The organism is Janthinobacterium sp. SUN118, assembly GCF_030397695.1.
Classification (GTDB): domain Bacteria; phylum Pseudomonadota; class Gammaproteobacteria; order Burkholderiales; family Burkholderiaceae_D; genus Janthinobacterium.
On sequence record NZ_JAPUBV010000004.1, the window covers coordinates 1 to 57,385 of the forward strand.

Sequence of the window (57,385 nt, forward strand, 5' to 3'; positions counted from 1 at the left end):
CGCACTCATTGCCCAGACGATATTTCATGGTATTGCCGCCCAGACCGAAGCAACCTTGCGAACCGCCGTCGCCGGAGGTATTGCTGCCGGCGCCGGCGCGCAGGTAGCCGTGGAAGCCTTCGGAATCGGATGGATACATGGGGTCGGCAGCAGCGGAACCGCTGGCGATGGCTAAGACGATGGCAGCTGGCAGCGTTTTCAACACGGCCTTCAACATGGTGCGATGCAGCATGGTAAGTCTCCTCAGTAATTTGTTTTTATCTAGTCATTCGTGGCCGAATGTACTGGCCAGAATTCTTTCCAGCAGGGACATAGTAACTATACTACGAACAAATATCAACATATTATGTTGTAATCCTACGACTACTCTGCGACACTTTATTTGCGTCCTGATTTGCCGTTTTATCGGCCTGCTTTTTTCTCCTGCGCTGCCGATTCCTGGCGCCGCAGACCACAATTGCGCGGGCATCCCGCATTTTTCGGCACGCGGGACGTATACGAATTAAAATCCTTGGTTTTTGCCCATAACGACAGTGCGCCGCCATGACAGCGCACGCATACGAGATAAAGCACCGCCATGAAAATTGATGAAAAAATGGAAGTAGCAGGCAGCGATCCGGCGGAGCGCTTCACTGACGGGCCGCGCCTGCTGGCCGACATCGGCGGCACCAATGCCCGCTTCGTGCTCGAAACGCGCCAGGGCCACCTGGAAGCCGTGGCCGTGCTGCCCTGCGACGACTACGCCTCGCTGCTCGACGCCATCACCGCCTACATGGACAGTGCCGACGCGCGCGCCGCCGGTTCGGCGCGCGTGCGCCATGCAGCCATCGCCATCGCCAATCCCATCGACGACGACAATATCCGCATGATGAACCACCACTGGTTCTTCTCGATCGAGGCGATGCGCGAAGCGCTGGGCCTCGACACGCTGCTGGTGGTGAACGATTTCACGGCGCTGGCCATGGCCCTGCCCTATCTGCGCCCCGACCAGCGCCTGCAGATCGGCGGCGGCATGGCGCGCGCCGACAGCGTCATCGGCCTGCTTGGCTCGGGCACGGGCCTGGGCGTGTCGGGCATGATCCCCGCCGAAGACCGCTGGATCGCGCTGGGCAGCGAAGGGGGCCACGTCAGCTTCGCGCCGTGCGACCAGCGCGAGATGGATGTGCTGTCCTATGCCTGGCGCGAACTGTCGCACGTCTCGGCCGAGCGCCTCGCCTCCGGGCGCGGGCTGGAACTGATCTACCGCGCCCTGTCCGACCGCGCCGGCCACCCCGATGCGGCACCGCTGCTGGCGGCCGAAATCACCAGCCGCGCCCTGAACAATGAATGCGAAGTGTGCCTGGAAGCGGTGGACTGCTTCTGCGCCATCCTCGGCTCCATCGCCGGCAACGTGGCCATGACCCTGGGCGCGCTGGGCGGCATCTATATAGGCGGGGGCATCGTGCCGCGCCTGGGCCCCCTGTTCGAGCAGTCGCAGTTCCGCGCCCGCTTCGAGCAGAAGGGCCGCCTGAACGAATACCTGGCGCAGATCCCCACCTTCCTGATCACGGCCGAACTGCCGACCTTCCTCGGCATCGCCGCCATCCTCGCGCAAAAGCTCAAGCGCGCCCATTCCGGCGCGCCCGTGCTGGAATCCGTGCGCCAGGCGCGCGGTCGCATGAGCCCATCGGAATGCAAGGTGGCCGACTGGGTCTTGAAAGAGCCGAATGCCATGCTGACCCTGCCGATTGCCGAAATCGCCCAGCGCGTCGGCGTGAGCCAGCCCACGGTGATGCGCTTCTGCCGCTCGATCGGCGTGCAGGGCCTGGCCGATTTCAAATTGAAGCTGGCGTCCGGCCTGACGGGCGGCGCCATCACGGTAGCGCACTGCCACGTGGAGATATCGGACTCCGACGCCGAACTGGCGCGCAAGGTGCTGGGCAACAACGCCTCGGCAGCCCTCGCCATGCGCGACATGCTCGACGTGAAGGCGCTGACGGCCGCCATCGAACTGCTGCGCGGCGCGCAGCGCGTGGAATTGCTGGCCGTGGGCAGCGCCCGCGTGGTGGCCGACGACATGCAGCAGAAATTGCTCAACCTGGGCATCGTCAGCAGCTTCTTTGCCGACCCGCAGGCACAGGAAATGAGCGCCGCCATGCTGAAGCCGGGCGACGTGGCGCTGGTCATTTCGCGTTCGGGCGCCCTGCCCGAGCTGTTGCGCACCGTCAAGGTGGCGCAAGGCTGCGGCGCGCGGGTGCTGGCGATTACGGCCAGCGGTTCGCCGCTGGCCAAGCTGGCCGACGTGCTGCTGACCCTGAACCACCCGGAAGGCAACCTCAATTTCGTGCCCATGATCGTGCGCCTGCTGCAGCTGATGATGCTCGATATCCTGTCGGTGGGACTGGCGCGGCGCGACACGGCGCAGCGCACCAGCGCCGCCGAGCTGGAAGAAGGCCAGTTGCACGGCATGCGCATCAGCGGCAAGCTGAAATTCGGTGGCCACCTCGAATAAGGCGGCACAAGCCGCCCTCGACACCGCCAGCGGCGCTACCGTGCACGACGTGGCGCGCCTGGCCGGCGTGTCCGCCATGACGGTGTCGCGCGTGATCAACGGGCGCGCCAGCGTCAGTACGGCCACGCGCGACAAGGTCGAGGCGGCGATAGCCGCCCTGCGCTACCAGCCCAACCTGGCGGCGCGGGCGGCGCGCACGGGCACCCTGCGCATCGGCCTGCTATACAGCAACCCCAGCGCGGCCTTCCTCAGCGAATTCCTCGTCGGCGCCATGGACCAGTGCCGCCAGGGCGGCGGCCAGCTGCTGCTCGAACGCTGCGGCGACCTGGCCAGCCAGCGCGCCGCCATCGACTGCCTGGTGGCGGCCGGCGTGGACGGCATCCTCGTGCCGCCGCCCCTGTGCGATTCGCCGCAAGTGCTGGCGCAGCTGAACAGGATGGGCATCCCCGCCATCGCCGTGGCCACGGCGCGGCCCTCGCCCGATGTATCGGCCGTGCGCATCGACGACTACGAGGGCGCGCTGGCCATGACGCGCCATTTGATCGGGCTCGGCCACCGCGACATCGGCTTCATCGAGGGCGACCCGGAACACACGCCCGCCCTGCTGCGCCGCCAGGCCTTCGAAGACGCCATGCGCGCGGCGGGCCTGGGCGTGCCGCCGCAGCGCGTGGCGCAAGGCTATTTCACGTATCGTTCGGGACTCGACGCGGCGCGCCAGCTGCTGGCCGCCAGCCCGCGTCCGAGCGCCATCTTCGCCAGCAACGACGACATGGCCGCCGCCACCCTGGCCGTGGCGCACGGCATGGGCTTGCAGGTGCCGCTGGAATTGAGCGTATGCGGCTTCGACGACACGCCCGTGGCCACCACCGTCTGGCCCGAGCTGACCACCATCCACCAGCCCATCGCCGACATGGCGCGCGCCGCCGTCAATCTCGTCATCGACGAGATACGCCAGCGCCGCGCGGGCGAAGCGGCGCCCGCCACGCACCACCTGATGGCGTTCACACTGATGGAACGGGCGTCGTCGGGACAATGTGCTCCGGGGGCGCACATGCCGGCCGCGAAACGACTCCCCCGCTAGCCTGCTGAGCGTGCCTTAGCGCACCACGGTGCGCTGCGCCAGCGACTCCACCAGCGCCACGGACGGCGGCGATCCGCCCGCCGCCAGGCAGGCGCCCGCGCCCGCCGCGACGGCAAAGCGCAAGTGCTGGCCGCCGTCCGCATCGGGCCGGTACATCAGGCTGTACAGCAAGCCGCCGATGCTGGCGTCGCCCGCGCCCACGGAATCGACCACCTCGATCTGCGGCGGCGCCGCCTGCCAGACCTGCTCGCCCCGGTACAGGGCCGCGCCCTGCGCGCCGCAGGTGTACAGATACGTGGCCTGCGGATTCCAGCTGCGCAAGGCGGCAAACGCGCCATTGACGTCGTCGTGGCGGAACAGGCCCGCCAAATCCTCGTCGGACACCTTCACCACGTCGGCCAGCTCCGTCATGCGGCGCAGGGTGGCGTCGTAGCGCTCATCCATCATGACGCGGAAATTCGGGTCGTAGCTGATCTTCACGCCGGCCGCCTTCAGTTCCTGCGCCAGCGCCACCAGCTTGCCCGCCAGCGGTTCGCGGGCCAGGCTGATGCCGCCGAAATGCACCCACTGCGCCGCCTGCATCCAGCCGGCCGGCAGCAGGGCCGCGTCGAAATGCAGGTCGGCGCTGTCGTCGCCGATGAAATAATAGGTGGGCGGATGCAGTTCATGCACAATGGCCAGCAGCGGCGACTTCGCATAGCGCTGCAGGAAGCGCATGTCCAGGCCCGCCACGTCGGTCGCTTGCGCCAGCGCGTCGCCGAACACGTCGCGGCTGACGCCACCGGCAAAGGCGCTGGGCACGCCCAGGCGCGCCATCACGCGCGCCACGTTCCAGGTCGAACCGCCCACCTGGCTGCTCCACTGGTCGGCGCCGGTGCGCAGCATGTCCGTCAGCGCCTCGCCGGCCGAGACGAAAGCAGGGAAATTGGGAAAAGCGGCGGCGCTCATGCGGCACCGCCAATCACGTTCAGCACTTCATAGCAGGCGCCCATGGTGTGGTAGTCGACCTTGCCGGCCGGGCTTTTCTCGTTGCTGATTTTCTGGTTTTCCGGCGTGAGGATGCGGTACCAGGCGCCGTGCTCGTGGTCGACGAAGTGGCTCCAGCTGTAGTCCCAGATCCTGTCATAGCTGTGCCAGTATGCTGCGTCGCCCGTGCGCGCGGCCAGCACGGCGGCGGCGGCGAAGCTTTCGGCCTGCACCCAGAAGTATTTGTCGCCATCGCAGATCTCGTCCTGCGGGCCGAAACCATAGAAAATGCCGCCATGCGCCTCATCCCAGGCCTTGGCCAGCGCCGTGTCGTACAGTTCGCGCGCGCGCGGCAGCAGCCAGCTTGAGGAGCCGGCCATGAATCTGGCGTGGCGCTCCATGATCAGCAGCAGCTTGGCCCACTCCGTGAAATGGCCGGGCTGGTAGCCCCAGGGGCGGAAGATATTGCTCTTGTCGTGCAGGTTGTATTCCCAGTCGATCGACCAGTCGGGCTTGTAGTGTTCCCAGATCATGCCGCCGGCCAGTGCCGCCTGGCGCACGGTGATGTTGTGCGCCAGGGTCTCCGCGCGGTGCAGGTAGCGCGCCTCGCCCGTCGCCTCAAACGCGGCCAGCATGGCTTCGCAGGCGTGCATATTGGCGTTCTGGCCCCGGTAGCCGTCCAGCGTGGACCAGTCGGCGCTGGCCACGTCCGCATACAGGCCGTGCTCGGGCAGCCAGAAGCGCTGCTCCATCAATTCGAAGGTTTCGTCCAGGTAGGCGCGTGCTTCCGCCATGCCCGCCTGCAGGGCGTGCGCATATGCGAGCAGCACGAAGGCCAGGCCGTAGCAGTGATTGGCGCCGTCTTCGACCGTTTTGACGCCGTCTTGCCACCGCAGTTGCCAGGCATAGCCGCCCGTGACGGGGTCGCGGTGCACGTCGCGCAAAAAGGCCACGCCGTGGCGCAACGCCGCCTGGTAATCGTCGTCGCCAAAATGGCGGTAAGCCATGGCGTAATTGAAGATGAAGCGCGTGCTGCTGACCAGGTGGCGCGTGCCGGCGTCGTAGACGGTGCCGTCGTCGAGGAAGAAGTGATAGAAGCCGCCACTGGAATCGATGGCGCGCGGGTGGTAGAAGCGCATGGTGTGCAAAATATGCGCTTCGAGCATGTCCTTGGAGCGAAAATCGGGATTCATGAATGTCTCATCGTCATTGTTATCGATAACAACGATGATAGCATGCCGTGTTTGCGCCGTCTCGGTCTATCAGGGAGCGGGCGCCACGCGCAGCTTTTCGCGCCACAGCGCCGCCCGCATGGGACTGGCCGGCTGCCCCAGTTCGCCGTTCTCGAACACTTGCACCAGCCTTTGCATCGCCTCTTCGTCGCCCTGCTTGGCTGCCAGCAGATACAGTTCGAACGGCTGCGGCGCCGGGCCTTGCCGCGTGGGGCCGCCCCGGCCCTGCTCCAGCAGGCGCGCAAAACCCGTCTGGCCGGGCGGGCTTTTCGCGATGGCCGCCAGCTCATACCAGCCCAGGGCCGCCTCGTCGCTCTGCTGCACGCCCTGCCCCACTTCATACGAATAGGCGACATTGTTCAAGCCGGGCGGATCGAGCGCCTTGGCCGCCAACATGTACCAGCTGAACGCCTCCTGGCGCTGCGCCTCGTCCTTCGCCGTCATCATCAGGCGGTAGCCGATTTCATTGTAGGCGGGGATAAAGCCGTTCTCGGCGTAGAACTTCAGCCAGTGCAGCGCGTGCGCCTGTTCCTCGGGGCTGCTGTGGATATTTTCAAAGTGCATGGCCACCGTGAAGTTGGCCAGTTCCACGCCTTGCGCGGCGCCCTTGCGCGACCAGTACTCGCCCAGCCTGCGGTCCACCGCCATGCCCTGGCCCAGCGTCAAGGCCACGCCGAGGAAGGCTTGCGCCGGACCATGGCCGCCTTCGGCCGATTTCTTCATCCACGCCAGGCCGGCGTCGTAGTCGCGCGGCGTGCCTTCGCCTTCGTGCAGCATCTGCGCCAGCTCCAGCTGGGCGGCGCTGTCGCCCCCTTCCGCGGCCAGCCGCGCCTTGCCGAAGGCGGCGACTTTTTCCGGCGACAGGTCGGCCGGGCGGCTGACCACGGCCTGCACGCGCGCGCGCATCTCATCGAGTCCCCGGGTATCGAATTCGGCCAGCGCCGGATGCTGGCGCGGCGCTTGAGCGGACGCCGGCTGCGCCAGCGCCAGGCTCAATACAAACAGGATCATCTTCATTTCTTTTCCGCCTCTGCCAGCCTGTCACGCCATTCGGCGGCGTCCTCGGCACTCGCCTGTTGCCCCAGTTCGCCTTTGACATACACCTCGATCATGCGCCGCATGGCGGGCTTGTCTCCGCTCCATCCCGCCCGCTCGTACCAGACCAGGGCCCACTTGTCCGACTGCGCCACGCCCAGGCCCAGCTCATGTGCGCGGGCCAGGTTGCGCATGCCGGCCGGCTCCTTTTCGCGCGCCGACCTGTAATACCAGTGGAAAGCCTCGCCGCGATCCTGTTCATCGACGGCGGCGCGCATCAGGTGCTCGCCCAGCGCATTGTAGGCGGGCACAAAGTGCTGCTCGTTCGCCGCCGCCTTCAGCCAGGTGATGGCCAGCGCCTGTTCTTCGGCAGGGCTGGCGCCGTCGATGAATTCCAGCGCCAGGATGGTTTGCGCCTCTGCATCGCCCTGCGCCACGCCCTTGCGCAGCCAGTATTCGCCCTGCACGCGGTCGATGGGCACCTTGCCACCCACCGTGTAGGCCACCCCCATGGCCGCTTGCGCCGGCGCATAGCCGCCTTCGGCCGACTTGCGTATCCAGGCCATCGACTGCGCCGTGTCTTGCGGCGTGCCGACGCCCAGCTGCAGCATGCGCGCCAGTTCCAGCTGCGCCTCGACGTCGCCCGCTTCGGCCGCGCGCCGGGCCTGCTCAAACTCGGCGATGCTTTCCGGGCTGCTGGCCCGCGCCTCGGCCCTCGCCTCGGCCCTCGCTTCGATGGCGATCAGCTGCAGGTCGAGCAAGGTGGGCGAGGTTTGCGCCAAGGCGGGCAAGGGCAGTAGAAAAGGGATTAGCAACAGTAATTTCTTGGACATGCGGCGGAATCGGGAAGCAGAAACACGCATGGTAGCCGATGCCACGCTGGGGAGGCGCGCACTGCACGGGAAGTTTGACAGGGCACGCTGGCAGGCTTACATTGCACGAGCCCACCACTTACACAGGAATGCCATGAACCGTCTATCGAAAACCGCCCTGACCTTGCTCGTCGCCCTCGCCGCCAGCGGTGCCGCCAGCGCCGCCGACACCCAGTTGACGGGCTGCGCCGCCAAGCGCGAAAGCATCCGCAGCGAATTGCGCCAGGCGCAGGAACAGGGCTTGTCCGACAAGGTCGCCGGCCTGACGCGCGCTCTCGACGAAGTCAACGCCCACTGCCGCGACAGTACCCTGGTCGAGCGCCACAACAAGAAAATCGTCAAGGCACAGGCCAAGGTAAACCAGACGGAGCGCTCGCTGCGCCTGGCCCAGGAAGCGAACAAGGAGCCGAAGAAAATCGCCAAGCTGGAAGGCAAGCTGGAAAAAGCCAGGGCCGAGCTGGCGGCGTTACAGGCCCAGCAGCCTTAAGCCTTACGCCTTTTCGCCCAGCATCTGGTAGATGCTGGAAAAATCCAGCGCGCCCGACCCCGCCTTGCTGTGCATGCTGTACAGATTGCGCGACAAGGCGCCCAGCGGCACCGCGGCGCCGCTGGCCAGCGCGCTTTCCACGGCCAGGCCCAGGTCTTTCAGCATCAGATCCACGCCAAAGCCGCCCGTGTAGCCGCGCGACGCGGGCACGTTCTCGGCCACGCCCGGACACGGGTTGTACACCTCCAGGGTCCAGTTGCGGCCCGAGCTTTTCGCCATCACGTCCGACACCACCTTCGGATCCAGCCCATTGGCCACGCCCAGGCGTATGGCTTCGCTGGTGCCGATCATGAGTATGCCCAGCAACATGTTGTTGCAGATCTTGACCGTCTGGCCGCTGCCCGATGCGCCCGCGTGGAAGATGGCCTTGCCCATGGTTTCCAGGTAAGGGCGCGCCACCGCCAGCGCGGACTCCTCGCCGCCCACCATGAAGGTCAGCGTGCCGTTGGCGGCGCCCGCCGTGCCGCCCGAGACGGGGGCGTCCAGCATCGGCAAGCCCTTCTCCTGCGCCGCGCGGCCCACCTGGCGCGCCGCCTCGGTGGAAATCGTCGAGCAGTCGATCAGCAGGGTGCCGGGCCGCGCCTGCGCCAGGATGCCCGCCTCGCCAAGGTAGGCGCCCAGCACGTGGCGGCTGGCCGGCAGCATGGTGATGACGATGTCGGCGGCCTGGATCGCGGCCCCCTGGTCATCGGAGACGAGGCCGCCGCCGTCGGCAAACTGCTTCACGCTGGCCGGCAGCAAGTCAAAGCCCGTGACGGCATGGCCGGCCCGCACGAGGTTTTGCGCCATGGGCAAGCCCATGTTGCCCAGGCCGATAAAAACGATGTTGCTGCCCATGGCCGCCCCCCTTATTTCATCGCAATGGTGGTGTTGACGCCGCTGCCGCCATCGTCCGGGGCAAACCAGCGCGCCGTGACGGTCTTGGTCTGCGTCCAGAAATACAGCGCCTGCTTGCCGTTCGGGCCCAGGTCGCCCAGTTTCGACGCGCGCGAGCCCGTGAAGCTGAAATAGGCGACGGGCACGGGAATGGCCACGTTGATGCCCACCTGGCCGACGTCGATCTCGTTCTGGAACTTGCGCCCCGCCCAGCCGGACGAAGTGAAGATCGAGGTGCCGTTGCCGTTCGGGTTGGCGTTGATGAAGGCGATGGCCTGGTCCAGCGTATCGGTCTCGACGACGCACATGGCGGGACCGAAAATCTCCTGCGTGTAGACGGAATTGGACGCTGCCACCTTCGAGAAAATCGTCGGCCCCATGAAATTGCCGCCCTCGTAGCCCGCCACCTTGTGGCCGCGGCCATCGAGCAGCAGCTGCGCGCCTTCGTCCACGCCGGCCTGGATCAGCTTTTCCGCGCGCTGCATGGCGGCCTTCGACACCATCGGGCCCAGGTCGGCATCGCGGTCGCTGCCCGGCCCCACTTTCAGGGCCTTCGAGCGGGCGACGATTTCCGGCAGCCAGGAACGCGCCTCGCCCACCAGCACGACGACGGAATTGGCCATGCAGCGCTGGCCGGCCGCGCCGAAGGCGGCGCCGATCAGGTTATTGATGGCCTGTTCCTTGTTGGCGTCAGCCAGCACCACGCAATGGTTTTTCGCGCCCATCATCGACTGCGCGCGCTTGCCCGATTCGCTGGCGCGGCGGTACACATGCGTGCCCACGTGGGTGGAGCCGATGAAGGAGACGGCCTTGATGTCGGGATGGTCGCACAGCATGTTGACGACGTCGGCGCCGCCGTGCACGACGTTCAGGACGCCGGCCGGCAAGCCCGCCTGGTACATCAGCTCGACCAGGTACATCGACGAGGACGGGTCCTGCTCCGACGGTTTCAGCACGAAGGTATTGCCGCAGGCGATGGCAATCGGGAACATGAAGCACGGCAGCATGACGGGGAAGTTGAACGCCGTGATGCCGGCGCCCACGCCCAGCGGCTGGTAGATATTGTAGACATCGACGCCGGTGGCCGCGTTTTCCGCGATCTCGCCCAGCTGCAGGGTGGCGATCGAGCACGCGTGCTCCACCACTTCCAGGCCGCGCATGACCTCCCCTTCCGCGTCGGGCAGGGTCTTGCCGTGTTCGCGCGTGATCAGCTCGGCCAAGGTAGCGATATTTTCGCGGATCAGGTGCTGGTACTTGAGCATGATGCGCATGCGCGCGGCCAGCGGCGTGTTGCGCCAGGTCTTGAACGCTTCCTTGGCCGTGGCGACGGCCAGGTTGACTTCGTCCGGCGTGGAAAACGGCACGCGGGCGACGATTTCCTGCGTGGCTGGGTTGACGACATCGCGCCATTCGGTGCTGTTCGATGCGTGATGCTTGCCGCCGATATGCAGGGGGACGGCGGGGACTTGGGTCAGGGCTTGGTTCATGTGAGGCTCCGTAAGGTGTTCGGTGATTATTTCTTGACCAGGTTGCATGCGGCCGCATCCATCGGCTTGAAGGCCTGGTCGGCGGGAATGGTGGACAGCACTTTCAGGTAATCCCACGCGCCCTTCGATTCGGCCGGGGTTTTCACCTGCACCAGGTACATATCGTGGATGACGCGGCCGTCGGGGCGGATCGATGCATTGTTCATGACGGCGTCCTTGATCGGCAGCTGGCGCATCTTGTCGGCGACGATCTTCGAATCGTCGCTCTTCGCCGCCGCCACCGATTTCAGGTAGTGGTAGACGCTCGAATACACGCCGGCCTGCACCATGGTCGGCTTGGCGCCCTTGTTGAGCGCCTCGAAGCGCTTGGCGAACGCGCGGCTGCGGTCATCGTAGTCCCAGTAAAAACCGTCCGCGTAGACCAGGCCCTGGGCCGTGTCCAGGCCCAGCGCATGCACGTCGGACAGGAACACGAGCAAGGCGGCCAGGCGCTGGTCCTTGCCGCTGCCGATGCGGAATTCGCGCGCCTGCTTGATGGCCGACACCGTGTCGGCGCCGCCGTTGGCCAGGCCGATCACCTGCGCCTTCGAGCCTTGCGCCTGCACCAGGAAGGACGAGAAATCGGACGCGTTCAGCGGATGGCGCACGGCGCCCAGCACCGTGCCGCTATTGCGCTTGACGACATCGCTGGCGTCCTTTTCCAGCGAGTGGCCGAACGCGTAATCGACGGTGACGAAGTACCACGACTTCTGGCCCAGCTTCGTCAGCGCCGCCGCCGTGCCGGCCGCCTGCGAATACGTGTCGAACATCCAGTGGAAGCCGTTCGGCGAGCAGTCTTCATTGGTCAGGCGCCCCGTGGCGGGGCCGCTGAACATGGCGATGCCGCCCTTCTCCTTCATCAGCTTTTGCACGGACAGGGCCACCGAGGAATTGGTCAGGTCGGCGATGGCGTCGACCTTGTCGCGGTCGATCCACTCGCGCGCCTTCGAGGCGGCGATGTCGGCCTTGTTCAGGTGGTCGGCCGACAGGATCTCGATCTTCATGCCCTTGCATTCGGCTTTCAGGCAATCCTCGACGGCCATCTGGCTGGCGACGACGGAGCCGCGCCCGCCCATGGCCGAATACGGACCGGACATGTCGGTCAGGATGCCGACCTTGACGACGCCGTCGGAAATCTGCGCCTGCGCGCCGGTGCAGGACAGGGTGAGCGCCAGCGCGCCCAGGGCCAGAACGGTTTGTTTCATGCTTGTCTCCAGGTGGATAAGTTTTCTTATATGTTTAGATGCATTCTGCATGTGTAAAAATATGCGCTCAAGTGAAATTAATGCATAATTCCTTTGCAAAAATGCACAAGGAGAAAAAAGTGCTCGATTGGGACAATGTACGGGTGTTTCTGGAGCTGACGCGCAGCGCCGGCCTCGTGGATGCGGCGAAAAAACTGGGCATCGACCATTCCACCGTGTCGCGGCGCATGCGCAAGTTCGAAGAGCAGGTGGGCACGCAGCTGTTCGACCGCAACTACGTGGGCTACCAGCTGACGCCGGAGGGCCACCGCCTGATGGAATACGCGGAAACGATGGAAAGCACGGTGTTTGCCGCCACCGAGGAGCTGGGCGAACATAACCGGCTGCTGTCGGGCCAGGTGCGCCTGGGCGCCACCGAGGGCTTCGGCGCCGTCGTGCTGGCGCCGCACCTGGCGCACTTTTGCGGGCGCTACCCGCACATCAGCGTCGACCTGATCGCCGTGCCCCGTTTCGTCAGCCTGTCCAAGCGCGAGGCGGACGTGGCCATCTCCATCGAGCGGCCCCAGTCCGGCCCCTACGTGGTGACGAAGCTGTCCGACTACCGGCTCAAACTGTACGCCACCCCAAGCTACCTGGCGCGCCATGCGCCGATCACCAGCGTGGCGCAACTGGCGCAGCACCCGATCATCGGCTATGTGGACGACCTGGTCTTCAGCGCGGAGCTGCGCTACATGGACAATGTGGCGCCCGACTCCCTGCGCGCGTTTCGCAGCACCAGCGTGATCGCGCAATACCATGCGGCGCGCGCGGGCCAGGCGCTGGCCATCCTGCCCTGCTTCGTGGCGCAGCAATCGAACGAGCTGGTGCCCGTGCTCGACGGCGAGATCGACCTGCTGCGCGCCTTCTGGATGATCTCGCCGAGCGAGCGGCGCAACATCGCCCGGGTCAGCGCCCTGTGGAATTACCTGCGGACCGCCATCGAACTGAATCATGCCTACCTGATGGGAGAAACGGCCACGCCCAGCTGGCCCGCCTGAACCAGCCGCGGCGCGCTACACTGTCGCCACAGACTAATTAAAGGAGGATGCGATGCTGATGGATGCCAGCCAGGCCGTACTGGTGATAGTCGACCTGCAGGGCCGCTTGATGCCGGCCATCCACGACGCCGGCCTCGTGCTGGCGCAAAACCTGCGCCTGGCAAAGATCGCCCGCCTGCTCGACGTGCCCGTGCTGGGCACGGAGCAGAACCGCCAGGGACTGGGGCCGAATGTGGAGGAAATCGCCGCGCTGTGCCAGCAGACCTTGCACAAGACGCATTTCGGCGCCTGTGCCGACGGCTTGCAGGCCATCCTGCCGCCCGGGCGCAGACAGATCGTCGTCACGGGCTGCGAAGCGCATGTCTGCCTGCTGCAGACGGCCATCGGCTTGCTGGAGCTCGGCTATGACGTGATCGTCGCCATCGACGCCGTCGGCTCGCGCCAGGCGGCCAGCCGCGACGCCGCCCTGGCCCGCCTGGACAGGCTGGGCGCCCACCTGGTGACGGTCGAGATGCTGGCCTTCGAATGGGTGCGCGATTGCAAGCACCCGCGTTTCCGCGAAGTGCTGACGTTAGTTAAATAATACGCGAGGTTTAAGCCAGATCAAGCCCATCGACGGCCCATTTGCTAGCTTGGTAACAGCGCCGCCTTTCCGCGCGGTGCGCCTGTTCCAACCAGCAAGGGAGCCATCATGGCCTACATCCTACGCGGCAAGCTGTGCGGCCTGATTTGCGCCGAGTGTCCTGAACCATTGTCCCACGTCACCGTGCGCCTGTACCGGCCGCGCGAGACGCAGAACGTCACGGCCCTGGCCGTGGCCAGCGCCAAGGAAACCTTCGCCATCCTCAGCGACGAGGAAGTGCAGGCCAAGGCCCCGTTCCTGCTGGCCGAGGCGCGCACGGATGCCGACGGCAACTACAGCTTCACCCTGGGCGACAACGAGCAATACCATGGCGAGGCCGTCGAAGTCGACATCCTGTGCCCCAGCGTGCCGCACCTGAAGCCGGGGCCGAAGGATCCCGTGCCGCTGCAGTTTTCCATCACCACCCTCCAGCCGCGCTGGCGCCAGGTCGACAATGATTTCCTCGCCGTCTGGGACTACTGCCTGCCGCAACGCTTCTGGTGCCTGGTGCGCGCCCGCTTCGGCGCCTGGACCATCTGCGGCCGCCTGCGCACCTGCGACGCGCCGCACACGCCGATCGCCGGCGCCACCGTGCGCGCGTTCGACGCGGACTGGCTGCAGGACGACGCGCTCGGCGACGCCGTCACCGATGCCACGGGCCGCTTCCGCATCGACTACCTGACGTCCGACTTCACGCTCACGCCGTTCTCGCCCTTCATCAACGTGGAATTTGCCAGCGGACCCGACGTGTATTTCACGGCGCAGCTGGGCAGCGTCACCATCCTGTCGGAAACCCAGGCCAACGGACGCCAGCCGGGCCGCGAAAACGTGGGCCACTGTTTCTGCGTAGAACTGTGTTCGAAAGACGTCCTGCCGCCCGATGTGGAGGGCGTGCCCCACTGGCAGCAGGTGGAAGTGTTCGACATCCACCCGTTTCCCGCGCCGGCCGGCTTCTCGGCGCAAGGCTATGCGGGCGGCGCCGGCGCCTCGTATGTGTTCGGCGGCGGCGTCACCTTGAAAGGCAATTGCCCGCTGCGCAACAGCGCCATTCCCGCCAACCCGCTCGAATACCGCTTCCTCATCGGCGAATGGACGTGGCCGGGCGGCAGCGACGACCCCACGGCCCTGCCCTCGGTGGCGCCGGCCAGCCTGGCGCCGCTGACGCAAATCCTCGGCACCCATGTCGGCTATGTGTTTTACACGAATGGACTGGGCCTGGGCGACTCGGCACAGGTCATCGTCGATGCAGGCGACTTGAAGCCCGGCGGCTGGATACGCGTCGACGGCAAGCCCGTCACGGTGGACATGCGCGACGGCACGACGGCCATCGTCAACGTGGCGCCCAATATCTTCCTGCGCACCTTCGACTTGCTCACCGTAAATACGCCGGCCATCACCAGCCTGCATCCGGCCAAGCTGCCGGGCGGCTTGCCGCTGCCCGACGCGGGCCGCAGCCTGACGGCGGCCGAGAGCGAACCGATACGCCGCTACCGCCTGGGCTTCGAGGTGCGCGACGGCAGCAGCCTGGCGCCCGTGGCCAGCGACGGGCTCGATGCCATCGTCTTCGACAACTCGCCCGTCATCGTGGCGCTGGACCTGGAAGAGCTGCGCAGCAATGCCTGCAACCCCATCGCGGGCGGCCTCGTGCATATTCTGTACACGATCGACCATCCGCACCTGCGCTTTTTCAACATCACGATTTCCAACAACAATGGCATCCAGCATCCGCCGCCACCGATGCCGGCCGCCAGCTTCACGCCACCGCCGCCACCCGGCAATTATTTGTTCCGTGGCGGCGCGGGCGGGCCGCATCTGTCGGGCAACAATGGCGGCTTCCCCGTCAACGTGGCGCTCGATCCGCCATGCGCCTACCGCGTGGCCATCACATGGCAAACGCGGCATTACCTGGCATCGGCGCATAGCATAGACCGCCTCTACTGCAAATAAGGCGTAAAAACCTGCTGCGCGTCGCCACTCGCGGCCGGCGGTGCGCACGGTGTCGGCGCTCCTGTCTCGACGGCTCCGCCTTGGCGGCGCCATCTCGGCAGTCACACCTCGGCGGCCCCGTGCCTGGTACGGTTCCGCGCTTTGGGCCGGTGGGGGCGCCGGGCCTGGCTGCCGCTCGCTACGGCATGCCATGCGTTATGCTGGTCAGGGCTGGTCAGAAATAGCGCACCCAGGCCTGCTTCGAGTTGCGCTTGTAGCGGGCAAAGGCGCGGCAGGGAAAGTACAGCACGGGCATCAAGGCCAGCGCCAGCAGCCACACTTGCCAGATGTATTCGACACCATGGCGGTTGCCGTGGTTGGCGCCCAGCACGGCCGTCAGGGTCAGGCCGATGGCCAGCAGCAGGTACAGATGCAGCAGGTAATAAAACATGGGGGCGCCGCCAAACGTGGCGCAGGCGCGCGTGAACCAGTTATCGATGCGTTCCAGCCAGGCCAGGCCCAGCAGGCCCAGGCCCAGGGTGAACAGCAGGAAGTCGAGCGACGGCGGATACTTGGTGAAATTAAGCATGCTCATGGCCGTGCGCAAGGCCGTGTCGCCCGCCACCCACGGCAAGGTTTCGCCATAAAGATTCAAACCGCGCAGCACGGCCAGCAGCAGCAAGCCGCCGCCGCCCAGCGCCAGCAGCCAGCGCCGCCTGGCCGCAGGAGCAAAGGCGCGGGCGTACAAGGGACCGGCCGCATAGCCGAGCACGATCACGCCTATCCACGGCAGCAGCGGATAGCTGACCTTGATCTTCATGGCGCCATCGGCCACCAGGTAGCCGCGCTGCAACAGCACCGTCAGCAGGTAATAGGCAACGCTGCCCTCTTCCGCGCGCAGTCCCGTGAGCACATGCTGGCCGGCGATCGTCGCCACGCTCAGCGCCACCAATAGCGGCACAGGCAATCGATGCAGCACGGCCAGCGCCATCATGGCCAGGCCGATGACCCAGATCACCTGCAAGTACAGCACGGCCGGTGGAAAGGCGCCGCTCCACGCGAAGTTGACGAACACGAGTTCCAGCACGACCAGCAGCAAGCCCCGCTTGAACAGGAAACCGGCCGCGCTGCGGGGGCCGGAAGCCGGGTGCGCAAACAGCCAGGCCGACAGGCCCGTCAGGAAAACGAACATGGGCGCGCACACGTGGGCGGCCAGGCGCGTGAAGAACAGGGCCGGATCGACGCTGGCAGCTTCCATCGGATCGCTTACCTGGTGGTGCAGGAAGACGGTTTCACGCACATGGTCGAACAGCATGATCAGCATGACGAGGCCGCGCATCACGTCGATGACGGCGATGCGCGTGCGCAGGGTGGCGGGGAAAGTCAGTGGCATGGTCATTATTTTCAGAAACAGCAATTAAAAACGGTAATGCGCCTGCAGGGTCAGCGTGCGCTCGGCCCCCGGCGCCACCCACAGGGGGCTGTAGGAACTGGCGTAATAGCGGCGGTTGAACAGGTTGTCCACGTTCAAGGCCAGACGCAGCTTCGTCGTTGGCGAATAGGACGCCAGCAGCCTGGCCGTCGTGTAGGCGGGCAAGGTGAACTTGCTGCTGACGGCCACGTCGCCCAGGCGCTCGCCCACATATTGAACCCCGCCGCCCACGCTGGCCGTGCCCGCGCCCAGCGCGAATTGCTGCGTAGCCAGGATATTGGCGCCGTGGCGCGGCACGTTGGCGAAGCGGCTGCCCGTGACGATGGTGTTGTCGCCGCGCGTGACGGTGGCGTCCGTGTACGCGTAGGCGCCCGACACGCGCAGGCCGCGCGCCAGTTCGCCCGACACATCGAGTTCCAGGCCCCGGCTGCCCACTTCGCCCGCCGCGATGGCGAAGTCCGTATTGGCGGGATTCGTCGTCAGCACATTGCTCTTGCGGATGTCGTAGACGGCCACCGTGCCCGTCAGCTTGCCCGTCTCCAGCTTGGCGCCCAGCTCATACGAACGGCTGCGCTCGGCCGGGAACGCCTGGTTGGCGATGCTGATGCCGCTGTTCGGCCGGAAGCCCTTCGCCGCGCTCGCATACAGCGACCACGTCTTCGACGGCTGGTACACGAGTCCCGCGCGCGGGCTGGTGGCCGATAGCGACTGGCGGTTGCTGACGTTTAAGCGATTGTTCGTCACGTCCTGCGTGTACGTGTCGTGGCGCACGCCGACCAGCGCCTTCCAGTGCGCGCCCAGGCCGAGCTGGTCCTGCAGGTACAGGCCGCGCGCCCGCTGCCCTTCCTGCGTGTCGATGGACAGGGCCAGCGGCGCGGCCTGGCCGCCGTACGCGGGCGCATAAATGTCGATCGCATACGGATTGGCGCTGGACGGATTGCGGCGCAGCTGCACGCGATGGTCGTCGAAGTGATACGCATCGACGCCGGCCAGCACCTCGTGCGCCAGCGCGCCCGTCGTGAACTTGCCCAGCAGTTCGACCCTGGTCGACACATCGGTGGCCGAGAAATCGCGGTGGCGGCGCTGGCGGTTCAAGGTACGCCCATCGGCCAAGAGCTTGTTCGCCTCGGTCGAATAGCCGCTCAATGCGCTGTCGCGGTAGGAAGCGCCCGCCTGCAGCGTCCAGGCGTCGGACAGCGCGTGGTGGATGAACAGCTGCTGCCCCAGCGACTTGACCGTCATGGGGCCGTCGCCTGGTTCGCCGAGGAAGCGCGACACGGGCACCGCACCCAGCCGGCCATTCACGGCCAGCACGCCGCGGTCGAACGGCGCGCGCTGCCGCACCGCCTCGATTTCGTACGACACGCTCGTGTGCTCGCCAGCCAGCCACAGGAACGAGGGCGAAAACAGGCTGCGCTCGACGGTGAGCGTGTCGCGGAAGCTGTATCCCGTCTCATGCGCGGCATTCAGGCGGTAGGCGACGGTGTCGCTCAACGGCCCCGTCAAATCCAGGGCCGCGCGGCGCGTGCGGAAACTGCCGAGGGAAACATCGGCGCTGTATTCGGGCGCGAACTTCGGCTTCTTCGTCGCGATATTGACGGTGCCGCCCGGCTCGCCCCGGCCGTACAGGGCCGACGCCGGGCCTTTCAGCACTTCCACGTTCTGTGTATTGGCGGCGTCGCGCATGCCGTTGTAGCCACGGCTGGAACTGAAGCCGTTGACCATGTAGTCGGAGCCGAAGTTCGGGTCGCCCGTGAAGCCGCGCATGGCATAGCTGTCCCACAGGCCGCCCAGCGGGCTTTGCCTGGCGATGCCGCTGGCCAGTTCCAGCGCGCCGGCCAGGGTCGTCACGCCCGCGTCGCGCAGCAAGTCGCCGGTGAGCACGCGCACGCTTTGCGGCAAGTCCATCAACAAGGCGTCCGTCTTGGTGGCGCCCGTGGCCGACAGGCTGCGGTAATGCTGGCGCTCGCCGCTGACGGTGACGACGTCCGGCAGCGGCACTGCCGCCGCTTCGGCATCGGGCCCGGCCGCCAGCGCCAGGGGGCTGGCGGCGGCCAGCAGCAGCGCCATCGGACGCCGGAAAGGGAGGGACATGGGAATTCCTGAGAAAAAAATGAGATGCAAACGGATTGCATTATAAATGATAATTCATTCTCATTAATGACTTCCTCGGCATCGCCACGCTCCTGCAATTGATACAGCACAGACTTGGTCGCGTACACGATAGCCATTCCCGCGTTTGCGCATCACACTGAATGTCGACCTCAAACCCTGAATATCGACCTCAAACCGGAGAATTGGCATGCTACGTACAATCAATTGCCTGCATCGCCTGCCGCATATGCTCTTGCTGCTCGCATTATCACTGAGTGCCCAGGCACAGTCGTTCAAGCTGTGGCAACCAGGCACGTTTTCGGATTTCGAATACAAGCCGGCAAGCCTGTGCGCGGATTGCTATGTACAGCTGGTGGAAGTGACGGCGCCCGCCACGGGCATCGTTGTGAGCGGCAGCGATCCCGCCTGCGGCATCAATGAAGTCACGACATTCTTTGATGTCGTCGGTGCGGCCGTGGCAACGTACATCGATCCGTATGCGTCCGCCAACCTGGCAGAACTGGGCAAGCGCCTGGTTTACCGCTCCGTGCGTAATCAGGTGGGCGGTTCATTCCAGACATTTCTCGACGCCAATGGTCCTCGTAGTCCATATGCCAACTGCGCGCCCATTGCCGCACTCATTCCCGCCGATGCGATGGTGACGACCATACATCTGGGTATTAACGACCTTGCCGCCGGACCCGGCAGCTGCCTGCCCGGAACAGACTGTTCCACAGGCTATGCGCGCTTTCTCAATGCTCCAGAGGTAAGGTCGGTTGCCAATGGCGGGCAAATCGTTGCCACCACGTTTGCCAACTGGTCGCACGACAGAGACAGGGTGGGCAGGATGTTCGTCGTCTTTCGCATGCCGGATGGCAAGATACCGATCACCTATGAGTGACTTCGAAAAAATTCCACACCAGACATAGGATGTAAGGCTGGTCCGACCGCACATGGGTGTTTTGAGCACGCCGAAAAACAAGGTGGGTTCATCCTGCCCGAAAGGTATCGTCGTTCATGCTTGTTCGCGAAAAATCTGCGCGAGAAATTCGACGAACACTTGCACCTTGGCCGCGCGCAGCTGGCGCGGGTGGAACAGCGCCCACACGTCGGGGCCGCGCGTGCGGAACGGCTGCAGCACGGGCACCAGGCTGCCCTCGCGCAGGGGTTGCAACACGGAAACGGAGAGCGCCTGCACGATGCCGCAGCCAGCCTGGGCGGCGGCAAGCATCGATTCGATATGGTCGAAGGCCACGGTGGCGGGCGGGGTATGCGCCTGGATGCCGCCGTCGTCCTCGTCCTGGAACAGCCACGGCCGCACCTGGCGCGATTTCGGATATAAAAAATGCAGGCAGGCAAACTGGTCCAGTTCCTGCGGCGACCGCGGCATGCCGTGCCGGGCGATGAAGTCGGGCGACGCGCAGCACAGGTAATCCATGGCGAACAGGCTGCGCGCCACCAGCGCGGAATCCTGCGGCGCGCCGATGCGCAGCATGACGTCGACGCCCTCCTCCACCATGTCGATCAGGCGGTCGCTGACCGTCAGGCGCAGGGAAATGTCGGGATAGGCGGCGATAAAGCGCGGCAAGGCGGGCGCCACCATGTTGCGGCTGATGCTGCTGGGCATATCCACGCGCAGGCTGCCCGAGGGACGCTCGGCCGCCTGCTGCAAACCCGATTCGAGCGCCGCCATGCCAGCCAGCACTTGGCGCGCCTGCGCATGGCATTGCAAGCCTTCGGCCGTCAGCGACATGCTGCGCGTCGTGCGCTGCAACAGGCGTACGCCAAAGTGCTTTTCCAGCGCCGCCACCTGGTTCGTCACGGACGAGGTGGAAATGCCGAGGCGCTGCGCCGCCTTGCTGAAGCCGCCCGCCTCGACCACGGCGCAAAACACTTGCATCGCTTCCAGCCTGTCCATGCCCGCTCCCCTAGCTTCACTCGTCGTAGCCAGCGATTATCCACGATACTGAAATAGTGCATCGCGCCATGCCCCGTTTTTCTTTGCCGGCATGCCGCCTAGACTGGCCGCATCACCCCAACCGGAGAAACTGATGCAAGCCCTCGTCCTCAACGCCTTTGCCGCCCCCATGACCATCGCCTCCCTGCCCGTGCCGCAGCCGGGGCCGGGACAGGTCCTCGTGCGCATCGCCGCCAGCGGCGTCAATCCGCTCGACACGAAAATCGCCGCCGGCGCCGCACCGCATGCCCAGCCGCGCCTGCCCGCCATCCTCGGCGTCGACCTGGCCGGCACGGTGGCGGCCGTCGGCGACGGCGTGACGCAATTTGCCATCGGCGAGCGGGTCTACGGCATGGCGGGCGGCATCGCCGGCATTCCCGGCTCGCTGGCCGAGTACGGCGTCTTCGAAGCGGCCCTGCTGGCGCCCGTGCCGGCAGCGCTGAGCTTGCGCAAAGCGGCCGCCCTGCCCCTCGTCTTCATCACGGCCTGGGAAGGACTCGTCGAGCGCGCCCACGTGAAGGCGGGCGACACCGTGCTCGTGCACGGCGGCGCGGGCGGCGTGGGCCACATGGCCGTGCAGCTGGCCGTGAGTGTGGGCGCCAAGGTATTCGCCACGGGCAGCGCCGCCAGCCGCGGCGCCATCGAGGCGCTGGGCGCCCGCTTCATCGATTACGGCGCAAGCGAGGTGGACGACTACGTGGCCGAGCACACGGGCGGCGCCGGTTTTGACATAGTCTACGACACGGTGGGCGGCGCCACGCTGGAGGCCAGCTTCAAGGCGGCAAGAATCCACGGCGGCCACGTCGTCAGCTGCCTGGGCTGGGGCACGTTTTCCCTGAGCCCGCTGACGGCGCGCGCGGCCAGCTATTCGGGCGTGTTCACCCTGCTGCCGCTGCTGAGCGGCAAGGGCCACGCGCGCCATGGCGCCATCCTGCGCGAAGCGAACCTGCTGATCGAGGCCGGCCAGCTGCAGGTGCGGCTCGATCCGCGCCGCTACACGCTGGGCACGGCTGAGGAAGCGCATGCGGCGCAGATCGACGGCAGCGCGCGCGGCAAGCTGGTGGTGGAGTTGGGTGACTGAGCGATGAACCATGGCTTGTCTATCCCAGGTTCCGGCATTAATATGCAAGAATATGTTTGCATATTAATCCGGAGTCAAGAATGCGGGAAAAATTGGAAAAAATGCTGGCGGATGGGCGCGACAATGCGCTGCTGCGCTTCGGCCTGGGCGACGCCTGCCTGAAGGATCATGATGCGGAGCAAGCCGCCATCCACCTGGCGCAGGCAACCGTGCAGCAAGCCGGCTATTCGGCCGCCTGGAAGCTGCTGGGCAAGGCCTTGCACCAGCTGGGCCGGCTCGAGGAAGCCGAGGCCGCCTGGACGAGTGGCCTGGCCGTGGCCCGGCAGCAAGGCGACATGCAAGCCGTCAAGGAAATGACGGTGTTTGTCAAACGCCTGCACAAGGCCAGGGACAGCCAGGCGGACGCTCCTCCCGCCGCACCGTAGGCGCCGGCGGGAAGGCCGTCATTTAGTGCGCGTGCGCCGCGTCCACGGCAGCCGTTGGCGCCGCATCGCCCCGTTCTTTCGCCAGTTTCTTGGCCAGCAGGCTGCCCGCTTCGGCCGCATAGGCGCGGCAGGCGTTGGCGTCGATCAGGGGATTGCTGTCGCCGCTGCGCTTGGCGGCCTTGCCCAGCACGTCCGTCGTGCCCGGATGCACGGGGATGATGATGTCGCAGGGCAAGGCAGCGACCTTGGCGATGCTGGCTTCGAACGAGGCCGAGATATCGGGCGTGCCGCCCTTGCCCGTGCCGGTGTAGCGGAAGTCGCCGCTGGAATACGGGTTCAGGCTGTCCGCATACACGACGTTCAGGCAACGCTGGCCTTCGCACGAGGTCCACGTCCACGTCGTGCCGCCGGGCGTGTGGCCGGGCGTCATGTGGGCCGTCAGCGCCAGCGCTCCCACCTTGACGGCCTCGCCCTCGCCCACCACGCTGACCGTCTTCACCTTGGCGACATGGACCACCGGCTTGGCCTGGTATTGCGGATCATCCTTGCCGTTGGTGCCGCTTTGCAGCACCGGGGCGCTGGCCGCGCTGGCCACCACGGTGGCGCCGCTGGCGCGCTGCAGCGCGGCGATGCCGCCCGCATGGTCCCAGTGCGCATGGGAATTGAGGATGTATTTCACGTCCTCGATGCGGAAACCGAGCGCCTTGATGTTTGCCACGATCAGCGGCGCCGATTGCGGCAGCGCGCCGTCGAGCAGGATATGGCCCTGCGGGCTGGTCACCAGCACGGCCGACAGGCCGGCCGTGCCCACATACCAGGTATTGCCATAGATATTGAATGGCTTGACGGCGGCATTCCACTCCTTGCAACTGTCGCAATCGACAGGTTTGTCCTGCACGGGTGCCGGCGTTTTCGCCTGCACCGCGCCCGTTGCCATGGTCGCAACCGTAGCCAGCATCAACTTCGCCAATAGTGTCATCTTCATCTCCAGTGTGTAAAAAAGAAAGGCGGCCGCGACGCGGCGCGCCCGGGGTCCATCAATGCATGTGGCCTGTGCTCCCGGCCAGGGTGTCGCGGATGTTTCCGGCGTCGAGCGAGCGCCGCTGGGCGCCATCGGCGTCGAGCAGCACCACGGTGACGTTCTTGCCGCCGCTGCGCATGCGCATCGTCAGGCAGCTGCCGGCCTCGTTGCTGCTGCCCGTCTTCGACAGCAGGATGTCCCAGCCCTTGCCGCCCACCAGCGGGTTGGTGTTGTGCAAGGTGCGCACCTTGCCGTCGACGGCCACGCTGGCCTGCGGGTGGCTGGTGATGCGCGCGATATCCGGATAGCGCGCGGCGGCCGCCACGATCTTTGCCACCTCGGTGGCCGTCGACGTATTCGCCGGCGAACTGCCCACCGCATCCGTCAGGGCCGTGCGGGTCAGCCCCAGGCTGCGGATCTTCGCTTGCAATGCCTGATGAAAGGCCGCGCTGCCACCCGGATAGGTGCGCGCCAGCGCGGCGGCGGCGCGGTTTTCGGATGGCAGCAGCGCCAGTTGCAAGAGCACCCCACGCGGCACTGCCACGCCGTCGGCCAGCAGGCTGTGGCGCTGCAGCGATGAGTCGCCATCGGCGCGCACGATGCGCAGCCGTTCATCGGGATCGAGCCCGGCGTCGAGCACCACCATGGCCGTCATCAGCTTGGTGATGGAGGCGATCGGCACCACGGCGTCGGCATCCTTCGCCATCAGCACCTTGCCGCTGGCGTCATCAAACACCAGCATGTGTTTCGCGTTGACGGGAAGCTCCAGCATGCCGGCGGCGGCATCGGCCAGGGTCGCCGCACTGACGGCAGGCTGTCCATGTGCCTGCAGCAACACGGTGGCGCAAGCGAGCAGCAAGGCGGGCAAGGCCAGCTTCCAGCCGCCCGTGTCCGGCACGGGCGCCATCAGGCGCCGTATGCGCGTCAGCAACACGCCGCCCCGGGCCGACATCGCCAGGCCAGGCTGGCTCAGCGTGGCCGCCTGCCGCGACAGCTCGTGCAGCGCCGTGGCCAGCTGCTGCGGATCTTGCAGCGCCTGCGCCGCCAGTTCGTCGGCCACCAGCTCACGCTCCACGCGCATGCGCGCCGACAGCCACCAGACGACCGGATGGAAGAACAGCAGCGCCTCGACCAGGCTTTGCAGCAGATTCACGAGGTAATCCCAGCGCTGCACGTGCGCCAGTTCATGCGCCAGCAAGGCTTCCAGCAGCGGCACCGGCATGCCGCTCAACAAAGAGGCCGGCAGCAGGACGATGGGACGCCAGCAACCGAGAACGACGGGGCTGCCCAGTCCCGCATGCAGCTTGAGCGGAATGGCACGGTGCAATCCCATGCGCAGCGCCAGCGCATCGAGGCGGGCTTGCCAGATGAGAGGTGCGGCCACGGCCTGGCGGCGCAGCCGGGCGACCCAGGCCAGGCCCAGGCCCAGGCGCAAGCTCATCAGGCCGACGCCGGCGCTCCAGGCCACCACCAGGGCCGGCATCCACGCCTGCAGTTCGGCGCGCCAGGCGGCCGGCGCAGCCATGAACGGCGAACCCTGCGCGGGTCCCTGCCCCAGCAGGTACAGCAGGTGCAGGACAGGAATACACAGGCACAGCAGCAGCGCCAGCGCACACACGGCGTAGCGCCAGCGCGCGCTGGCGTGGCGCAGCAGCCACAGCAGGATGGCGGACACGGCGCCGACGACCAGTGCCTGCCAGACAAAATACAGCAAGGCCCAGCCCAGCGCGGGAACCACCGCGTGCCAGTCCATGCCCATGCTCATGGCAGACAGGCTCATCGCGCGCCGCCGTCCTTGCCATCCACCTTGCCGTCATCCTTGCCACGCAGGATTTTTTCAATTTCCATGCGTTCGGCGTCGCTGACATGCTCGCGCAGGGCCGTCAGCACCAGCGCCTTGCCGGAACCGGAAAACACCTTGCCGATCAAGTCCTTGAGCAAGCTGGTCTGCAGCTTTTCCTGCGCCTCGACGGCCGTATACAGCTGCGGCCGCTGGCTTTCATCACGGCTCAGCAAGCCCTTGCCATGCATCAGTTGCAGCTGGCGCAGCACGGTGGCGTAGCTGGCGTCGGCGCGCTCGGCCGCCAGGGCGTCATACACGGCGCGGGCGTCGGACGGACCGCGCTGCCACAGGATGCGCAGCAGGTCCAGTTCGGCGGCGGTGGGATGGGGAGTGGGAGTATTTTTTAACATGCCGCTAGAATACCCAGTCTAGAACTCAATGTCTAGAACTTTTTTTCTAGATTGGCGAATCAGACTGACAACGCCGGACAACACCGTAGCGGGCGGAAGGAAATGGTGGCTGAGAAGCGGAACTGCGCATGAGCACGATGAGCATCGCAAGTCCCGACGCGCGGCAGGTTTTGCCGGGCGTTTAAAATTCGCGCAAGCGGTCGAACCGTTCCAGCAAGGCCGCCTCGTCGACCAGCGCCGCCCCCTGCCCGCCCGCTTGCTGCAACTGCTGGCGCAGCTGCGCCAGCAGGTCCGCCAGCACCGTGTAGATTTCCTCGCGCTCGACCGTCTCGATGATGCTCGCACGCCGCTCGATCTTGTTGAAGGCATCGACATAGGCGGTGACCATCGTTTCCAGCGCGGCGGCGGCGGCCGGCGCCTCCGTGGCGACGTCGATGTCGCGCGTCACGGCCAGCATGTTCTTGTAGGCCTGCGCTGCCTTTTTCGCATACGCGGGGGAAATATGCTCGCGGCCATCCCAGTCGCGAAAGGGGTTGAGCAGGTTTTCAGCCAGCCATTCCGGCTTGCGCGCCTTGCTGATCGACAAGTCGAGTCCTTGCGCCGCCGCCTTCTTGTAAGCGGTCTTGATGCCCTTGGCCGCATCGGCGGGCAAGCTGGTCATCCACAAGGCCGACAGCTGCGGCAATTGCGCGGCCGATGGAAACTCGTCCGCCGTGAAACCGAACAGGTCATAGGTGGTGAACATCCGCAGCTGGGTCAGCTGCGCAAGGCTGTCCATCTGCGACGCCAGCCCCGGCTTGCCCCAGATGCGCAATGCCGTCAGGTGGGGAAAGCGCCGCGCCACCTGCGCCAGGTCGGCTTCCTTCATGCCGAGCAGCGACAGGCCACCCAGCCGCTCGAGACCGTGGAACGGCGGCAAGGCGTGCGTGCACTGGAGCGTCAGATGGCGGCCATCGGCGCCATCCGCTATGCGCAGCGCCGGCGATGGCGCGCTGCGCAGCGCGAGAAGGCCCAGGCCTTCGTTCAAGACCAGGCTGGTGACGCCATCGGGCTGCAGGATCAACCGGTTCAAGCCGCTGCCGCTGAAATCGAGCGCGTGCACCGTCGATGATTGCCAGTGCAGCTCATTGATGAAGGGATTGCCCTTGATAAACTCCATCAATGCCTGCGTGCCGTCACTGGTCTCGATGGACATCAGGCAAGGCAGCTGCGCCAGCTCGGACAGATCGTCCAGCGCCCGCAAGGCGCTGTCGTTGATTTTCGTCGCGTCCTGCCGGAAGACCTGGCCGCCGAGCGTCACTTCACGCTCGTCCGACGCGGCCTTGAATTGCTGGCGCCGTATTGGATCGATGCGCTCCCAGTTCCGCTGGCGCAGCACGCTGTCGCCGACGTTCCAGCCGCTGCGGTAGCTGTTGACTTCCACATCCACCAGCGGCGCGATATTGCCAACGAGGGTATGGCCCGGCGGCACGTTCGCCGTGGCATAGCAGTGATCGTGGCGATTGTTCCAGAAGAAATAGTCGCACAGCAGCGGCCGCATGGCTTGCACGGCCGCCGCATCGGGCAAGGCGTCGCCGGTCCAGTCCAGCTCCAGCACGGCAGCTACCGGCTTGGACGATGAAGCATCCTTGATGCGGGTGACCTGGCAAGCCACATACTGCTGCAGCTCGGACGAAAACACACTGTAAACGTCTCCAACATTGGCTAGCACGCAACTTCCTTTTCAGAAGACCTGACGGTCGAATGTTGAAAGATAGCAAAAATGATGGCCCGGTGTCGTCCGGCTCAGTCCGTGTGCAGCTTGTGGTGCATGCGCCGCAAGCCCAGCCACACGGCGGCCGCCACGAACGGCACCAGCGCGCCGACGAGGATTTCCGGGTTCACGGGCAAGCCCATCACCTTGGCCGCCTTGCCCGTGTAGCTGAACAGGCCGATCACGTAATAGGAAATGGCGGCCACGGACAGGCCCTCCACCGCTTGCTGCAGGCGCAGCTGCTGGGCCGCGCGCGCGTTCATCGATTGCAGGATTTGCCGGTTCTGCAATTCCTGCACGATGCCCACGCGCGTGCGCAGCAAATCATTCGTATTGGCGATGCGCTGCGCCATCGCTTCCTGGCGGCTGGCCATCGCCTCGCACGTGTTCATGGCCGGCGTCAGGCGGCGGTCCATGAATTCCTCGACCGTGGGGATGCCCTCGATGCGCACTTCGCGCAACTCGTCGATGCGCGCCTTGACAAGGCCCATGTAGGCTTTCGAGGCGGAAAAACGGTAGCTATTGTCGAGCGACAGCTTTTCGATGCGGGCCGCCAGGCGCGTGATGCGGTCGAGCAAGGCTTGCTCGGACACGCCTTCGTCGGCCTTGCTGACGGCGGCGCTGTCGTCCGTGTCCACCATGGCGGCGGCCAGGGTCGCCAGCTCGTTCTCGATGGCATTCAGCGACGGCGCCGCCTGCATGGCGTAGGGCAAGCCCAGCAAGGCCATCATGCGGTAGGTTTCGATTTCCAGCACGCGCTGCACCAGCCGGCCCGACTGCTGCGAACGCATGCCCGCGTCGCGGATGACGAAACGGCTGAAACCATCGGACTGGATGGTGAAATCCGTCCACAGCTCGCCGCCCTGCAGCACCTTGCTGCCGGCCAGGGTATTGCCCTCGAACACGCGCGACAGGCCTTGCATGAAGATTTCGGCTGGTTCAGTCGCTTGCTCGAGCACCACGTGGGCGGCCACCATCAGCTTGCCCTTCAAGCCCACCAGCCACTGCTGCGGCAATTGCTCCAGGGGCATGCGCTCGAACGCCTGCTCCAGGGGCAGCGCCGCGTCCGGGTGCTCGGCAAACGTGTAGGTGGCAAATTCCGTGTGGCATTCCCATTTCAGGCGGAAGCGGCCAAAGTCGTAATAAAAATACTTGGCTTCGGCGGCGGGCGGCGTGACGCCGAAATGCGTGCACAGCGCTGCCAGCGTGGCGTGCTGGGCCGACATATTCGACACGCCGGGGGCGGAGTCGTCCTTGTAGACGGCCAGGTGGGTGATCAGCTCGGGAGCGTCGAGCTGCAAAAAGGGCCGCGAATGGATTTCCGCGGCCAGCGGCACGCGCAAGGCGTGGTTCAGACTGGAGTTAATCAAGTGCATGATAGCCAAAGGTAAAGTTGCAAAACTGCTTAGACCCGCGCGCGTGCCGTGGCGCCCGCGGCACGGGTCTGATTGTCACAGTGTAACAAAGCAGAAAGCATGCCCACCCTTTAGCAAGCCCGTCATGCTGTTTTAACAATCCCCGCAGCGCCCTCCACCGCGCGCTGGCGCGTGCCCAGCCACCAGAAGAATGCGGCCAGCACGACGGCCGAGGCCTGGCCCAGCGCCAGCTTCAGGCTGCTGTCGAACAATAAGGGGGCGACAAAGCCGGACACCAGGGCAAACACCAGCATTTGCACGAAATTCTGCAGCGAGGCGGCCAGGCCCCGCATCTGCGGGAAGATGTCGAGCGTGGACATGGTCATGCCCGGCAAGGCCAGCGACATGCCGAACGCATACAGCATCACGGGCACGACGGCAAACGGCACGCTGGCGGCGAACCAGTGGTTATACGCAATGTTGAGCGCCCCCGTGGCGGCCATGAGCAGCAAGCCCCAGCGCACCAGCAAGGTGCTTTTCACCGCATGCGCGAGCTTGCCGGACAGGGCCGAGCCGCCCACGAGGCCGGCCACCATGGGGATGAACATCCAGCCGAACGCCGTCTCGGGCAGGCGCAGCAGCTCCAGGATGAAATGTGGCGCGGAAGCGATGTACAGGGCGAAGCCGCCAAAGGCGAAGGCCACGGCCAGCGAACGCAGGAGGAATTCCCCGTGGCGCAGCGCCTGCCAGTAATTGCGCGCAATGTTGCCCGGATGAAAAGGCTGGCGTCGCTCGATGGATAAACTTTCCGGCAAGCCCTTCAGGCAAGCGAGCGCCAGCAGCACGGTGACGGAAAACGTGAAGACAAACGTGGATTGCCAGCCGTACGCCACGTGCAGCCAGCCGCCGATGATGGGGGCGATGGCGGGCGCGATGCCAAACACCATCATGATATTGGCCAGCATCTTTTGCGCGGCCGCGCCCGACAAGCTGTCGCGCACGATGGCTTGCCCGATCACCCTGCCCGCCCCGGCCGACGCGCCCTGCATGCCGCGGAAGAACAGCAGCCAGCCAAAGCTGGGCGCGAATGCGGCGCCGATGGAGCCGGCGGCAAAGAGCACGAGCGACGCGAGGATCACGGGACGGCGGCCGAACGAGTCGGACAGGGTGCCATAGAACAGGGTCATGAAGGCGTAGGCGGCCAGGTAGACGCTCAGGGTCTGCTGCACCAGCACGCTGCTGACGTCGAAATGCGTGCTAATCGCAGGAAACGACGGCAGGAAGGTATCGGTGGCGAACGGGCCCAGCATGGACAGCCCGGCCAGCACCAGGGTCAGGTTTCTCGCCTTCATGCGCCCGCCTGCGCGGTGTCGCCGCTGTCGTGCTGGCGGCGCAAGCCGTCCAGGGCCGCCAGGGAAAACTCGGCGATATGCCGCGCGATGCCGGCAATGCCGGCCTCGTCATAGGTGATTTCCGGCGCCACGATCTCGTGCACGATGCGCGAACGGGCATAGAACACGGCCTGGCCGATCACGCTGAACACGCATTTCTGCACCACCTGCGCCGGCATGGCCGGCCCCACCACTGCACGGATCAAGCTGGTAAACAAGGCGTGCTGCGGGCGCACATTGCGTTCGGCCAGCTTGTGGATGGCGGCCGTCGGTTCGATCAGCTCGCGCGCCACCAGGCGGCTGAACAGCGACGCCGGGCCCGAGCGCAGCATGTCGAACACGAGCGCCTCTATGGCCAGGCGCAACTGTTGCACTGGCGGCAATTGCGCCTGCGCGCTGGCCGCGGCCACGTCGGCGGCCGAGGCGCGCGCCAGTTCGCGCGCATAGTCAAACGCGGCCAGGTGCAGCTCTTCCTTGCTATGAAAATAATAATTGACCATCGCCACATTCACGTGGGCCGCCTCGCAAATCCTGCGCACGGAGGCCACTTTGTAGCCTTCGTCGGCAAACAGCTGGGCCGCCGCCTGCAAGATGCGCGCGCGCGCCGGTTCGCCTTCGTTTTCCTTGTCTTGCCGCATGCCACTCCCATCATTCAAACAGTTGTTTAATATTCTGCGGAATTATATCAAACAGCTGTTTAATTTTCAAATGGACGCAAAAAAGCCCGGCGTACCGGGCTTGTGCAAGGCATGGCAGCGATCAGTGCTTCATCGCTGGCATCGGGGTCGAGGTGGCGCCCAGCGGACGGGCCACGGCGTTCACTTCGATGGTTTCGCGGTGCTTGTCCTCGCCTTCGAGCACCAGGGTCAGCGGGATCTTGTCGCCTGCCTTCACCTGGCCTTTGAGTTCCAGCAGCATGACGTGGTAGCCGCCCGGCTTCAGTTCCACGGCCTTGCCTGCTGGCAAAGCGATTTCCTTGACCTGGCGCATGCGCATCATATTGTCCGTCATGCTCATTTCATGGATTTCCGCCACGCCGGCCACGGACGAGCGCACTTCCAGCAGGCGCATGGCTTTCGGCGCCGTGATCTGCATGAAGGCGCCCGTGGCCTTTTGCTGGGGCACGGTGGCGCGCACCCACGGGTCGGTGATTTGCACGCTGCTTTGTGCGATGGCGGAGAACGACAGCACGGTCAGGGCCGTGGTCAGCAGGGTTTTCAGGTGGGTCATGATTGTTTCCTCGGTGTAGTTATAAGGTGTATTTCGATGTCATCAAGGTCTTGATGTCTTGCACGCACTCGTCGCCCGTCAACTGGTGTTTCAAGCCCAGGCGCATGCGCCCCTCTGTATCGAGCACATAGCTGATGGCCGTATGGTCCATCGTATACGAGCTGCCGCTGGGCACGCGGCGATAAAACACTTTGTAGTTGAAGGCCGTCTGCGCCGTTGCCTGCGGGTCCGTGCGCAAGCCGAGGAAGCTGGGGTCGAAGGCGCGCATGTATTCGCCCAACAACGCCGGCGTGTCGCGCTCGGGGTCGATGCTGATGAAGATCACTTGCAGCTTGTCCGCATCGGCGCCCAGCTTCTGGCGGATTTCCAGTGCGCGCGACAGGGCCGTCGGGCACACGTCCGGACATTGCGTGAAGCCAAAGAAGACCATCACATACTTGCCCTTGAAGTCGGCCAAGGTATACACCTTGCCGTCGGGGCCGCTCAATTTGAAATCGGGCTTGTAATCGCCGCCCGTCAAGTCGAGGCCGTTGTAATGGGGTTTCGGCGCTTGCTCGCAAGCGGCAAGCGTGAGCAATCCCGCCGTGCCGGCGAGAAGGAAAAGACGACGTTTCATAGCATTTCAGGCCCGATGGGCGTAGTTGATACAGGTTAGGACGTAGTGCCTTGGCGCATGGCCGCAGGCAGAGAAGTAGCGTTCAGACCAGCGCGGGCGGGCCGCGCGGACTAGCACTGAGCCAGGCGAACTGCGGTTGCGGCGCCTGGTAAGACAGGGGCGGATAGCGGTCGTGGCCCGTGATGACGGCCAGCGGAGATGAGGATGGCGGCGGCAAGCCCACGCTGCCCGCGTGATTCATGCAGAACGGGCAATGCTCGATATGGTGCAGCACGGAATCGGTGGGGGATGTGGCGGCCGGCGCCAGGTCCGCCTGCGTATACACGGCGCCACTGGCCGAGCAGATTTCGACGGCCGCATTGTTCGCATTCGCGTGCAGCGAGGCAAACGCATACGACAGGGAGGGCGACAGCGCATTGAGCAGTATCGCCAGGCAGGCGAACCACATATGCCACTGTTTGCGCTTCAATAAATGTCCCATGGACACGATTATAGCGGAGTATCGCTATCCGGGCGCAGGCGCCGGGCCGCGCAGAAACAGGCTGGGCCGTACACCGGCCACGTCCACGCAGGCATCGCAAAATGCGGGGATCGAGGCAAAGCCGGAGCCGGCCGCCACTTGCGCCAGGTCGCGCGCGGCCTCGCCATGCCCTTGCGCGGCCGTATGCAAGGCATGCGCGAGGCGCTGCTCGCGCACCAGGCTCAATAACGCTTCGCCTTCGGCAAACAGGCGTGCCCTGGCCTTGTGCGGCGTCACCTGCCACAGGGCGGCCAGGCGCGCCGCCGTCCACTTGCCTTGCGGCGAATGGAAGATATGCTGCGCCAGCGCCTGGCTCCAGCGCTTGCCGCCGCCGTGGCCGCCCTCCGCTTCATCGTGCTCCAGCGCCAGGGTGAACACGGCCGGCTTGCCGCGTCCCGGCATCACGTCGCAGGCAAAGCGCAGGAAGGCGGGCACGACGAAGCTGTCGCCGCTGCCCAGTTTCTTGGTGGCGATTTCATTATGCAAAGTCACAAAGCCCTGGCGCACGGTGACGCGCAGCCGGAGCGGAAAGCGCAAGCCCAGCAGGTGCAAGGGATGATCGGAAACGAGGGCCATGCGTCAAGTCGGTTCAGTGAGCGAGCCGCCAGCATGCCATAGTTCGCGCCGCGAGTCTGTCATCACAGCGACGCCACGCCATAATGGCGCAAGCCATCGAGGTCGACCACGCGGATGGCCTGGTAGGCGATGCTGATCAGGTTCAGTTCGGCCAGATGGCCCAGCGCCTGGTTCACGCGCTGGCGCGAAATGCCGGTCAGCAAGCCGATTTCCTCCTGCGACAGCTCAAGCACGCTGGACGTGCGCGGGTATAACATGGGATGAAACAGTTGCGCGATGGCTTGCGCCACCTGGGCATCCACGGCCAGCAGGCGCTGGTTCTGGATGGTGGCGATGAATTGCCCCATGCGTTCGTTCAACTGGCGGATGACGAAGGCATTGAAGGAAAGGCTTTCGGCCAGCAGCAGATGGAACAGGTCGGCGGGCACGAGGATGATGGTCGAAGCACGCACGGCCACCACGTCATAGCGGCGCAGTTCGCGCTTGAGCACGCTGCCCTCGCCGCACCAGCCGCCGGCCGGCACGCCGGAAAACGTGGCGCCGCGCCCATCCGCGTTGTAGACGGCCAGCTTGATCAAGCCCGTGTGCACGCCGATCCAGTGTTGCGACGGCTCGCCGCGCCGGGTGATGACGGCGCCCGCCTCATGCTGCCGGATGATGCTTTGCGCGCGCAGCAGCGATTGATGCCGCGTCTCGAGGGCCAGGAACCAGTCGTGGCTGTCGAGTTCCGCTACCGCACTGCCTGTCATTTCCTTGCTGTCCATGCCATCCTTCAGTTACTGGCCTTCACTTGTCACTAAGATGACAGTGATTTTTAAGTGCCGGTGCTATGCTAGCCCGTATCAATCCCGAAACAGGGAGCTGCAGAATTTTTTTACCAGGAGACCAGCATGACACCCGATTTCAACACCGGCCTCGGCAAAAACAGCGCCAACTACGCCGCCCTCACCCCGCTCGACTATATCGCCAGGGCAGCCGCAGTATATGGCAATCGCCTGGCAATTGCACATGGCGCCGTGCGCCAGACATGGCGCGAGACGTACGCGCGCACGCGCCGCCTCGCCTCCGGCTTGATCAAGCTGGGCGTGGGCACGGGCGACACGGTGGCCGTGATGCTGCCGAACACGCCCGCCATGGTGGAAGCGAGCTTTGGCGTCCCGATGGCCGGCGCCGTCCTCAACGCCCTGAACATCCGCCTCGACCTGGCGTCGCTGACCTTCATGCTGCGCCATGGCCAGGCGAAAGTCTTGCTGGCCGACACGGAATTTGCCGAACTGGCGCGCCAGATGGCGGCGCAGATTCCCGGCCTGCGCGTGATCCAGGTCAATGACGTGCTGGGCCCGGAAGTGGAGGCCTTCGCCGAACTCGATTACGAAAGCTTGCTGGCCAGCGGCGACCCCGCTTACGACTGGCAGCCGCCGGCGGACGAGTGGGACGCCATCGCCCTCAACTACACGTCCGGCACCACGGGCGACCCGAAAGGCGTCGTCTATCACCACCGGGGCGCGGCCTTGAACGCGCTGTCGAACATATTAGAATGGGACATGCCCAAGCATGCCGTCTATCTGTGGACCTTGCCCATGTTCCACTGCAATGGCTGGTGCTTCCCGTGGACCGTGGCCGCGCGTGCCGGCGTCAACGTGTGCCTGCGCAAGTTCGAACCCAAGCTCGTCTTTGACCTGATGCGCGACTTGCGCATCACCCACTATTGCGCCGCACCCATCATCCACGCGGCCCTGGCCAACGCGCCCGCCAACTGGCGCGACGGCATAGACTGGACCGTGCGCGGCATGGTGGCCGGCGCGCCGCCGCCAGCGGCCATGGTGGCGAAGATCGAAGCCATGGGTTTCGACCTGATCCACTCGTATGGCTTGACGGAAGTGTACGGCCCGGCCGCCATCTGCGCCGAGCAGGATGAGTGGACCGCCCTGTCGCAGGAAGAGCGGGCCGTGCTGAAATCGCGCCAGGGCGTGCGCTACCACCTGCAAAGCGCCGTGGCCGTGATCGACCCGGAAACCATGGAGCACGTGGCGGCCGACGGCGAACAGATCGGCGAGATCATGTTCCGTGGCAACATCTGCATGAAGGGGTATTTGAAAAATGAAAAGGCGACGCAGGAAGCGTTCGCCGGCGGCTGGTTCCACACGGGCGACCTCGGTGTCATGTATCCGGACGGCTATATCAAGCTGAAGGACCGCAGCAAGGACATCATCATTTCCGGCGGCGAGAATATTTCCAGCGTGGAAGTAGAGGACGCGCTATACCACCACCCGCAAGTGCTGGCCGCCGCCGTCATCGCCCAGCCGGACGAAAAATGGGGCGAAACGCCATGCGCATTCGTCGAACTGCGCGAAGGGGCCACGGTGACGGAAGCGGAACTGATCGCCTTCTGCAAGAACAAGCTGGCCGGCTTCAAGGTGCCGAAAGCCATTTATTTCGGCCCCCTGCCCCGCACCTCGACGGGCAAGATCCAGAAATTCGAATTGCGCAAGCGCATGCAGTCGGACAAGGCCATCGACGTCTGAGCGATCCCGTCAGTCGCGCTTGCCGGCCAGCCACGCCGGCTGCGCCACCGCCAGGCGCGCAAAGCTGGCGATGCTGGCCACGGCGGCGAAGCCTGCCGCCAGGCACAGCGCATACGTCGTGCCGCGGCTGGCGGAAACCGTGAAGCAATACGCGACGAGCGCGGCGCCCGTGGCTTGCCCGATCAGGCGCGACGTGGCGACCACGCCGCTGGCGCCGCCGGCCCGCTCGGGCGGCGCGCTGCCCATGATGGCTTTCAGGTTGGGCGCCTGGAAGAAACCGAAACCGACGCCGCACAGGGCCATGCGCCAGCCGATGTCGAAGGCGCTCGGGTGCGCCGGTATCCATACGAGTGTCAGCAAGCCGCCGGCCAGCGCCGCCAGGCCGATGCCGCCCAGCACGCCGGGCGCATAGCGGTCGCTGAGGCGGCCGGCCACGGGCGCCATCACGGCCACCAGCACGGCCCACGGCGTCATCAAGAAACCCGTCTCGATGGGCGAGCGGCCCAGTGTCACTTCAAAATAAAACGGCAGCGACACGAAGGCCAGCCCCTGCGCGGCAAACGTGCAGACGGCCGTCAGCGACGACAGCAGGAACAGGGGACGGCGGAACAGGTCGATCGGCAGCATGGGCGCCGCGTGCCCCGCCTGGCGGCGCAGCAACAGGACAAAGAAAATCACCACGGCCACCAGTTCCGGCAGCAAGGTGGCGACAGGCGCGTGGTGGGCGGCGTCGCCAAACAACAGGATCAGCAGGCCGAAGGCGCCCACGTTGTACAGCGCCGTGCGCAAGTCCAGCGTGTGCCCGGAAAGCTGGGTCGCCGGCAGCATGCGGCTGGCCAGCAGGAAACCGAGCACGCCCAGCGGGACATTGATGGCAAACAACCATGGCCACGACGCCGTCGCCAGGATCAGCGAGGCGGCCGTGGGTCCGACGGCGAAGGCGACAGCCACCACCAGCGCATTGTTGCCGAACGCCCTGCCCAGCAAATGCTTGGGATACAGGGCGCGCAGCAGCGCCGTATTGACGCTCATCATGGCGCTGGCGCCGACGCCTTGACATAGCCTTGCCACCACCAGCGACGGCAAGGACCACGCCAGCGCGCAGGCCAGCGATGCCAGGGTGAACAAAATCATGCCGGAGATAAACACACGGCGGTAGCCGACGATCTCGCCGAGCGCGGAAAACGGCAGCAAGGTCGCCACCATCGCCAGTTGATACACATTCACGATCCAGACCGAAGCGGCCGGCGTCGTGTGCAGTTCGCTGGCGATGGCCGGCAAGGCCGTGTTGGCAATCGCCGTGTCGAGCGACGCCATGCCCACGCCGATGGCCAGCGACAGCATGGCCCACAACCGCGCATTGGGCGGCAAGCCGTCCTCACCCACCGGGACGGCTGGTCCCCTGTTTTGCTTGAACATCATTGATCCGATACGAATGCCATGCCGCGCCGCCAGCCACGCTTACGCCGGGCATCTTCTTGTTAGCGGCCAATCATGTGGCCGCAGGCAAGACACTAGCATGGATGAACGGAGTCTGCCGGACAGCCCCGCCGTGGGCCGGGCTGCCTGTTATCGGATGGCTACGCGAATTTCATTTCTTGCAATCGATGACTTTAAAATCTTTCGAATAGCAGATGCGTAACTCGCCCGAGTGCTTTTCATAGCCGAGCCAGCGGCCTTTCAGCTGCGGGTTATGCTGCTTCATCCACTGGAACAGCGCGTTTTTTGGCATGGTACTGTCGGGCAACTTCAAGGCCTGGAACAGTTCGCGCTCTTTCTCGAAATACTGCTTGGCCGTGTCGAAGTCGCAGGCGCCATGCTTTTCCCATTCGCCCTGCAGCAAGGCTTCGCCCGGCTGCATGCACATGTAGGGCAGGATGTCCGACGGCGCCAGCTTCGGCAAATTACCCTTGCAATAGCGCGGATGCAGTTCCGTCTTGCGCGGCGGCGTCACGGAAATATCGTCGCAGCTGGCCGGATTGTCCGACTGCGCCCACAAGCCATGCACGATCCAGCCGAAGTGATTGCTCTCGGCGCACTGGAAGGCGACCTTCTTTGACACTTCGCCACGGCGGCGCTGGCTGTCGCAAAAGCCGGGCGACCACGACAGCGCCAGCATGAAGTAGTCGGTGGGCACGTTCGTGCTTTGCTTGTAGCACGTGTTTTTCTCGTCCGACGGCTTGACGTCGTAATCGTAGTAGCTGACGTCGCGGGGAATGGCGCACGTGGCATCGGCCGCGTGGGCGGCACCGGCAGACAGGCTGAGGAACACGGCGGCCAGCGCGGGCAAGACAGAGCGGATTTTCATCGAGTTTCCTTCAGGATATAAAAACGCCGGCAACTGAGTGCCGGCGCGGTATTAAAATGACGCCATCAATTTAGCAGACGGTGTGCATCCAGTTATGCGTATCCGGTGCCGTGCCATGCTGCAGACCCAGCAGCGCTTCGCGCAGGGCCAGGGTAACGGCGCCATTTTCATTGTTGTTGATGGTCATTTCAAAGCCGTTGGCCTTGGCCACGCCCACGGGCGTGATGACGGCGGCCGTGCCGCAGGCGAACACTTCGGTCATGCGGCCCGAGGCGATATCGTCGCGCCATTGCTGGACGGACAATTTACGCTCTTCCGTGGCATAGCCGAGGTCTTTCGCCATTTCCAGCAGGCTGCGGCGGGTGATACCTGGCAGCAAGGTGCCCGTCAATTCCGGCGTCACGACGGTGACTTTTTCGCCATCCTTGTAGACGAAGAACAAGTTCATGCCGCCCATTTCCTCGATGTACTCGCGGTGCACGGCATCGAGCCACACGACCTGGTCGCAGCCCTTCTCTTGCGCTTGCGACTGCGCCATCAGGCTGGCCGCGTAGTTGCCCGCGCACTTAGCTTCACCGGTGCCGCCCGGCGCGGCGCGCACGAAGTCTTCGCTGATCCACACGGTGACGGGTTTCACGCCTTTCGGGAAATAGGCGCCCGCCGGCGAGGCGAACAGCACGAACAGGTATTCTTCCGACGGACGCACGCCCAGGTAAGGGTCGGTGGCGATCATCAGCGGACGCATGTACAGGCTTTCGCCCGTGTTCTTCGGCACCCAGTTGCGGTCTTGCGCAATCAGCGCATCGCCCGCTTCCAGGAACAGCTCGACAGGGATGGCCGGCATGGCCAGGCGCGCGGCGCTGCGGTTGAAGCGCTCGGCATTTTGTTCCGGACGGAAAGTCTTGATGCTGCCGTCAGGCTGGGCAAATGCTTTATACCCTTCGAAGATGGCCTGGCCGTAGTGCAGGGACGAGGCGGACGGGTCCAGCATCAGCGGGCCGTAGGCCTTCAGTTCGCCTTGCTGCCACTTGCCGTCGCGGTAAGGAATCACCACCATGTGATCGGTGAAGATGCGGCCGAACGCAGGGTTGACCATGCGCGCGGCGCGTTCGGCGTCGGACAAGGGGTGGGCGGACGGGGTGACGACGAGATTCGGTGTGGAAGTGGTCATGGCAGCAGGGAAACGAGTAAAGAGTATCCCTATTGTAGCGCCTAATGCGCGCGCCGAGGAGGCGGCGCGGCCGCCTGCCATTGTTGCGCCGCGCCAAACAGCAGCGCCGTCAGCAGGCCCGCAACGGCCTGCCCCGCCCCGCCTGCGCTTCCTCGGCGCAATGGCTGCAGCGCATCTGCACGGACACCACGTTCGCGCCGATTTCCATGCCATGCGACACGGCCGCCTGGCGCAGCTGCTCCACCAGCGGCGCATCCTGCACCAGCACGCTGCGCTCGCACACGCGGCACACCAGATAGCAGCTGTCAGCCTCGACATGCTCGGGCTTGATCAGATAGCGTGCCTTGTTGCCGCTGGCACTCGCCTCGCGCTCGCGCAGCAGCAAGCCCGCCTGTTCCATTTCCTTGAGCACGCGGTAAATCGTGCCCAGGCTGACGGCGATGCCCATGTGCAGCAGTTGCTGGTAAATGCCTTCCGCATTCATCGCCTGTCGCTGCGTGCCGGCCAGCACTTGCAGGATGCAGACACGGGCACTCGTCGGACGCAGGCGCGCGCCGCGCAGGCGCTCGAACACGCGGCCACCGTCCTGGTATTGAATGTCTTGCATGGAATTCTCCGCTTGTGCGTTCAGCTCTACTGTCATTGCCAAGCGAGAACGTCAAAAGGGAACCGGGGAATGAAAAAAAAGCGCCATTCCATTCACTGGAACGGCGCCTTGCGCTACATCAGACGGACAAACATCAGAACTTCATGTTGGCCGTCAAGGTTGCCGAGCGGCCTGGCGCCACACCGGCGTAGTGCGGCGACGAAACCTTGTCGAAGTACAGCTTGTTCGTCAGGTTCTGGATGTTCAGCTGCAGGGTCACATTGCGGCTGACGACATAGCTGGCCATGGCGTCGAAGCGCGTGTAGGCCGGTGCATACTTGTTGTTGGCCACCGAGGCGAAGACCTTGTCGACGTAGTTCACGCCGCCACCCACGGTGATGGCTGGCGTCACTGCATACGAGGTCCACAACGAGGCGCTGTTTTTCGGCGTGGTGGGGAACTGGTTGCCGTTGTATGGCGATGGCGCATACACGGGCACAGCCGTCGTGCCCGTATTGACGTAACCATTGTTTTCCACGATGGCGTTCAAATGCGTGTAGCCGCCGAACACCGACCATTCCTTCGTGATATTGCCGCTCACGCCCAGCTCGATACCCTTGACTTGCTTGTCGCCCACGTTTTGCGTGGTGCCGTCCGGCGCCGTCACGCGCGCGTTGCTCATGTCGCTCTGGAAATAGGCGCCGCTGAGGGACAGCCGGCCACCCGGCAGCACTTCCCATTTCGTGCCCAGCTCGAAGCTCTTGCTCTCCTGCGGCTTCAGGTTCTGGATGGCGACCGTCAAGCCGTCGATGCCGTCGCCGCCGTCATTGCCCGGTGGCGTGGACGAGGTGCCGTAGGAAACATACACACTGCTGTTGGTCGATGGCTTGTACACCAGGCCCGCCTGGTAGCTGGCGAACGTGGCGTGCACCTTGGCGCTGCTGGCGGCGGTGACCTTGTTGTCGAGCGTGTATTGCGGCGTGTTCAGCGAACTCTTGTAGTCATCCCAGCGGATGCCCACGTTGAGCAGCCATTGCGGCGTGAACTCCAGCGTGTCGAAAGCGTACACGGAGCGCGTGTTGGTGACGATGTTCGTGCGGGCTGGCGACACCGTGCGCGTGTAGACCCACGGGTCATTGGCGTTCGGGTTGAGCAGGGGCGCGCAGTTGTACAGGGTGGCCGCGCCATAGGTCGGGCAGCTGGAGCCGACTTTTTCCAGCGGGTTGTTCGTCCCCGGGCTGAACAGATAAGAGCTGCGGTCCGTTTCTTCGCGGCCGATTTCCAGGCCCAGGGTATAGGTGTGCTTCACGCCGCCGGCCAGGAATTCGCCGCCCAGGCTGGTCGCATTGGCCAGCGCATCCGTGTCGGTCGTGCGCGTGTTGGCGCGGCGCCAGACGGTGCCGTACAACATGGTGTTGCCCTTGGAATCATCGGGCTGGGTCCACACGTAGTCATTGCTGGTCTTGCCGTAACGGGTCACGTTGCGCAGAACCAATTTATTACCGAAATCGTGGCGCACGTCGATGGTGCCGATATCGCTCTGCGTGTCACGGAAATCGCGGTTCACCAGGCCATAGAAGGTCTCGCGCGGCACGTTGACGGGCGTGCCGTTGCCGTTTTTCGATACGTTCGCGCCCGAGGAGAACGGGTTGTTGAACGGCAAGCCAGTGTCCGGCAATTCGCTCGACTGCATGTGGTAGTAGCTGAGCGTCGCCTGCGTGGCCGATTTCAGGCCGAAGGTGATCGACGGCGCGATGCCCCAGCGGTCGCCATTGATGTAGTCGCGGCCGGCAACGTGGGCGTCGTGCGCCATCACGTTCAGGCGCACGGCCACGTCGTCGCTGATGACGCGGTTCACGTCGGCCGTGGCGCGGCGGTACTTGGCGCTGCCCAGGCCCACGCTGGCATTGGTGAAGTTGTCGACTTTCGGCGTCTTGCTGATCAGGTTGACGCCGCCGCCCGCGGACGAACGTCCGCCGTAGGCCGAGTTCGGGCCCTTGACGACTTCGATTTGTTCCAGCGCAAAGATTTCACGCGATTGCGACCCCGTGTCGCGGATGCCGTCGATATACGTATCCGTTTGCGCGTTGTAGCCGCGGATAAACAGGTTGTCGCCCACGGGATTGCCGCCTTCGCCGGCGCCGATGGTGATGCCCGGCACGGTGCGCAATGCGTCCGTCAGCGAGACGGCGCCCGTTTGCGCAATGATCTCGGCGGGAATGACCGTCACGGACTTCGGCGTGTCGAGCAGCGGCGCCGTCAGCTTGTCGCTGGCCGATTTGACGGGCGCCTGGATCAGGCGGTCAGCCGTGCCGACGACCTTGACTTCCTGCAACTGCTGCGGCTTGTCCGTCGTTTGCGCGTGCAGCGCCAGCGGCATGGCCAGGGTGGCAAACGCGGCCAGGGCCGTGCCATGCAGGCGCGGCGTGGAAGTGGTCTGGTGCTTGCGGCTGCGGATGGTAACGCCCGCTTTGTCTTTCGATGTCATCGCTATCTTTCAATCTATCGGATGGAATAAGTTGGCTGGCTACTGCCCCCCGGCAGTTGGCTGGCTCGTTGATTGCTTGGGTACTACAAAACTAGAACCGCCACCGCGCCGTCATGCGCAGCGCCCGGGGCGAGCCGGGCGCGATGTTGTCGTTGCTGTGGGCGGAGGCGACATATTTTTTATTGAACAGGTTTTCCACATTCAGCTGCAGCTGGAAAGGACCTGGCGGCTTGAAGTACACGGCGCCGTCGAAGCGCGTAAAGCCGGGCAACGCCACCGTGTTGGAGACGGAGGCGAACACGGCGCTGCGGGCGATCACGCCCAGCGCGGCGCCCCAGGCCGGCGAAAAATCGTAGCGGTTCCACAGTGACAGGCTGTGCCTGGGCACGTGCGCCACCGTGGCCCCTTCCAGGGCAGTGGCCGATTGCGTGGCCGTCAGCACGGCGCGCTGCCACGCATAGCCGCCGGCGATGCTCCAGCCAGCTTGGACCTTGCCGTTGACTTCCAGTTCCAGGCCTTCGCTGCGCTGGCCGTCAACCAGCATGGCCCGCGTCGCGTCCGAGGGGTCGGTGACGGCGACATTGCTGCGCTCGAGCCGGTACAGTGCCGCGCTGGCCGTCAAGGCCGGCGTGACATCCCACTTGGCGCCCAGTTCCACGTTGCGGAAGCGCTCCGGCTCGAACACGGCGTTACTGGGCGTTAACGACGCCAGCTGTTCGCCCGCGCGCGGCAGGAAGGACTGGCTCGCGCTCGCATACAGCGACAGCGCGGGAAACGGTTGATAAATGAGGGCGGCGCGCGGCGACCACGGCGTATCCGCGCGGGCGATGCGCGCGCCATTGCGGCGGTTGACGAAGTCGACGGCAAAACGCTCGTAGCGCAATCCCGCCACGGCCTGCCATTGCGGGTTGAAGCACAGCTGGTCCTGCAGGTAGATGGCGGCCGTGTCCGCCACGCCGTGGTTGTCGGCATCCGTGGCGCTGGGGCGGAAAGTCACGGGCAAGTCCGTCACCGGGTGCGCCGTGGGCAGGCTGATGTGCGTGACGTTGTCGCCCAGTGTCGTGAAATAGCCGGTGTTGCGCAGATTGTCCGTCGTCTGGCGGCCCAGTTCCAGGCCCGCCGTCAGCCGGTGCCGCAGTGCACCCGCCCTCACCGTCCATTCCACGTCCGTCTGGTTGAACAGGTTGCGCCGCACGGTGGCGCTGTTGTAGGCCAGCACGGTTACGCTGGCACCATCCGTACTGACGGGACCGGGAAAGGCATTCTGGTACAGCTTGTCGTAATCGGCCAGGCGTGTGCGGTTGCGCACGCTTGCACCGCCGCCCAGGTCATGCTCGATGGATACGCCCAGCGCGTCGATGTAGGCCCACGACGGGCTGCTGCCGGCGATGCCGAAAAAAGTGGACGGGGCCGTCTCGAACGGCCGCCCCTGGTTAGAAGGCACGCCCCGGTCCGTCACGCGGTCGTCGCGAAAGCGTTCATAGCTGGCCACTACGCTGGTGCGCGGCGACAGACGCCAGGCCACGACGGGGTTGATGGCGCTGCGGCGCACGTTGACGCCCTGGCGAAACGAATCGCTGTCTTCCGCCATGGCATTGACGCGCACGGCCACCTCGCTGCCGAACGCGTGCTGCAAGTCCAGCGCCGCGCGCCGGTTGCGCCAGGCGCCCAGGCTCACGCTCGCTTCGCCATCATTGATCCATTGCGGCTGCTTGGTGGCGCGGTTGATGACGCCACCGCCGCCGCCGCGGCCAAAGACCATGGCGTTCGGTCCCTTGATGGCTTCGACCCGTTCGATATTGTAGAAATCGCGATAGTACTGCACGTCATCGCGCATGCCATCGAGATAGAAGTCCGACGTCGAACTGTTGCCGCGCATCACCGCCGTATCGCGGTTGCCCTCGCCTGCCGCCGTGCCCACACCCGGCATGTAGCGCATGGCGTCGGCCATCGTGCGCATGTCCTGGTCGCGTATCAGTTCGCCGCTGACGACGCTGATGGCTTGCGGCGTGTCGCGCAAGGCCGTGTCGTTGCGATGCGCGGCGGCCGAGCCGGCGCGGCGGTAGCCGTCATCACTCTCTCCCTGCACGGTGACGGGCGCCAGCACTTGCAGGCCGGCCCCGACTCCATCGAGGTCGGCGCGCAGGGGCGCGGGCGCCAGGCGGACGATGTAGCTGCCATCGGGCAATTGCACGGCCACCAGGCCCGTGCCCGCAAGCAATTGCTGCAAGCCCTGGCCCGTGGCCACGGTGGCGTTCAAGCCGGCGCTGCGTTTGCCCTGCGTCAAGCCGCCTTCGGCCGACAGCAGGATTCCCGCCTGGCCCGCGAACTGGCGCAAGGCCTGGCCCAGCGGCGCGGCGGCGATGCGGAAGCTGCGCAGCGTCTCTTCCGCCGCCGGCGCCATGGCAGGCGCGGCCAGCAGCGCGACGGCCACGGACAGCGGCAGCAGGCGGCGGGCAAACGGCAGATAGATGGGCGACAGCGGCACGGCATTCCTTATTGAAGTTGAGCAAGCTACTTCTACCTTGCCAAACAACTTTTCAAAAGGGGAACCGCATCTGGAAAAATATTTTACTTATTCTGCGGCAAGGGTTCGACGGTGACCCACCAGTCATGCAGGCGATGAATTCTGACTGGCAAGGTCGCCTCCAGCGCGGCCAGGATGCGGTCCGTGTCGGCCAGCGGATAGCTGCCCACGAGGCGCAGGTGCGCCACTTCCGGTGCGCAACCCAGGTGACCGCGCCGGTAGCGCGACAGTTGCGCGAGGAAATCGTCGAGCCGCATCTGCTCGGGCTGCAAGCGGTACTCGATCCAGGCGGCCGCATTCGGGTCGGCGGCGAACGGTTCGCCGATAGCGCCGTCGCCAAAACGCACTTGCCGGCCCGCCGGCACGATGCGCGGCGCACCGCCGTCGCGCGGCGCCACCTCGACGCGTCCCTCATAGACGGCCAGCAAGGTGGTATCGCCCTGCGGCTGCACGCTGAAGCGCGTGCCCAGCGCACGCAGGCGGCCGTGCACGGTGTCGACCACCAGCGCACGCGCCGGCTGCCGGCTGTCGCGCGCGGAAACGATATAGATTTCCCCCTCATGCAGGGCGATGCGGCGCAGATTGTCGCCATAATCGACATCGAGGGCCGTCGCCGTGTTCAGCCACAGTTGCGAACCGTCGGCCAGCGCCAGCTGGCGCACGCTGCCAATGGCCGTTTTTTCAGTCGCGTTCAGGCTGGCCACCCAGCTGCGCGTGTCGCGCCGCAGCAGCATGGCGCCGCCCAGTCCCGCCGTCAGGCTCAGCGCCAGCAAGCCCTTCACGAGGCTGCGGCGCTGGGCGTCGTTCTGGCGCGGGCCCGCATCGTCGAGCGCCTGGCGCGCCGCTTCGCCAGGCAGCTGGCGAAATTCCGCGCTGACGGCTTCCACCCTGCGCCAGGCGGCGCGGTGGACGGCAGACATGGCATGCCAGCGTTCCCACTCTTGCTGGTCAGCATGGCTGGCGTCTTCGCCGCGCAGCACGGCGAACCACTCGGCCGCTTCCTGCAGGATGGCGTAGTCGGCGGATGGCTGCGCCTGAGCGGGTTCAGGCGCCATCGTCCATGCACAGCATGCATTGCAGCATGGCTTGCGCCATATACTTTTTCACCATGCGCTCGGACACTTCCAGCTGGCCGGCGATCTGCGCATAGGTAAGGCCATCCATCTGCGCCAGCAGAAACGCCTGGCGCGCACGCGGCGACAGCGTGTCGAGCATGGCGTCGATGCGGCACAGGGTTTCGACGACGAGCGCCCGCTCCTCGGGCGACGGCGCCGTCAGCTCGGGCCGGCTGGCGAGGGCGGCCAGGAACGTGCGCTCCAGGGTCAGGCGGCGCCAGTGATTGACGAGCAAGCCATTGGCGACCGTGCTCAGGTAGGCACGCGGTTCGCGCAGGCTGTCGGCCGACTGCGTGGCCAGCATGCGCACGAAGGTGTCTTGCGCCAGGTCCGCCGCACCGTCGCGGCAACCGAGCTTGCGCCATAGCCAGTTATACAGCCAGCCATGATGGCTACTGTACAGGTCGCTGAAAACGTCGAGGGAGGGAGAAATGGTGGACACGGGCAAACAAACAAAGGGGCTGCCAAACTTGCCGGTCAAGTGGGTCAGCACTGCATCATGATCACGAATGAGAATGATTTTCATTTTCACACAATTTCACGACGATGTAAATTATCAAGACGTCATCTGCAGCATGCCGGGGCGCGAACCGCGCCTTCCGCGCAACAGCTGGCCACCCTGCCATCATTTGCGAATGATTCTCGTTTGCGTTAAAATGCCAGCCTTCCACCATCGTCCCTGCCATGCCTGACGCCCATGGCTGCACTATCGAAAGCCGCCATGACCTCCTCTTCCTCCCTGCCCCAGCCGCAACTGCGCGCCGCTGCCGACGATGCGCAGGACGCCAGCCAGGCCAGCCAGGCGCCCGCCGCCAGCGCGAAACGGCGCGCATGGCACTGGAGCTGGAAACAGGTGTGGTTTCAATTGCACTGGTTTATCGGCATCACGGCCGGCACGGTGCTGGTGATCATCAGCTTGAGCGGCGCCACGCTGGCCTTCAAGGATGAATTGCTGGACCTCATGAACCCTGGCGTGCGCCATGTCGCCGTGGAAACGCGCGCGCCGCTGACGCCGGCCCAGCTGGGCCGCCTCGCCGAGACGGAACACGGCCAGCGCGTCGCCTCGATCACCATGTATGCGGAAGCGGGCGCGGCTCCCCGTTTGTTCTTCGCGCCGAAGAACGGCCAGCGGCGCGGCGAGTCCATTTACGTCCATCCGTACACGGGCGCGACGCAGCCGGCGCTGGCGGGCGCGGGCTTTTTCGAGTGGACGGAATCACTGCACCGCTGGCTGCTGCTGCCGCGCGATCCGGGCCGCCAGGTGGCGGGCGCGCTGGCCCTGTGCCTGCTGGGCCTGGCCTTGTCCGGCCTGTACTTGCGCTGGCCGCGCCGCCCGCTGGACTGGCGCACCTGGCTGACCTTCGATCCGGCCCTGAAAGGCCGCTCCTTCCTGTGGAATCTGCACGCCGTGGCCGGCACCTGGTGCCTGGTCGTGTATGTGGCGCTGACCCTGACGGGCATCTACTGGAGCTACGACGTGGTGCGCGACCATGTCGACGCCTGGGCCGGCAAGCCGCCCCGCATGGCGCAGGCGCCGGCGAAAAAGGGACCGGCCAGGGAGAAAAAAGACACGCCCGCCGTCGACATCGGCCTGGCCTGGAGCACCTTCCAGCAACACGCCGCCGGCTGGACCCTGGCCAGCGTGCGCCTGCCCACGCGCGCCGGCGACGCCGTGCAATTCACGTGGCTGGCCAGCAACGCGCCGCACGAGCGGGCGCGCAGCCGCCTGTCCATTTCCCCGGCCGACGGCACGATCACGGAAAACGAGCCGTACAGCCAGCAGGCGCTGGGGGCGCGCCTCGTCAACATCATTTATCCGCTGCACATGGGCACGTATTTCGGTTTGCCGGGCCGCATCATCGTCACCTTGGCCAGCCTCGGCCTGCCCCTGTTCGCCATCACGGGCTGGATGCTGTACCTGGGCCGCCGCAAGGCCAAGCGGGCCGTGCAGGCGCAGCGCGCCATGCTGGGCGCCGGCGCGCCAGGCAGGGCGAACACGGGCCTGCCCACGCTGGTGGCCTACGCCAGCCAGTCGGGCCAGGCCGAGCGCCTGGCGCTGGAAAGCGCGCGCGCCCTGCAGCAGGCGGGCGTGGCCGCCGACGTGCAATCGCTCGACCAGCTCGATCCTGTGCAATTGCGCCAGTATGAGCGGGCCCTGATCGTCGCCAGCACCTTTGGCGAAGGCGAAGCGCCGGACGGCACGCGCCGCTTCGCGCGCCTGCTGCGGCAAACGGCGGGCTCGCCGCTGGCGGGCCTGGAATTCGGCATGCTGGCCCTGGGCGACCGCCATTACAGCGCCTTCTGCGGCTTTGGCCACGCGCTGGACCAGCAGCTGCGCGCGCTGGGCGCCACTGCCCTGTTCCCCCTGATCGAAGTGGACAAGCACGACGCGCAAGCGCTGGCCGACTGGTCCAACGCGCTGGCCCGCTGCAGCGGCAGCGCCATCGACGCCATCGGCGTGCAGGAAGCCGCCTCGTATGACGAGTGGCGCCTGGTGCGCCGCGTGCTGCTCAACCCGGGCAGCCTGGGCGGCGAACTGCATGAAATCACCTTGACGGGCCCGGCCAGCGCCAGCTGGGAAGCGGGCGCGCTGGCGGAAATCATTCCTTGCAATGCAGATGGCAGCGATGGCGACGCGCAGGCTGCGCCGCATGCGCCGCGCAGCTACTCGCTGGCCTCGCTGCCGCAGGATGGCGAACTGCAATTGCTGGTGCGCCAGGAACGCCATGCGGGCGCGGCCAACGAGGGCCATGGCCTGGCCTCCGGCTGGCTGACGCGCTTCGCGCCGCTGGATGGCCCCATCCGCCTGCGCCTGCAAGCCAACCCCGCCTTCGCCCCCGCCCTGGCGGATGTGCCCTGCATCTATATCGGCAACGGTTCCGGACTGGCCGGCCTGCGTTCGCACTTGCGCGCGCGCAAGCAGGCGGGGCTGGCCCGCAACTGGCTGCTGTTCGGCGAGCGCCAGCAAGCCGTCGACAGCATCTGCGCCGCCGAGCTGGAAGGCTGGCTGCGGGACGGCCACCTGGCGCGTCTGGACCGCGTCTTTTCGCGCGATGACCGACGCGAGTACGTGCAAGACCGCCTGCGCGCCAGCACGGATGACTTGCGCGCGTGGCTGGAACAGGGCGCCATCGTCTACGTGTGCGGCAGCCTGCACGGCATGGCGGCAGGAATCGATGCTGTGCTGCAAGAAATTCTGGGCCAGGATGGCGTCGACGCCCTGATGATGGCCGGACGCTACCGCCGCGACGTGTATTGAGCCAGCACAAGGCGGTGGCCGGATCGCCCGCCAGTGTGGTCCGGCGCACAGTCAGGGCCAGCCATCGGCATACAGTGGGGGCATGGCGGCAGGTGCGCCGCCCCACTCCCTGTCTGCGAGGTCTCCCATGAAAAACCCCTGGATGAGCATGTACCTGAGCGCCGCCAACCGCATCGCCAACACGGCGCGCGGCCACGCCACGGCGGCCGTCAAGCGCGAGGCGGCGAAAAATACCCGGCAATTGACGCAAGTGTGGTTCGATTCCTTCCTGCCGGCCGCCGGCAAGCCGCGCCGCGGCCGCAAGGCGAAATAGCGCTCCATCGGGCCACGCCGACGGGCAGCTTGATGCAGTGCGTCACAGCAATTAGTTGAACTTTCAATCAAGTGAACTAAACTGCAAGCATGGTGATACGTAAGGCGTACGCAGTCAAAATACGTCGCCGGCTACGTAGATGGAGTGACCGGCAGGCGCCGCATCCCCGCGCCGCCGCCGGGACACCGGGAGACGATCATGTTGACGCTCAAAGTGCTGGCCTGCCTTGCCCTGTCGGCCCTGTTGCTGGTTCCCCTCGTGCTCAGGGATGCCATGCAGACGTCGGCAGTGCAACAGCTGCAGGTGCCCAATGTGGATGCACAAGGCATGTTTGCCCACTGGCCCAGGCACTAAAAGACGCGCGGCTGAGATACGCGCGGCCGAGAAAACACCGCTGGCCGCGTTGCCTTGACTTGCCGTACTAAGGTACTGTCTGCGTCAAGGACGCCTTGCCAGCCGCGTTTTTCAGCGGCGCTCGCTCGTGGCTTGCCTCTTTTTAAAAACCGCTTTTTTGCGGGTGGGGATGTGCTCCCCCTCTCATTTATTTTCTCCGTCTTTCCCGCGTCTCCTCTTCGTCACATTTTTGATCCAGATCATGGATTTCCACCTTCGCTGCGTCCACACTGGAACAGTCCGCTTTGCATCGCAACGGACTTAACCGGGAGTATCGGCATGGGAAAATCGTACTGGAAGGATGAGATGGCGCTGGGCGTGCCCGCCATCGACGAGGCGCACGAGGCGCTGTTTGCGGAACTGGCGCGGCTGGCGCACCTGAGCGACCAGCACTTCAGCGTGGCGTTCCGCGAGCTGATCGCGGCCGTCGAGCGCGATTTCCGCGAGGAAGAGGATTTGATGGAGCAGATCGGCTTTCCCTCGCTGGCGAACCACCGCGAACAGCATGCGCGCGTGCTCAGCGGCTTGCACCATGCGTGGGCCGCCGTCGACGAGGGCGACCTGGCACAGGGACGCCATGCGCTGTCGCTATTGCCGCAATGGCTGATCTTTCACCAGGCCACCATGGACCTAGCCCTGGCGGCGGCGCTGGAACTCGTGCAGCGCCAGCCGCAATGACTACAGCAGCAGGACCGTGGCCTGCTCGGGCAAGACGACGCGGTAATGGCCCGGATATTTATCCTCGCCATCGAAGATCTTGCAAAACACGGGCGCGTTGATATCGTTGACGGCCGGCTCGTTCATGGGCAGGGTGGCGATCAGCTGCTCCCCGTCCATCAGGTGCAGTGCACCGCCCCGCTCGGCCGCGCAAAAAGCCAGCGACTGCACTTCGCTGGCGAACGGCCGCTTGTACCACGGCGTGATGGCCCGCACGGCGCGCCGCGCGTCCCGCAACACCTGGCCGACGCGCGTCACGTTCCATGCGTCGCGCGCGACGGCAGGCTGGATCACGATGTTCGCCGTCAACTCGCCCCTGCCCTTATTCACCAGGAAACTGCCATCCTGCGCGGCGATATCGTCGTTGAGGGGCACGACGAACACCCCGCCTTCGGCGACCTTGATCGGCAGCGGCGCGCCATTGCCCACCAGGGCCACGCGCACGTCGTCGATTGTCGCGCTCAGCTTGGCGGGAATCAGGCGCAGGGCCATGACCACGCTGCCGCTAGACACTTGCCACACTTTCCTGGCCGTCTGATAACTGTCCCGGTACGCCATGAAGCGCACGCGCGGCGCCTTCGCATCGCTATTGGCCGTGATCGTCACCGTTTGCGAGGGCAAGGCTTCCACGGCCGGGACTGGCGCCGGCACCGCGGCGGGATCGGTCGCCGGCATAGGCGCCGCGACTGCGGCGGGCACAGGCTCGGCCACGGCGGGCGGCACGCTGGCACTGTGCTGCGGCGCGGAAACCGCCGGCGGCGGCGCGAGCTCCTGGGCCTGGCCCAGCGAGACGACACACAACCATCCTGCACAGGCTATCCATGTACGCATGCATTTCTTTCATTAAGGAAAATATTTTGTCAGCGCCTGCATTATCGCAGAAGCCCCGCCAACGCGCCGCTACCGACCCGCATGCACTCTCTTGGTGCACACGCTTGATTATTTGGCAAATACCACTTATATTGATAATGATTCTTATTCACGAATCGTGACAGGAATCATGCACGTCCTTTCCACCGCCATGCGCGGTGGAACTGCTATCCAAGCCAGATTCCGGGCCAGCGTCATGCCATCCCCCCAGCTACTGCGCACCTCGCCAGACGAGATAGGAACACCCACGACTAAAAATATTCCAGGAAAATGATGCAATCGACTACCACCGTCTTCTCTTCTTCGCGCCAGCCCGCCTTGCGCCCCCTCCCCCACCTGCTACAGATCGCCCTGCTCAGCCTTGCCGCCGGCGTGGCCGTGCCGGCGCTGGCGGCCGACACGGCGCCGGCCGACACCGCCGCGACCATGCCGGCCGTTACCGTGATAGGCCAGTCGACGGCGACGACGGAAGGCACGCAGTCGTACACGGCGGGCGAAACACGCAGCGCCACGCGCATGGAGCTGTCGCTGCGCGAGACGCCGCAATCGGTCAGCGTCATCACGCGCCAGCTGCTCGATGACCTGGGCGCCGTGCGCCTGGACCAGGCGCTGGCGCAAACGACGGGCATCCAGGTAGGCCAGAACGATACGGAGCGCACGACGTTTTACGCGCGCGGCTTCGGCATCAACAATATCCAGATCGACGGCATGGCGCGCGGCGGCAATGCGCCGCTGCAAGACACGATCCTGTACGACCGCATCGAAGTGATACGCGGCGCCACGGGCTTGATGGGCGGCAAGGGCGACCCGTCGGCCACCATCAACATGGTACGCAAGCGGCCGACCAGGGAATTCCAGGCCAGCGCCGGCCTCATCATGGGTCGCTGGGATGACCAGCGCTTCGAGGCCGACCTCTCCACGCCCCTGAATGCGGACGGCAGCGTGCGCGCCCGCACCGCCCTGGCCTGGCAAAAACGCGATTCCTACCTGGACATGTACCACGAACGCAAGACGGTCGGCATGGTCATCGTCGAGGCGGACTTGCGTCCCGGCAGCCTGCTGACGGCGGGCGTCGACTTCCAGGATAACAAGCCCACGGGCGCCACCTGGGGCGCCGTGCCCTACTGGAATGCGGATGGCAGCCTGGCCAACTTGCCGCGCAATACCAGCTTCACGACGCCATGGAGCACCTGGGCCAACAAGCAGCACACGGTCTTCACTTCGCTGGACCAGCGCCTGCCCGGCAACTGGAATATGCACCTCGGTTATGCTCGCACGGAAAGCACGAACCGCACCACCGTCGCCTACGCGGGCGCCGGCCATCCCGACCCGGCCACGGGTGCAGGCATGCGCCTGTGGACGGGTGCCTGGGGTGCCGGCAAGAACACGGGCGACAATTTCGACGTCTACGCCAGCGGCCCCTTCACCTTGCTGGGGCGCAAGCACACGGCCATCGTCGGCTGGAACGGCGGCAACCAGCGCGCACGCTCGCTGGGCGGCGAGGCGGAAATCAATTACCCGGACTTCATCCCCGATTACCGCAGCTGGACGGGCAACATTCCCCGTCCCGTGTTCCACCCGGACGGCTCGCACACGGAAACGGTGACGCGCCTGGCGGGCGGCTACGTGGCCACGCGCCTGAGCCTGGCCGACCCGCTGCACGTGATCATCGGCGCGCGCAGCAGCACTTACCGCACGGACACGCGCAGCTACAACACGCAAGGCGTGTACACGGGCAGCGGCGACTTCGCGGAAACGCGCAATGAAGTCACGCCGTATGTGGGCGCCGTGTTCGACATCAGCAAGCAATATTCAGCGTATGCCAGCTTCACGCAGCTGTTCAATCCGCAGACGAGCAAGGACCGCAACGACAAGTTCTTGCCGCCGGAAACGGGTGACAACGCCGAACTGGGCATCAAGGGCGAATTCTATGACGGCAAGTTGAACGCCTCGGCCGCCCTGTTCCACACGAAGAAAAAGAACCTCGCCGAACTCGACCGCTCGGTACCGCCCGGCTTCCTGCTGCCCGACGGCAGCCAGGCCATGGTGGCCAATGGCGCGGGCGTGACGGCCAAGGGCGTGGAATTCGACGTCGCGGGCCAGATCACGCCGGCCTGGGAAGCGAACGGCGGCTACACCTACCTGCACGCGGCCGAAGCCGATGGCCGCCGCGCCGCCACCACGCAGCCGCGCCACCTGCTGCGCCTGGCCACCAGTTACCGTTTCGACGGCCGGCTGGCAGGCTTGAAAGTGGGCGGCAGCATGACGGCGCAAAGCGCCACCTACAGCGAATCGTGGTACGGCCGTCCGCCATCGGGCGACATCACGAATATCCCGCAGGCCGGCTACGCGCTGTACAACGCCATGGCCAGCTATGCGCTCGGCAAGCACGCCAGCGTGCAGCTGAACGTCAACAACCTGCTGGATAAAAAATACTACCGCAACGTGGGCTTCTTCGACGGCGTGTTCTGGGGCGAGCCGCGCAATATCAGCCTGTCCGTGCGCAGCACGTTCTAAACAGGCGGATCGCCGGCGCCGGCACGGCGGACGGAACAATGTCCGCCGTGCCGGCATGGCAGTGGTCCACTGCCATACAAAGGCGCATTGATGGACATGGCATTGAAATAGCCAACAACCATCGATGAATGCGCCCTTGTTTTAATGTTTTTTTGATATTATCAAAAATTTAAAACAGGGATCTCCGATGAACATGAACAGAACGACCATCTGGACGGCGCTGGCAATGGCATGCGCGACCGTGCTGCCCGTGCTTTCCGCAAGCGCGGCCACGCCCGCCTGCACGAACTGCTTTGAAAAACGCTGGATTTATTATGGCGGCAATATTACGGCGGCCGCTTCCACGGCCGACGCCAGTTTTAACAAGGTCATCGAACTGATTCATGTCGCCAAGGCAGAGGGGTATAACGGCATCGCCCTCAATGCGGGCGGCAGCGGTTCCTATGTGGCCATGCTCAATCCCGCCACCGCGGCCAGATATCCCCATTACTTCCCCAATTTTGCCCTCGTGGTGCAGGCGGCCAGGGACAACGGCATCGAATTGATACCGGTCGGCGGCGGCCCGGAAGTCCCCGTCAGCGCCGCGCCGGACTTGATCGAGGCCTTGCCAACCATCGACACGCCGTTCATCGTGCAAGACAGGCGCGCGGTGCCGGTCGGCCTGTCCGCCATCGACGACACCAGTTTTGAAAACAACAGCCCGGCATGGGAATTGTTTGAAAAAAAGGTCGGCAACACGGTCTATGACCATATCGGCGCGCATACGGGCCAGCGCTCGCTGAAGTTCAGCAAGGCGGGAGACAGCAATATGGCCCGCCTGCACCGCAAATTAAGCAATCTGCGGCCGAATACCGCCTACCGTGCATCGTTCTGGGTCAGGACGGAAAACTACAATCCGGACGCCGCCTTCAGGATACAGATCACCGATCCCACGGCAAAGGCGCCCATGTACGCGAATGCCAGCGCCGGCCTGGGCTGGGGTACGCAGCAGAACGGCGTCTGGAATGGCAGCGGCAACACATTGGCCAGCAACCAGGATTGGCAACAATATAATCTGGACTTCAATACGGGAAATAATCCCCTCACGTATTTGTACATCGGCAGCTGGAAGGTCAATCTGCTGCAAGCCGGCGCCGTCTGGCTCGATGATCTGGAAATCAGGCAGATCGGCCTGGCGCATACGATACGCCGCAATCCCGCCACCCTGCCCGTCACGGTCAAGTCGGAAGACGGCAGCATCACGTACGTGGAATCGCTCGATTACGTCGTTGGCGTGGAGTCGCTGAGCCTGCCCGCGCAAAGCAGCATCGGCGAAGGGGCGATCCTGCGCGTATCGGCCTATCAGTCGGCGCAGAACATGACGTCCATGTGGGGCACGCCGGCCAGCGCTTGCTATCAGAAATTCTTCGACATCCAGAAACAGTATTACGACAATATCCACGGCCTGCTCGGCGGCCCGACGAAATTCTTCCTCTACTACGATGAAAACCGGGTATTCAACTGGGATCCGGCCTGCGGCAACGTCACGGCCGGCAAATACCTGGCAAATATGATCGAGAAGCACCAGGAAACCCTGCTGCAAGCGTATCCGAACCTGGAACTGTATGTGTGGAACGACATGTTCGACCCGAAGATGAACGCCATTGCCCAATACTGGGCCGTCAACGGCGACGTGAGCAATTCATGGGAAGGCTTGAAAACGAATACGGTCATCGTCAACTGGAGCGACGAAGGGACGGCCAAGCGCAAGGCGTCGCTGGAATTCTTCCATGGCCGCGGACACCGGCAAATGATCGCCGGCTACTATGACGACAGCGCCCTCGCCACCGGCAATGTGCATTCCTGGATGGAGGCGCTGGCGCAGGCGGAAAGCAATGGCGTGACGGGCGTCAACGGCTTCATGTACACGGCCTGGCGCGGCAATGCCGGCTATGCCGACGTCAAGGCCGTCGCCGACTACATCAAGCTGCATTATCCGCAGCGCTGGCCGCAGCAGTAAGTCCCCGTGGCGCGCCGGCGGCCGCCGCCTTTACTGCGGCGCGCTGCGCCAGTGCGCGGGCGCCGGCAGGCAGAAGCCATGCAGCAAGGGACCGCCGACGGGCGCCAGCACGGCGGCGCTCACGTGTTCGAAGGCACGCTGGCCGGCCGGCAAGTCGGCCGCCGCCAGGCGCAGCGCGCCGTCCAGCTGGCCGGCGATGGCGGCGTCAAACACCTGCAGCCGGCGGAACAGATGCTTGCCGCCGCCGCTCCAGGCACCGGCCGCGCGCAGGTGCAGGTCGGCCAGCAGTTCGTACAGCTGGCAGGCCACGGCCAGCGCCTCGCCCGGCTGCGTGCTGTCGACCAGGTCTTCCAGCGCGGTGGTGATGGCGTAGCGGCGCCGCCGCAAGTTGTCCATATCGAGCACGGGCGGCCCGGACGCGTCGATGGTTTGCGCCAGCGCCAGCAAGCGCGCGTAATGCGGGCCGGACGCGACGATGTTTTCCCCTTCGGTCACCATGTTGACCAGCGGCACCGTGCCGCGCGGCGCATCGATTTCTTTACAGAAATATGTGAACGTGGCCACGTCATGCGCGAACAATTCCACCGTGCGCCCTTCGGCCACGATGGTCGAGCGCCAGGCGCAATCGACATGTTCGAACAGCAGCAGCAAGTCGATATCGGACGTGGGCGTCTGCCGGCCCGTGGCAAACGAGCCGCCGATGATGGCCGCCACGGCCGTGGGATAGCGTTGCTGCACCAGCCGCACGGCTATCGCGCGGATGTCGTCGTAGGTAGGGATCGTCGTCAAGGCCAGCTTTCCGTGCAAAAAACGCTATCCTACACGCGATATGCAGCATGCCGCCATCCTGCTACACTGGCGCTCATCTCATTGACCACGGCCTGCGCCGCGGCGGCATGGACAAGGAACGACAATGGAAACCGTATGTAAGGTGATACCCTCGCCCGTGGGCGAGCTGACCCTGGTGGCGCGCGGCGCGGACCTGGCCGCCATTTTGTGGGAAAACGACAAGCCGAACCGCGTGCGCCTGGGCGACATGCGCGTCGACGACAACTGTGCCGTACTGCAGGAAACGGCGCGCCAGCTGGGCGAATATTTCGCCGGCACGCGCCAGCAGTTCGACGTGCCGCTCGATTTTGCCGGCACCGCCTTCCAGCAGGAAGTGTGGCAGGCGCTGCTGACGATTCCATATGGCCAGACGCGCAGCTATGGCGAGATCGCGCGCCAGATCGGCCGCCCCGCCGCCGTGCGCGCCGTGGGCGCCGCCAACGGCAAGAACCCCATCTCCATCATCGCTCCCTGCCACCGGGTCATCGGCGCTACGGGAGAATTGACGGGCTTTGCGGGCGGCTTGCATGCCAAGGAAACCTTGTTGGCGCTGGAAGGCATATCGCTGTCGAGCGACCGCGAAGCATTGAAGACGGGCCACGCCCGCCGCCGCGCCGTGCAGATTGATGCGGCGCAAGGCTGCCTGTTTTAGGGCGCCTGTTTTTTATCACGGATGGATGACCACGCCATCCGCTCCAGCAACCCTACC

At 65.2% G+C, this 57,385-nt stretch carries 50 protein-coding genes; 17 read left to right on the plus strand and 33 right to left on the minus strand.

Annotation, left to right across the window (positions count from 1 at the left end):
* Positions 1-232, minus strand: a 232-nt coding sequence (locus O0880_RS21810) for a carbohydrate porin (RefSeq protein WP_289888733.1), incomplete at its 3' end; no start/stop codon positions are given.
* Between the two features lie 345 nt (positions 233-577).
* On the opposite strand from O0880_RS21810, the gene O0880_RS21815 reads away from it, so the two are divergent.
* Positions 578-2,491, plus strand: a complete 1,914-nt coding sequence (locus O0880_RS21815; protein ID WP_083411882.1) for a glucokinase — start codon at positions 578-580, stop codon at positions 2,489-2,491.
* On the plus strand, positions 2,475-3,572 hold the full coding sequence (locus O0880_RS21820; protein WP_289888734.1) for a LacI family DNA-binding transcriptional regulator: 1,098 nt from the start codon (positions 2,475-2,477) through the stop codon (positions 3,570-3,572). The genes O0880_RS21815 and O0880_RS21820 overlap by 17 nt, the downstream gene beginning before the upstream one ends.
* Before the next feature lie 15 nt (positions 3,573-3,587).
* Here the strand turns inward: O0880_RS21820 and O0880_RS21825 are convergent, their stop codons facing one another.
* From O0880_RS21825 to O0880_RS21840, 4 genes are all read right to left on the minus strand, one after another.
* On the minus strand, positions 3,588-4,520 hold the full coding sequence (locus O0880_RS21825; protein WP_071324169.1) for a carbohydrate kinase: 933 nt from the start codon (positions 4,518-4,520) through the stop codon (positions 3,588-3,590).
* Positions 4,517-5,731: an AGE family epimerase/isomerase gene (locus O0880_RS21830; RefSeq protein ID WP_289888735.1), complete on the minus strand. Its 1,215-nt coding sequence runs from the start codon at positions 5,729-5,731 to the stop codon at positions 4,517-4,519. Before O0880_RS21830 ends, O0880_RS21825 begins: the two co-directional genes overlap by 4 nt.
* 69 nt (positions 5,732-5,800) lie before the next feature.
* Positions 5,801-6,787 (minus strand): tetratricopeptide repeat protein, encoded by a 987-nt coding sequence (locus O0880_RS21835; RefSeq protein ID WP_289888736.1) that lies wholly within the window; start codon positions 6,785-6,787, stop codon positions 5,801-5,803.
* A complete protein-coding gene (locus O0880_RS21840; protein ID WP_289888737.1) occupies positions 6,784-7,620 on the minus strand; it encodes a tetratricopeptide repeat protein in 837 nt (278 codons plus the stop codon). Before O0880_RS21840 ends, O0880_RS21835 begins: the two co-directional genes overlap by 4 nt.
* A 151-nt stretch (positions 7,621-7,771) precedes the next feature.
* Here O0880_RS21840 and O0880_RS21845 point away from each other — a divergent pair, with 151 nt between their 5' ends.
* Positions 7,772-8,164 carry a DUF1090 family protein gene (locus O0880_RS21845; protein WP_289888738.1) on the plus strand — a complete coding sequence of 131 codons (393 nt, stop codon included), beginning with the start codon at positions 7,772-7,774 and terminating at the stop codon, positions 8,162-8,164.
* Between the two features lie 3 nt (positions 8,165-8,167).
* Here O0880_RS21845 and mmsB read toward each other — a convergent pair whose 3' ends face one another.
* Genes mmsB through O0880_RS21860 form a run of 3 tightly spaced genes read right to left on the minus strand, consistent with a single transcriptional unit; the run spans position 8,168 to position 11,831 of the window.
* Positions 8,168-9,061, minus strand: coding sequence for a 3-hydroxyisobutyrate dehydrogenase (gene mmsB / locus O0880_RS21850; RefSeq protein WP_289888739.1), 894 nt, complete (start codon positions 9,059-9,061; stop codon positions 8,168-8,170).
* A gap of 11 nt (positions 9,062-9,072) precedes the next feature.
* On the minus strand, positions 9,073-10,587 hold the full coding sequence (locus O0880_RS21855; protein WP_289888741.1) for a CoA-acylating methylmalonate-semialdehyde dehydrogenase: 1,515 nt from the start codon (positions 10,585-10,587) through the stop codon (positions 9,073-9,075).
* A 26-nt stretch (positions 10,588-10,613) separates the two neighbouring features.
* A complete protein-coding gene (locus O0880_RS21860) occupies positions 10,614-11,831 on the minus strand; it encodes an ABC transporter substrate-binding protein (RefSeq protein WP_289888742.1) in 1,218 nt (405 codons plus the stop codon).
* A gap of 119 nt (positions 11,832-11,950) precedes the next feature.
* On the opposite strand from O0880_RS21860, the gene O0880_RS21865 reads away from it, so the two are divergent.
* The 3 genes from O0880_RS21865 (at position 11,951) to O0880_RS21875 (ending at position 15,437) form a co-directional block, all read left to right on the plus strand.
* Entirely contained in the window at positions 11,951-12,868 is a 918-nt protein-coding gene (locus O0880_RS21865) for a LysR family transcriptional regulator (protein WP_071326533.1), read from the plus strand.
* Positions 12,869-12,920: 52 nt separating this feature from the next.
* Positions 12,921-13,451 (plus strand): isochorismatase family protein, encoded by a 531-nt coding sequence (locus tag O0880_RS21870; RefSeq protein WP_289888743.1) that lies wholly within the window; start codon positions 12,921-12,923, stop codon positions 13,449-13,451.
* A gap of 108 nt (positions 13,452-13,559) precedes the next feature.
* Complete coding sequence (locus O0880_RS21875; RefSeq protein ID WP_289888744.1) at positions 13,560-15,437, plus strand: hypothetical protein; 1,878 nt, start codon at positions 13,560-13,562, stop codon at positions 15,435-15,437.
* Between the two features lie 214 nt (positions 15,438-15,651).
* Here the strand turns inward: O0880_RS21875 and O0880_RS21880 are convergent, their stop codons facing one another.
* Together O0880_RS21880 and O0880_RS21885 are read right to left on the minus strand one after the other, a co-directional pair.
* Positions 15,652-16,815, minus strand: a complete 1,164-nt coding sequence (locus O0880_RS21880; RefSeq protein ID WP_289888745.1) for a heparan-alpha-glucosaminide N-acetyltransferase domain-containing protein — start codon at positions 16,813-16,815, stop codon at positions 15,652-15,654.
* A gap of 18 nt (positions 16,816-16,833) precedes the next feature.
* Positions 16,834-18,942: a TonB-dependent siderophore receptor gene (locus tag O0880_RS21885; RefSeq protein WP_289888747.1), complete on the minus strand. Its 2,109-nt coding sequence runs from the start codon at positions 18,940-18,942 to the stop codon at positions 16,834-16,836.
* Between the two features lie 208 nt (positions 18,943-19,150).
* Between O0880_RS21885 and O0880_RS21890 the strand changes: the two genes are divergently transcribed.
* Positions 19,151-19,843: a hypothetical protein gene (locus tag O0880_RS21890; RefSeq protein WP_289888748.1), complete on the plus strand. Its 693-nt coding sequence runs from the start codon at positions 19,151-19,153 to the stop codon at positions 19,841-19,843.
* A 114-nt stretch (positions 19,844-19,957) separates the two neighbouring features.
* On the opposite strand, the gene O0880_RS21895 is transcribed toward O0880_RS21890, so the two are convergent.
* The gene (locus tag O0880_RS21895) at positions 19,958-20,860 is read right to left on the minus strand and encodes a LysR family transcriptional regulator (protein WP_289888750.1); all 903 of its coding nucleotides are present in this window, start codon (positions 20,858-20,860) and stop codon (positions 19,958-19,960) included.
* A gap of 133 nt (positions 20,861-20,993) precedes the next feature.
* Between O0880_RS21895 and O0880_RS21900 the strand changes: the two genes are divergently transcribed.
* A complete protein-coding gene (locus O0880_RS21900) occupies positions 20,994-21,980 on the plus strand; it encodes a zinc-dependent alcohol dehydrogenase family protein (RefSeq protein WP_289888751.1) in 987 nt (328 codons plus the stop codon).
* An 80-nt stretch (positions 21,981-22,060) separates the two neighbouring features.
* Positions 22,061-22,405, plus strand: a complete 345-nt coding sequence (locus tag O0880_RS21905) for a hypothetical protein (RefSeq protein ID WP_071324184.1) — start codon at positions 22,061-22,063, stop codon at positions 22,403-22,405.
* 22 nt (positions 22,406-22,427) lie between these two features.
* Here the strand turns inward: O0880_RS21905 and bla are convergent, their stop codons facing one another.
* The 12 genes from bla to O0880_RS21965 form a co-directional block, all read right to left on the minus strand.
* Positions 22,428-23,384 carry a subclass B3 metallo-beta-lactamase gene (gene bla, locus O0880_RS21910; protein ID WP_289888755.1) on the minus strand — a complete coding sequence of 319 codons (957 nt, stop codon included), beginning with the start codon at positions 23,382-23,384 and terminating at the stop codon, positions 22,428-22,430.
* A gap of 58 nt (positions 23,385-23,442) precedes the next feature.
* On the minus strand, positions 23,443-25,206 hold the full coding sequence (locus O0880_RS21915; protein WP_289888757.1) for a M56 family metallopeptidase: 1,764 nt from the start codon (positions 25,204-25,206) through the stop codon (positions 23,443-23,445).
* Positions 25,203-25,619 (minus strand): BlaI/MecI/CopY family transcriptional regulator, encoded by a 417-nt coding sequence (locus O0880_RS21920; protein ID WP_289888758.1) that lies wholly within the window; start codon positions 25,617-25,619, stop codon positions 25,203-25,205. Before O0880_RS21920 ends, O0880_RS21915 begins: the two co-directional genes overlap by 4 nt.
* Before the next feature lie 181 nt (positions 25,620-25,800).
* Positions 25,801-27,330 (minus strand): hypothetical protein, encoded by a 1,530-nt coding sequence (locus O0880_RS21925; protein WP_289888760.1) that lies wholly within the window; start codon positions 27,328-27,330, stop codon positions 25,801-25,803.
* A gap of 74 nt (positions 27,331-27,404) precedes the next feature.
* Complete coding sequence (locus O0880_RS21930; RefSeq protein ID WP_071324188.1) at positions 27,405-28,748, minus strand: DUF3422 domain-containing protein; 1,344 nt, start codon at positions 28,746-28,748, stop codon at positions 27,405-27,407.
* Between the two features lie 122 nt (positions 28,749-28,870).
* A complete protein-coding gene (locus tag O0880_RS21935; RefSeq protein WP_289888761.1) occupies positions 28,871-30,079 on the minus strand; it encodes a multidrug effflux MFS transporter in 1,209 nt (402 codons plus the stop codon).
* Positions 30,076-30,756, minus strand: a complete 681-nt coding sequence (locus O0880_RS21940; RefSeq protein ID WP_289888762.1) for a CerR family C-terminal domain-containing protein — start codon at positions 30,754-30,756, stop codon at positions 30,076-30,078. The genes O0880_RS21935 and O0880_RS21940 overlap by 4 nt, the downstream gene beginning before the upstream one ends.
* Positions 30,757-30,877: 121 nt before the next feature.
* Positions 30,878-31,348: a copper chaperone PCu(A)C gene (locus O0880_RS21945; protein WP_289888763.1), complete on the minus strand. Its 471-nt coding sequence runs from the start codon at positions 31,346-31,348 to the stop codon at positions 30,878-30,880.
* Between the two features lie 19 nt (positions 31,349-31,367).
* Entirely contained in the window at positions 31,368-31,964 is a 597-nt protein-coding gene (locus O0880_RS21950) for an SCO family protein (protein WP_289888764.1), read from the minus strand.
* Positions 31,965-32,046: 82 nt separating this feature from the next.
* Positions 32,047-32,445 (minus strand): DUF2946 domain-containing protein, encoded by a 399-nt coding sequence (locus tag O0880_RS21955; RefSeq protein ID WP_289888765.1) that lies wholly within the window; start codon positions 32,443-32,445, stop codon positions 32,047-32,049.
* 24 nt (positions 32,446-32,469) lie between these two features.
* A complete protein-coding gene (locus O0880_RS21960) occupies positions 32,470-33,060 on the minus strand; it encodes an AraC family transcriptional regulator (RefSeq protein ID WP_289888766.1) in 591 nt (196 codons plus the stop codon).
* A 62-nt stretch (positions 33,061-33,122) separates the two neighbouring features.
* Positions 33,123-33,824, minus strand: coding sequence for a Crp/Fnr family transcriptional regulator (locus tag O0880_RS21965; protein ID WP_289888768.1), 702 nt, complete (start codon positions 33,822-33,824; stop codon positions 33,123-33,125).
* 126 nt (positions 33,825-33,950) lie between these two features.
* On the opposite strand from O0880_RS21965, the gene O0880_RS21970 reads away from it, so the two are divergent.
* Positions 33,951-35,585 carry an acyl-CoA synthetase gene (locus tag O0880_RS21970; RefSeq protein ID WP_289888769.1) on the plus strand — a complete coding sequence of 545 codons (1,635 nt, stop codon included), beginning with the start codon at positions 33,951-33,953 and terminating at the stop codon, positions 35,583-35,585.
* A 9-nt stretch (positions 35,586-35,594) separates the two neighbouring features.
* On the opposite strand, the gene O0880_RS21975 is transcribed toward O0880_RS21970, so the two are convergent.
* The 8 genes from O0880_RS21975 to O0880_RS22010 all read right to left on the minus strand — a co-directional run bounded on the left by O0880_RS21975 (position 35,595) and on the right by O0880_RS22010 (position 46,222).
* The gene (locus O0880_RS21975) at positions 35,595-37,007 is read right to left on the minus strand and encodes an MFS transporter (protein ID WP_289888771.1); all 1,413 of its coding nucleotides are present in this window, start codon (positions 37,005-37,007) and stop codon (positions 35,595-35,597) included.
* Between the two features lie 169 nt (positions 37,008-37,176).
* Positions 37,177-37,893 carry a hypothetical protein gene (locus tag O0880_RS21980; RefSeq protein WP_289888773.1) on the minus strand — a complete coding sequence of 239 codons (717 nt, stop codon included), beginning with the start codon at positions 37,891-37,893 and terminating at the stop codon, positions 37,177-37,179.
* A gap of 70 nt (positions 37,894-37,963) precedes the next feature.
* Positions 37,964-39,064, minus strand: a complete 1,101-nt coding sequence (locus O0880_RS21985; protein ID WP_071324197.1) for a branched-chain amino acid aminotransferase — start codon at positions 39,062-39,064, stop codon at positions 37,964-37,966.
* A gap of 109 nt (positions 39,065-39,173) precedes the next feature.
* Positions 39,174-39,671: a transcriptional repressor gene (locus O0880_RS21990; RefSeq protein WP_071324198.1), complete on the minus strand. Its 498-nt coding sequence runs from the start codon at positions 39,669-39,671 to the stop codon at positions 39,174-39,176.
* 133 nt (positions 39,672-39,804) lie between these two features.
* Entirely contained in the window at positions 39,805-42,138 is a 2,334-nt protein-coding gene (locus tag O0880_RS21995; RefSeq protein ID WP_289888775.1) for a TonB-dependent siderophore receptor, read from the minus strand.
* 91 nt (positions 42,139-42,229) lie between these two features.
* Positions 42,230-44,626, minus strand: coding sequence for a TonB-dependent siderophore receptor (locus O0880_RS22000; RefSeq protein WP_289888778.1), 2,397 nt, complete (start codon positions 44,624-44,626; stop codon positions 42,230-42,232).
* A gap of 83 nt (positions 44,627-44,709) precedes the next feature.
* Positions 44,710-45,720 (minus strand): FecR domain-containing protein, encoded by a 1,011-nt coding sequence (locus tag O0880_RS22005; protein ID WP_289888780.1) that lies wholly within the window; start codon positions 45,718-45,720, stop codon positions 44,710-44,712.
* A complete protein-coding gene (locus O0880_RS22010; protein WP_289888782.1) occupies positions 45,710-46,222 on the minus strand; it encodes a sigma-70 family RNA polymerase sigma factor in 513 nt (170 codons plus the stop codon). Before O0880_RS22010 ends, O0880_RS22005 begins: the two co-directional genes overlap by 11 nt.
* Before the next feature lie 279 nt (positions 46,223-46,501).
* Here O0880_RS22010 and O0880_RS22015 point away from each other — a divergent pair, with 279 nt between their 5' ends.
* From O0880_RS22015 to O0880_RS22030, 4 genes are all read left to right on the plus strand, one after another.
* On the plus strand, positions 46,502-49,039 hold the full coding sequence (locus tag O0880_RS22015) for a sulfite reductase flavoprotein subunit alpha (protein WP_289888783.1): 2,538 nt from the start codon (positions 46,502-46,504) through the stop codon (positions 49,037-49,039).
* A 127-nt stretch (positions 49,040-49,166) separates the two neighbouring features.
* Positions 49,167-49,352: a hypothetical protein gene (locus O0880_RS22020; RefSeq protein ID WP_156894876.1), complete on the plus strand. Its 186-nt coding sequence runs from the start codon at positions 49,167-49,169 to the stop codon at positions 49,350-49,352.
* A gap of 198 nt (positions 49,353-49,550) precedes the next feature.
* Positions 49,551-49,706 (plus strand): hypothetical protein, encoded by a 156-nt coding sequence (locus O0880_RS22025; RefSeq protein WP_156894877.1) that lies wholly within the window; start codon positions 49,551-49,553, stop codon positions 49,704-49,706.
* Between the two features lie 318 nt (positions 49,707-50,024).
* On the plus strand, positions 50,025-50,423 hold the full coding sequence (locus O0880_RS22030; RefSeq protein ID WP_289888785.1) for a hemerythrin family protein: 399 nt from the start codon (positions 50,025-50,027) through the stop codon (positions 50,421-50,423).
* Here the strand turns inward: O0880_RS22030 and O0880_RS22035 are convergent, their stop codons facing one another.
* Positions 50,424-51,293 carry a hypothetical protein gene (locus O0880_RS22035; protein ID WP_156894878.1) on the minus strand — a complete coding sequence of 290 codons (870 nt, stop codon included), beginning with the start codon at positions 51,291-51,293 and terminating at the stop codon, positions 50,424-50,426. It abuts the gene before it with no gap.
* Positions 51,294-51,602: 309 nt separating this feature from the next.
* Between O0880_RS22035 and O0880_RS22040 the strand changes: the two genes are divergently transcribed.
* Complete coding sequence (locus tag O0880_RS22040) at positions 51,603-53,849, plus strand: TonB-dependent siderophore receptor (protein ID WP_083411889.1); 2,247 nt, start codon at positions 51,603-51,605, stop codon at positions 53,847-53,849.
* A gap of 187 nt (positions 53,850-54,036) precedes the next feature.
* Positions 54,037-55,848 (plus strand): carbohydrate binding domain-containing protein, encoded by a 1,812-nt coding sequence (locus tag O0880_RS22045; RefSeq protein WP_289888787.1) that lies wholly within the window; start codon positions 54,037-54,039, stop codon positions 55,846-55,848.
* Positions 55,849-55,878: 30 nt separating this feature from the next.
* Here the strand turns inward: O0880_RS22045 and O0880_RS22050 are convergent, their stop codons facing one another.
* The gene (locus O0880_RS22050) at positions 55,879-56,637 is read right to left on the minus strand and encodes a nucleotidyltransferase domain-containing protein (protein ID WP_289888789.1); all 759 of its coding nucleotides are present in this window, start codon (positions 56,635-56,637) and stop codon (positions 55,879-55,881) included.
* 124 nt (positions 56,638-56,761) lie between these two features.
* Between O0880_RS22050 and O0880_RS22055 the strand changes: the two genes are divergently transcribed.
* Positions 56,762-57,328, plus strand: a complete 567-nt coding sequence (locus tag O0880_RS22055) for a methylated-DNA--[protein]-cysteine S-methyltransferase (protein ID WP_289888790.1) — start codon at positions 56,762-56,764, stop codon at positions 57,326-57,328.
* Positions 57,329-57,385: the final 57 nt, after the last annotated feature.

Excerpts from the sequence above, each read along its gene's own strand:
- O0880_RS21815 (WP_083411882.1), top strand. The coding sequence starts at position 578 with ATGAAAATTGATGAAAAAATGGAAGTAGCAGGCAGCGATCCGGCGGAG.
- O0880_RS21825 (WP_071324169.1), bottom strand. The coding sequence starts at position 4,520 with ATGAGCGCCGCCGCTTTTCCCAATTTCCCTGCTTTCGTCTCGGCCGGC.
- O0880_RS21830 (WP_289888735.1), bottom strand. The coding sequence starts at position 5,731 with ATGAATCCCGATTTTCGCTCCAAGGACATGCTCGAAGCGCATATTTTG.
- O0880_RS21835 (WP_289888736.1), bottom strand. The coding sequence starts at position 6,787 with ATGAAGATGATCCTGTTTGTATTGAGCCTGGCGCTGGCGCAGCCGGCG.
- O0880_RS21845 (WP_289888738.1), top strand. The coding sequence starts at position 7,772 with ATGAACCGTCTATCGAAAACCGCCCTGACCTTGCTCGTCGCCCTCGCC.
- mmsB (WP_289888739.1), bottom strand. The coding sequence starts at position 9,061 with ATGGGCAGCAACATCGTTTTTATCGGCCTGGGCAACATGGGCTTGCCC.
- O0880_RS21855 (WP_289888741.1), bottom strand. The coding sequence starts at position 10,587 with ATGAACCAAGCCCTGACCCAAGTCCCCGCCGTCCCCCTGCATATCGGC.
- O0880_RS21860 (WP_289888742.1), bottom strand. The coding sequence starts at position 11,831 with ATGAAACAAACCGTTCTGGCCCTGGGCGCGCTGGCGCTCACCCTGTCC.
- O0880_RS21870 (WP_289888743.1), top strand. The coding sequence starts at position 12,921 with ATGCTGATGGATGCCAGCCAGGCCGTACTGGTGATAGTCGACCTGCAG.
- O0880_RS21875 (WP_289888744.1), top strand. The coding sequence starts at position 13,560 with ATGGCCTACATCCTACGCGGCAAGCTGTGCGGCCTGATTTGCGCCGAG.
- O0880_RS21880 (WP_289888745.1), bottom strand. The coding sequence starts at position 16,815 with ATGACCATGCCACTGACTTTCCCCGCCACCCTGCGCACGCGCATCGCC.
- O0880_RS21885 (WP_289888747.1), bottom strand. The coding sequence starts at position 18,942 with ATGTCCCTCCCTTTCCGGCGTCCGATGGCGCTGCTGCTGGCCGCCGCC.
- O0880_RS21890 (WP_289888748.1), top strand. The coding sequence starts at position 19,151 with ATGCTACGTACAATCAATTGCCTGCATCGCCTGCCGCATATGCTCTTG.
- O0880_RS21895 (WP_289888750.1), bottom strand. The coding sequence starts at position 20,860 with ATGGACAGGCTGGAAGCGATGCAAGTGTTTTGCGCCGTGGTCGAGGCG.
- O0880_RS21900 (WP_289888751.1), top strand. The coding sequence starts at position 20,994 with ATGCAAGCCCTCGTCCTCAACGCCTTTGCCGCCCCCATGACCATCGCC.
- O0880_RS21905 (WP_071324184.1), top strand. The coding sequence starts at position 22,061 with ATGCGGGAAAAATTGGAAAAAATGCTGGCGGATGGGCGCGACAATGCG.
- bla (WP_289888755.1), bottom strand. The coding sequence starts at position 23,384 with ATGACACTATTGGCGAAGTTGATGCTGGCTACGGTTGCGACCATGGCA.
- O0880_RS21915 (WP_289888757.1), bottom strand. The coding sequence starts at position 25,206 with ATGAGCCTGTCTGCCATGAGCATGGGCATGGACTGGCACGCGGTGGTT.
- O0880_RS21920 (WP_289888758.1), bottom strand. The coding sequence starts at position 25,619 with ATGTTAAAAAATACTCCCACTCCCCATCCCACCGCCGCCGAACTGGAC.
- O0880_RS21930 (WP_071324188.1), bottom strand. The coding sequence starts at position 28,748 with ATGCACTTGATTAACTCCAGTCTGAACCACGCCTTGCGCGTGCCGCTG.
- O0880_RS21935 (WP_289888761.1), bottom strand. The coding sequence starts at position 30,079 with ATGAAGGCGAGAAACCTGACCCTGGTGCTGGCCGGGCTGTCCATGCTG.
- O0880_RS21940 (WP_289888762.1), bottom strand. The coding sequence starts at position 30,756 with ATGCGGCAAGACAAGGAAAACGAAGGCGAACCGGCGCGCGCGCGCATC.
- O0880_RS21945 (WP_289888763.1), bottom strand. The coding sequence starts at position 31,348 with ATGACCCACCTGAAAACCCTGCTGACCACGGCCCTGACCGTGCTGTCG.
- O0880_RS21950 (WP_289888764.1), bottom strand. The coding sequence starts at position 31,964 with ATGAAACGTCGTCTTTTCCTTCTCGCCGGCACGGCGGGATTGCTCACG.
- O0880_RS21955 (WP_289888765.1), bottom strand. The coding sequence starts at position 32,445 with ATGGGACATTTATTGAAGCGCAAACAGTGGCATATGTGGTTCGCCTGC.
- O0880_RS21960 (WP_289888766.1), bottom strand. The coding sequence starts at position 33,060 with ATGGCCCTCGTTTCCGATCATCCCTTGCACCTGCTGGGCTTGCGCTTT.
- O0880_RS21965 (WP_289888768.1), bottom strand. The coding sequence starts at position 33,824 with ATGGACAGCAAGGAAATGACAGGCAGTGCGGTAGCGGAACTCGACAGC.
- O0880_RS21970 (WP_289888769.1), top strand. The coding sequence starts at position 33,951 with ATGACACCCGATTTCAACACCGGCCTCGGCAAAAACAGCGCCAACTAC.
- O0880_RS21975 (WP_289888771.1), bottom strand. The coding sequence starts at position 37,007 with ATGATGTTCAAGCAAAACAGGGGACCAGCCGTCCCGGTGGGTGAGGAC.
- O0880_RS21980 (WP_289888773.1), bottom strand. The coding sequence starts at position 37,893 with ATGAAAATCCGCTCTGTCTTGCCCGCGCTGGCCGCCGTGTTCCTCAGC.
- O0880_RS21985 (WP_071324197.1), bottom strand. The coding sequence starts at position 39,064 with ATGACCACTTCCACACCGAATCTCGTCGTCACCCCGTCCGCCCACCCC.
- O0880_RS21990 (WP_071324198.1), bottom strand. The coding sequence starts at position 39,671 with ATGCAAGACATTCAATACCAGGACGGTGGCCGCGTGTTCGAGCGCCTG.
- O0880_RS21995 (WP_289888775.1), bottom strand. The coding sequence starts at position 42,138 with ATGACATCGAAAGACAAAGCGGGCGTTACCATCCGCAGCCGCAAGCAC.
- O0880_RS22005 (WP_289888780.1), bottom strand. The coding sequence starts at position 45,720 with ATGGCGCCTGAACCCGCTCAGGCGCAGCCATCCGCCGACTACGCCATC.
- O0880_RS22015 (WP_289888783.1), top strand. The coding sequence starts at position 46,502 with ATGACCTCCTCTTCCTCCCTGCCCCAGCCGCAACTGCGCGCCGCTGCC.
- O0880_RS22020 (WP_156894876.1), top strand. The coding sequence starts at position 49,167 with ATGAAAAACCCCTGGATGAGCATGTACCTGAGCGCCGCCAACCGCATC.
- O0880_RS22025 (WP_156894877.1), top strand. The coding sequence starts at position 49,551 with ATGTTGACGCTCAAAGTGCTGGCCTGCCTTGCCCTGTCGGCCCTGTTG.
- O0880_RS22030 (WP_289888785.1), top strand. The coding sequence starts at position 50,025 with ATGGGAAAATCGTACTGGAAGGATGAGATGGCGCTGGGCGTGCCCGCC.
- O0880_RS22035 (WP_156894878.1), bottom strand. The coding sequence starts at position 51,293 with ATGCGTACATGGATAGCCTGTGCAGGATGGTTGTGTGTCGTCTCGCTG.
- O0880_RS22040 (WP_083411889.1), top strand. The coding sequence starts at position 51,603 with ATGATGCAATCGACTACCACCGTCTTCTCTTCTTCGCGCCAGCCCGCC.
- O0880_RS22045 (WP_289888787.1), top strand. The coding sequence starts at position 54,037 with ATGAACATGAACAGAACGACCATCTGGACGGCGCTGGCAATGGCATGC.
- O0880_RS22055 (WP_289888790.1), top strand. The coding sequence starts at position 56,762 with ATGGAAACCGTATGTAAGGTGATACCCTCGCCCGTGGGCGAGCTGACC.